At 37.3% G+C, this 57,671-nt stretch carries 52 protein-coding genes and 1 pseudogene (1 of these 53 running past the window's edge); 30 read left to right on the plus strand and 23 right to left on the minus strand.

What is annotated here, in order from left to right:
- Nucleotides 1-457: 457 nt before the first annotated feature.
- Both H6F45_RS05950 and H6F45_RS05955 read left to right on the plus strand, forming a co-directional pair.
- Nucleotides 458-1,888 (plus strand): bifunctional orotidine-5'-phosphate decarboxylase/orotate phosphoribosyltransferase, encoded by a 1,431-nt coding sequence (locus tag H6F45_RS05950; protein WP_190346732.1) that lies wholly within the window; start codon nucleotides 458-460, stop codon nucleotides 1,886-1,888.
- A gap of 419 nt (nucleotides 1,889-2,307) precedes the next feature.
- The gene (locus H6F45_RS05955; protein WP_190346733.1) at nucleotides 2,308-2,565 is read left to right on the plus strand and encodes a hypothetical protein; all 258 of its coding nucleotides are present in this window, start codon (nucleotides 2,308-2,310) and stop codon (nucleotides 2,563-2,565) included.
- Here the strand turns inward: H6F45_RS05955 and ggt are convergent.
- Together ggt and H6F45_RS05965 are read right to left on the minus strand one after the other, a co-directional pair.
- A complete protein-coding gene (ggt, locus tag H6F45_RS05960) occupies nucleotides 2,562-4,289 on the minus strand; it encodes a gamma-glutamyltransferase (RefSeq protein WP_190346734.1) in 1,728 nt (575 codons plus the stop codon). The genes H6F45_RS05955 and ggt overlap by 4 nt on opposite strands.
- Nucleotides 4,290-4,325: 36 nt before the next feature.
- Nucleotides 4,326-5,342 carry a hypothetical protein gene (locus H6F45_RS05965; protein ID WP_190346735.1) on the minus strand — a complete coding sequence of 339 codons (1,017 nt, stop codon included), beginning with the start codon at nucleotides 5,340-5,342 and terminating at the stop codon, nucleotides 4,326-4,328.
- A 69-nt stretch (nucleotides 5,343-5,411) separates the two neighbouring features.
- Here H6F45_RS05965 and H6F45_RS05970 point away from each other — a divergent pair, with 69 nt between their 5' ends.
- The 4 genes from H6F45_RS05970 to modB all read left to right on the plus strand — a co-directional run bounded on the left by H6F45_RS05970 (nucleotide 5,412) and on the right by modB (nucleotide 9,252).
- Nucleotides 5,412-6,581, plus strand: a complete 1,170-nt coding sequence (locus tag H6F45_RS05970) for an AAA family ATPase (protein WP_190346736.1) — start codon at nucleotides 5,412-5,414, stop codon at nucleotides 6,579-6,581.
- Nucleotides 6,578-7,183, plus strand: coding sequence for a DUF4276 family protein (locus H6F45_RS05975; RefSeq protein WP_190346737.1), 606 nt, complete (start codon nucleotides 6,578-6,580; stop codon nucleotides 7,181-7,183). Before H6F45_RS05970 ends, H6F45_RS05975 begins: the two co-directional genes overlap by 4 nt.
- The gene (locus H6F45_RS05980) at nucleotides 7,180-7,323 is read left to right on the plus strand and encodes a DUF1778 domain-containing protein (RefSeq protein ID WP_190346738.1); all 144 of its coding nucleotides are present in this window, start codon (nucleotides 7,180-7,182) and stop codon (nucleotides 7,321-7,323) included. The genes H6F45_RS05975 and H6F45_RS05980 overlap by 4 nt, the downstream gene beginning before the upstream one ends.
- A gap of 120 nt (nucleotides 7,324-7,443) precedes the next feature.
- Nucleotides 7,444-9,252, plus strand: a complete 1,809-nt coding sequence (gene modB / locus H6F45_RS05985; protein WP_190346739.1) for a molybdate ABC transporter permease subunit — start codon at nucleotides 7,444-7,446, stop codon at nucleotides 9,250-9,252.
- Nucleotides 9,253-9,377: 125 nt separating this feature from the next.
- Here the strand turns inward: modB and H6F45_RS05990 are convergent, their stop codons facing one another.
- Both H6F45_RS05990 and H6F45_RS05995 read right to left on the minus strand, forming a co-directional pair.
- The gene (locus H6F45_RS05990) at nucleotides 9,378-10,649 is read right to left on the minus strand and encodes a murein transglycosylase A (protein WP_137666610.1); all 1,272 of its coding nucleotides are present in this window, start codon (nucleotides 10,647-10,649) and stop codon (nucleotides 9,378-9,380) included.
- A gap of 230 nt (nucleotides 10,650-10,879) precedes the next feature.
- Complete coding sequence (locus tag H6F45_RS05995; RefSeq protein ID WP_137666609.1) at nucleotides 10,880-12,205, minus strand: proton extrusion protein PcxA; 1,326 nt, start codon at nucleotides 12,203-12,205, stop codon at nucleotides 10,880-10,882.
- 76 nt (nucleotides 12,206-12,281) lie between these two features.
- On the opposite strand from H6F45_RS05995, the gene H6F45_RS06000 reads away from it, so the two are divergent.
- The 5 genes and pseudogenes from H6F45_RS06000 to H6F45_RS06025 all read left to right on the plus strand — a co-directional run bounded on the left by H6F45_RS06000 (nucleotide 12,282) and on the right by H6F45_RS06025 (nucleotide 16,439).
- On the plus strand, nucleotides 12,282-14,459 hold the full coding sequence (locus H6F45_RS06000; RefSeq protein ID WP_137666608.1) for a recombinase family protein: 2,178 nt from the start codon (nucleotides 12,282-12,284) through the stop codon (nucleotides 14,457-14,459).
- A gap of 154 nt (nucleotides 14,460-14,613) precedes the next feature.
- On the plus strand, nucleotides 14,614-15,279 hold the full coding sequence (gene msrA / locus H6F45_RS06005) for a peptide-methionine (S)-S-oxide reductase MsrA (protein ID WP_096571812.1): 666 nt from the start codon (nucleotides 14,614-14,616) through the stop codon (nucleotides 15,277-15,279).
- A 93-nt stretch (nucleotides 15,280-15,372) separates the two neighbouring features.
- A complete protein-coding gene (locus tag H6F45_RS06010; RefSeq protein WP_190346740.1) occupies nucleotides 15,373-15,624 on the plus strand; it encodes a hypothetical protein in 252 nt (83 codons plus the stop codon).
- Nucleotides 15,621-16,088, plus strand: a pseudogene (locus H6F45_RS26395) (transposase family protein). The gene H6F45_RS06010 and the pseudogene H6F45_RS26395 overlap by 4 nt, the downstream one beginning before the upstream one ends.
- A gap of 180 nt (nucleotides 16,089-16,268) precedes the next feature.
- Nucleotides 16,269-16,439, plus strand: a complete 171-nt coding sequence (locus H6F45_RS06025; protein WP_190346741.1) for a hypothetical protein — start codon at nucleotides 16,269-16,271, stop codon at nucleotides 16,437-16,439.
- 501 nt (nucleotides 16,440-16,940) lie between these two features.
- On the opposite strand, the gene H6F45_RS06030 is transcribed toward H6F45_RS06025, so the two are convergent.
- Together H6F45_RS06030 and H6F45_RS06035 are read right to left on the minus strand one after the other, a co-directional pair.
- A complete protein-coding gene (locus H6F45_RS06030) occupies nucleotides 16,941-19,592 on the minus strand; it encodes a PAS domain S-box protein (protein WP_347237710.1) in 2,652 nt (883 codons plus the stop codon).
- A 319-nt stretch (nucleotides 19,593-19,911) separates the two neighbouring features.
- A complete protein-coding gene (locus tag H6F45_RS06035) occupies nucleotides 19,912-20,181 on the minus strand; it encodes an adenylate/guanylate cyclase domain-containing protein (protein WP_347237715.1) in 270 nt (89 codons plus the stop codon).
- Between the two features lie 304 nt (nucleotides 20,182-20,485).
- Between H6F45_RS06035 and H6F45_RS06040 the strand changes: the two genes are divergently transcribed.
- Complete coding sequence (locus H6F45_RS06040) at nucleotides 20,486-22,102, plus strand: DEAD/DEAH box helicase family protein (protein ID WP_137666108.1); 1,617 nt, start codon at nucleotides 20,486-20,488, stop codon at nucleotides 22,100-22,102.
- Entirely contained in the window at nucleotides 22,032-23,252 is a 1,221-nt protein-coding gene (locus tag H6F45_RS06045; protein WP_096571815.1) for a DUF790 family protein, read from the plus strand. The genes H6F45_RS06040 and H6F45_RS06045 overlap by 71 nt, the downstream gene beginning before the upstream one ends.
- Nucleotides 23,253-23,369: 117 nt before the next feature.
- On the opposite strand, the gene H6F45_RS06050 is transcribed toward H6F45_RS06045, so the two are convergent.
- Together H6F45_RS06050 and H6F45_RS06055 are read right to left on the minus strand one after the other, a co-directional pair.
- Entirely contained in the window at nucleotides 23,370-24,380 is a 1,011-nt protein-coding gene (locus H6F45_RS06050; RefSeq protein WP_137666107.1) for an Rpn family recombination-promoting nuclease/putative transposase, read from the minus strand.
- Nucleotides 24,381-24,420: 40 nt separating this feature from the next.
- A complete protein-coding gene (locus H6F45_RS06055) occupies nucleotides 24,421-25,137 on the minus strand; it encodes a Uma2 family endonuclease (RefSeq protein ID WP_190346743.1) in 717 nt (238 codons plus the stop codon).
- Nucleotides 25,138-25,363: 226 nt separating this feature from the next.
- Here H6F45_RS06055 and H6F45_RS06060 point away from each other — a divergent pair, with 226 nt between their 5' ends.
- From H6F45_RS06060 to H6F45_RS06070, 3 genes are all read left to right on the plus strand, one after another.
- Complete coding sequence (locus H6F45_RS06060; protein ID WP_187040129.1) at nucleotides 25,364-25,702, plus strand: hypothetical protein; 339 nt, start codon at nucleotides 25,364-25,366, stop codon at nucleotides 25,700-25,702.
- 129 nt (nucleotides 25,703-25,831) lie between these two features.
- Nucleotides 25,832-27,175: a histidine phosphatase family protein gene (locus H6F45_RS06065; RefSeq protein WP_190346744.1), complete on the plus strand. Its 1,344-nt coding sequence runs from the start codon at nucleotides 25,832-25,834 to the stop codon at nucleotides 27,173-27,175.
- A 108-nt stretch (nucleotides 27,176-27,283) separates the two neighbouring features.
- Complete coding sequence (locus H6F45_RS06070; protein WP_190346745.1) at nucleotides 27,284-28,540, plus strand: dihydroorotase; 1,257 nt, start codon at nucleotides 27,284-27,286, stop codon at nucleotides 28,538-28,540.
- Nucleotides 28,541-28,566: 26 nt separating this feature from the next.
- Here the strand turns inward: H6F45_RS06070 and H6F45_RS06075 are convergent, their stop codons facing one another.
- The 4 genes from H6F45_RS06075 to H6F45_RS26940 form a co-directional block, all read right to left on the minus strand.
- The gene (locus H6F45_RS06075; protein WP_272110409.1) at nucleotides 28,567-28,788 is read right to left on the minus strand and encodes a Txe/YoeB family addiction module toxin; all 222 of its coding nucleotides are present in this window, start codon (nucleotides 28,786-28,788) and stop codon (nucleotides 28,567-28,569) included.
- Between the two features lie 217 nt (nucleotides 28,789-29,005).
- A complete protein-coding gene (locus H6F45_RS06080; protein WP_137666103.1) occupies nucleotides 29,006-29,635 on the minus strand; it encodes a 4Fe-4S single cluster domain-containing protein in 630 nt (209 codons plus the stop codon).
- A gap of 218 nt (nucleotides 29,636-29,853) precedes the next feature.
- Complete coding sequence (locus H6F45_RS06085) at nucleotides 29,854-30,474, minus strand: radical SAM protein (RefSeq protein ID WP_190346746.1); 621 nt, start codon at nucleotides 30,472-30,474, stop codon at nucleotides 29,854-29,856.
- Between the two features lie 534 nt (nucleotides 30,475-31,008).
- The gene (locus tag H6F45_RS26940) at nucleotides 31,009-31,134 is read right to left on the minus strand and encodes a hypothetical protein (RefSeq protein ID WP_265586217.1); all 126 of its coding nucleotides are present in this window, start codon (nucleotides 31,132-31,134) and stop codon (nucleotides 31,009-31,011) included.
- A gap of 92 nt (nucleotides 31,135-31,226) precedes the next feature.
- Between H6F45_RS26940 and H6F45_RS06095 the strand changes: the two genes are divergently transcribed.
- Nucleotides 31,227-32,564, plus strand: a complete 1,338-nt coding sequence (locus H6F45_RS06095; RefSeq protein WP_190346747.1) for a S8/S53 family peptidase — start codon at nucleotides 31,227-31,229, stop codon at nucleotides 32,562-32,564.
- Nucleotides 32,554-34,956, plus strand: coding sequence for an NACHT domain-containing protein (locus H6F45_RS06100; RefSeq protein WP_190346748.1), 2,403 nt, complete (start codon nucleotides 32,554-32,556; stop codon nucleotides 34,954-34,956). The genes H6F45_RS06095 and H6F45_RS06100 overlap by 11 nt, the downstream gene beginning before the upstream one ends.
- A 208-nt stretch (nucleotides 34,957-35,164) precedes the next feature.
- On the opposite strand, the gene H6F45_RS06105 is transcribed toward H6F45_RS06100, so the two are convergent.
- Complete coding sequence (locus H6F45_RS06105) at nucleotides 35,165-36,505, minus strand: alkaline phosphatase (protein WP_190346749.1); 1,341 nt, start codon at nucleotides 36,503-36,505, stop codon at nucleotides 35,165-35,167.
- A gap of 455 nt (nucleotides 36,506-36,960) precedes the next feature.
- On the opposite strand from H6F45_RS06105, the gene H6F45_RS06110 reads away from it, so the two are divergent.
- Both H6F45_RS06110 and H6F45_RS06115 read left to right on the plus strand, forming a co-directional pair.
- Entirely contained in the window at nucleotides 36,961-38,400 is a 1,440-nt protein-coding gene (locus H6F45_RS06110; protein WP_190346750.1) for a carotenoid oxygenase family protein, read from the plus strand.
- A 91-nt stretch (nucleotides 38,401-38,491) separates the two neighbouring features.
- Nucleotides 38,492-39,334, plus strand: a complete 843-nt coding sequence (locus tag H6F45_RS06115) for a lysophospholipid acyltransferase family protein (protein ID WP_096571827.1) — start codon at nucleotides 38,492-38,494, stop codon at nucleotides 39,332-39,334.
- Nucleotides 39,335-39,399: 65 nt separating this feature from the next.
- Here the strand turns inward: H6F45_RS06115 and H6F45_RS06120 are convergent, their stop codons facing one another.
- Together H6F45_RS06120 and H6F45_RS06125 are read right to left on the minus strand one after the other, a co-directional pair.
- Nucleotides 39,400-40,008, minus strand: a complete 609-nt coding sequence (locus H6F45_RS06120; RefSeq protein ID WP_096571828.1) for a hypothetical protein — start codon at nucleotides 40,006-40,008, stop codon at nucleotides 39,400-39,402.
- A gap of 223 nt (nucleotides 40,009-40,231) precedes the next feature.
- On the minus strand, nucleotides 40,232-40,822 hold the full coding sequence (locus tag H6F45_RS06125) for a thylakoid membrane photosystem I accumulation factor (protein ID WP_096571829.1): 591 nt from the start codon (nucleotides 40,820-40,822) through the stop codon (nucleotides 40,232-40,234).
- Nucleotides 40,823-41,128: 306 nt separating this feature from the next.
- On the opposite strand from H6F45_RS06125, the gene H6F45_RS06130 reads away from it, so the two are divergent.
- Nucleotides 41,129-42,466 (plus strand): MurT ligase domain-containing protein, encoded by a 1,338-nt coding sequence (locus H6F45_RS06130; RefSeq protein ID WP_190346751.1) that lies wholly within the window; start codon nucleotides 41,129-41,131, stop codon nucleotides 42,464-42,466.
- Between the two features lie 97 nt (nucleotides 42,467-42,563).
- On the opposite strand, the gene H6F45_RS06135 is transcribed toward H6F45_RS06130, so the two are convergent.
- Nucleotides 42,564-43,343: a hypothetical protein gene (locus tag H6F45_RS06135; RefSeq protein WP_190346752.1), complete on the minus strand. Its 780-nt coding sequence runs from the start codon at nucleotides 43,341-43,343 to the stop codon at nucleotides 42,564-42,566.
- A 406-nt stretch (nucleotides 43,344-43,749) separates the two neighbouring features.
- Between H6F45_RS06135 and H6F45_RS06140 the strand changes: the two genes are divergently transcribed.
- The 3 genes from H6F45_RS06140 to H6F45_RS06150 all read left to right on the plus strand — a co-directional run bounded on the left by H6F45_RS06140 (nucleotide 43,750) and on the right by H6F45_RS06150 (nucleotide 45,404).
- Nucleotides 43,750-44,019: a hypothetical protein gene (locus H6F45_RS06140; protein ID WP_190346753.1), complete on the plus strand. Its 270-nt coding sequence runs from the start codon at nucleotides 43,750-43,752 to the stop codon at nucleotides 44,017-44,019.
- Nucleotides 44,016-44,444, plus strand: coding sequence for a putative toxin-antitoxin system toxin component, PIN family (locus H6F45_RS06145; RefSeq protein WP_190346754.1), 429 nt, complete (start codon nucleotides 44,016-44,018; stop codon nucleotides 44,442-44,444). Before H6F45_RS06140 ends, H6F45_RS06145 begins: the two co-directional genes overlap by 4 nt.
- A gap of 156 nt (nucleotides 44,445-44,600) precedes the next feature.
- On the plus strand, nucleotides 44,601-45,404 hold the full coding sequence (locus tag H6F45_RS06150; RefSeq protein ID WP_137666093.1) for a type 1 glutamine amidotransferase: 804 nt from the start codon (nucleotides 44,601-44,603) through the stop codon (nucleotides 45,402-45,404).
- 29 nt (nucleotides 45,405-45,433) lie between these two features.
- Here the strand turns inward: H6F45_RS06150 and H6F45_RS06155 are convergent, their stop codons facing one another.
- The 3 genes from H6F45_RS06155 to H6F45_RS06165 form a co-directional block, all read right to left on the minus strand.
- Entirely contained in the window at nucleotides 45,434-46,204 is a 771-nt protein-coding gene (locus H6F45_RS06155) for a hypothetical protein (protein ID WP_190346755.1), read from the minus strand.
- An 89-nt stretch (nucleotides 46,205-46,293) separates the two neighbouring features.
- Entirely contained in the window at nucleotides 46,294-47,127 is an 834-nt protein-coding gene (gene thiD / locus H6F45_RS06160; protein WP_096571836.1) for a bifunctional hydroxymethylpyrimidine kinase/phosphomethylpyrimidine kinase, read from the minus strand.
- Nucleotides 47,128-47,262: 135 nt separating this feature from the next.
- A complete protein-coding gene (locus H6F45_RS06165) occupies nucleotides 47,263-47,694 on the minus strand; it encodes a hypothetical protein (RefSeq protein ID WP_096571837.1) in 432 nt (143 codons plus the stop codon).
- A 123-nt stretch (nucleotides 47,695-47,817) separates the two neighbouring features.
- Here H6F45_RS06165 and H6F45_RS06170 point away from each other — a divergent pair, with 123 nt between their 5' ends.
- Entirely contained in the window at nucleotides 47,818-49,668 is a 1,851-nt protein-coding gene (locus H6F45_RS06170; RefSeq protein ID WP_190346757.1) for a S8 family peptidase, read from the plus strand.
- A 48-nt stretch (nucleotides 49,669-49,716) separates the two neighbouring features.
- On the opposite strand, the gene H6F45_RS06175 is transcribed toward H6F45_RS06170, so the two are convergent.
- On the minus strand, nucleotides 49,717-49,857 hold the full coding sequence (locus tag H6F45_RS06175) for a hypothetical protein (RefSeq protein ID WP_190346758.1): 141 nt from the start codon (nucleotides 49,855-49,857) through the stop codon (nucleotides 49,717-49,719).
- Here H6F45_RS06175 and H6F45_RS06180 point away from each other — a divergent pair.
- Complete coding sequence (locus tag H6F45_RS06180) at nucleotides 49,838-50,068, plus strand: hypothetical protein (protein WP_096571839.1); 231 nt, start codon at nucleotides 49,838-49,840, stop codon at nucleotides 50,066-50,068. The genes H6F45_RS06175 and H6F45_RS06180 overlap by 20 nt on opposite strands.
- Here the strand turns inward: H6F45_RS06180 and H6F45_RS06185 are convergent.
- On the minus strand, nucleotides 50,055-50,378 hold the full coding sequence (locus tag H6F45_RS06185) for a thioredoxin family protein (RefSeq protein WP_096571840.1): 324 nt from the start codon (nucleotides 50,376-50,378) through the stop codon (nucleotides 50,055-50,057). The two genes, H6F45_RS06180 and H6F45_RS06185, sit on opposite strands and share 14 nt — an antisense overlap.
- A 1,590-nt stretch (nucleotides 50,379-51,968) precedes the next feature.
- On the opposite strand from H6F45_RS06185, the gene hetF reads away from it, so the two are divergent.
- From hetF to H6F45_RS06205, 4 genes are all read left to right on the plus strand, one after another.
- The gene (hetF, locus tag H6F45_RS06190; RefSeq protein WP_190346759.1) at nucleotides 51,969-54,461 is read left to right on the plus strand and encodes a cell division protein HetF; all 2,493 of its coding nucleotides are present in this window, start codon (nucleotides 51,969-51,971) and stop codon (nucleotides 54,459-54,461) included.
- 128 nt (nucleotides 54,462-54,589) lie between these two features.
- Complete coding sequence (locus tag H6F45_RS06195; RefSeq protein WP_096571842.1) at nucleotides 54,590-54,928, plus strand: P-II family nitrogen regulator; 339 nt, start codon at nucleotides 54,590-54,592, stop codon at nucleotides 54,926-54,928.
- A gap of 137 nt (nucleotides 54,929-55,065) precedes the next feature.
- Nucleotides 55,066-55,365, plus strand: a complete 300-nt coding sequence (locus tag H6F45_RS06200) for a type II toxin-antitoxin system RelE/ParE family toxin (protein WP_096571843.1) — start codon at nucleotides 55,066-55,068, stop codon at nucleotides 55,363-55,365.
- 11 nt (nucleotides 55,366-55,376) lie between these two features.
- On the plus strand, nucleotides 55,377-55,688 hold the full coding sequence (locus H6F45_RS06205) for a HigA family addiction module antitoxin (RefSeq protein WP_096571844.1): 312 nt from the start codon (nucleotides 55,377-55,379) through the stop codon (nucleotides 55,686-55,688).
- Between the two features lie 186 nt (nucleotides 55,689-55,874).
- On the opposite strand, the gene rdgB is transcribed toward H6F45_RS06205, so the two are convergent.
- Nucleotides 55,875-56,453, minus strand: coding sequence for an RdgB/HAM1 family non-canonical purine NTP pyrophosphatase (gene rdgB, locus H6F45_RS06210; protein WP_096571845.1), 579 nt, complete (start codon nucleotides 56,451-56,453; stop codon nucleotides 55,875-55,877).
- A 129-nt stretch (nucleotides 56,454-56,582) separates the two neighbouring features.
- Nucleotides 56,583-57,671 carry the 3' portion of a phosphoglucomutase/phosphomannomutase family protein gene (locus H6F45_RS06215; protein WP_190346760.1) on the minus strand. 363 nt of this gene lie beyond the right edge of the window, so the window shows 1,089 of its 1,452 coding nt (coding positions 364-1,452); the start codon falls outside the window, past its right edge; the stop codon is at nucleotides 56,583-56,585.

Consider the following 57,671-nt stretch of genomic DNA (forward strand, 5'->3'; position numbering starts at 1 on the left):
GCTCAGGACAGGCTCAGGACAGGCTCAGGACAGGCTCAGGACAGGCTCAGGACAGGCTCAGGACAGGCTCAGGACAGGCTCAGGACAGGCTCAGGACAGGCTCAGGACAGGCTCAGGACAGGCTCAGTACAAGTCGCTCAGTACAAGTCGCTCAGTACAAGTCGCTCAGTACAAGTGCGCTCAACACAAGTCTAGCACCTGTAAATCTTTTACCTACTTCCAGGAGGCACTAGAACTACGAAGTAGAACCCCATAGATTTAGTTGTCAAGGTACAGATTGCCGTTAGGCAGTTAGGTTTTTATACAGGTTGATTACCGTTCCTGTGAGAATGATTATAGCACAGAGGCGTAAACGCCTCCTTATGCTTTCATACCTTGCCTCAAGGACGGTTAAGAGTCAAACTCAACTTATGCTACAATTATTTAATTCAAAATCAAATTACTGAAAAAATTAAACATGAATTTTTTTGATAAGTTAAATACGACCATTGTCCAAAATCAAAGTTTACTATTTGTGGGACTTGATCCAAATCCTGAGATGATTCCAGCCCGTTATCAATCATCTGATTTGATTACAGGTTTAGAAAGTTGGTTGCAATTTATGATTGCGGAAACGGCTGATTTTGTCTGTGCTTATAAACCAACTTTGGGTTTTTATCAGGTTTTGGGTGTGCCGGGTTTAGAGTTGTTAATGAGAATTTTAAAATCTATTCCTAGTCACATTCCTATTATTTTAGATGCTAAACATAGTGATTTAAATACTAGCAGTGTTTTCGCCCATTCAATATTTACAGAATGGCAGGTAGACGCGGTTACTCTTAGTCCCTATACTGGTCAGGATCATGTTGCACCTTTTTTAGTTTATCCTGATAAATCTGTATTTATTTTATGTTGTACTTCTAATCCTGGTGCTGCCACTGTACAACAATATCCTCATAATTCACCGCTTTATTTACAGGTTGTTCAAGAATCAAAAACTTGGGGAACTCCTGAACAATTATGTTTAGAAGTGGGAACTACAAATGCAGAAGTTTTAAAATCTATTCGTTCTCTTGCTCCCGAAAGAATTATTATGGCACGGAGTATTTGGGCTGGGGAAGGTAATATTAAACAAATTTTGGCAGCAGGTTTCAATGCTAACGGTGATGGTTTGTTAATACCTGTTTCTCAAGATATGTTAGGAAGTGCAAATCTATCTGAAGAAATTCAATTTTTACGCAGAGAGATTAATGAATTTAGAGGTGAATTTATCCATGATGCTTCTAGTTGTGAAGTTTGGTTTTCTGATGTTGATGTGCAAGATAAACATCCTCATCAAGATTTGATTTTACAACTTTTTGATATTGGTTGTATTATGTTTGGGGAATTTGTCCAAGCTTCAGGGGCGACTTTTCCTTATTACATTGATTTACGGAAAATAATTTCTAATCCCCAAGTTTTTAATCAGGTGCTTAGTGCTTATGAGGAGATTTTAAAAAATCTAACTTTTGATAGGTTGGCTGGTATTCCTTATGGTTCTTTACCTACTGCAACTGGTTTATCTTTAAGGTTGGATTGTCCGATGATTTTTCCCCGTAAAGAAGTTAAAGCACATGGTACGCGCAGAGTCATTGAAGGTAACTTCCATCCTGGCGAAACGGTTGCAGTGGTTGATGATATTCTGATCAGTGGCAAAAGTGTGATGGAAGGAGCAGAAAAGATTCAATCTGTGGGATTAAAGGTTAATGATATTGTGGTTTTTATTGATCATGAAAAGGGTGTTAAAGATAGATTAAAAGCAAATGGTTATTGTGGTCATTCGGTTTTAACTATTTCGGAAATTGTGACTACTCTACACGAAGTAGGCAGAATAAATGATGAACAATTGTTAGCTTTTAGGGAAAGTTAGTTGGTAAGGAGTCAGGAGTCAGGAGTGATCATATTCCATAAAAGTTGGGGATCTTATTCTCTACTCCCTAGCTATATCCTTATATCTGTGAAAAGAAGAACTTATAGATTATTTTTGGAGATTTTTGGAAAAATCGTAGTGATTGATACATACAATCAAAAAAACGATGGTTAACATTAAAAAAATCTTGTACTGGAAGAAAACATTTTGAGAACAACCTTTTTGTTCTGTGTTTGTCTTCTCATCTCGCGGAAAACCGCATATAGGAGTCTATCTTCTTCAGAAATTTACCTGAGTTTAATAATATCAAATTCCTCTAGTCTAACCTTTTAGACTCATAATTTCTCTCACAAAAATGAGGCAGGTATTAACACAATCCTGTCTTAATGCAACATAAGCTAAACGCAAAGGAGTTTACCATGCAACGACAAATGTGCTGGTTATCTAAGTCTGGTGATGATGGTGAAAAAATCTTACATTTGCAGACTTCTCCTGGTCAACCTTGGCGGCCTTATACGGCGTTTCCTCAATTTTCTGTTCCTGATTATCAAATACCCGGTGGTTCTAAGGGTTGGGCAACTTATCAAAAATTGCTGAAAGTGGGCTGGACATTAGTTCCTAGCGCACGGGCAAATGAGTTTAGCGATAATTTTGCAGAATCAATCGTGCAATATTAATAACTACTAGCTAAACCTTCACCACGGGGATCTGCGGCTCCCTCTAATGTATCATTTTCTGTAACTGCGATCGCATTTGCATTACCCCAAGGTGCAGTTTCTTTGATTTTGTGTCCCCGACGACGTAAGTCTTGCAAGGTTAACGCATCTAAACCCCAAGACTGGACAAGTAACACATCGGGTAGCCACTGGTGATGTATGCGTGGTACGGAAACGGCTGCACCCACATCCATTTTGTATTCCAAAACGTTGAGTATTATTTGCAATACTTGGGTGATGATGGTGCTACCACCGGGAGAACCGACGGCTAAACGCAAGCGGTTGTTTTCGGTGACGATAGTGGGTGTCATACTGGATAGGGGTGTTTTCCGGGGGGCGATGCTGTTAGCTTCGTTACCAACTAACCCAAAGGCGTTTGGTACTCCTGGTGCGGCTGCAAAGTCATCCATTTCATTATTTAACACTATTCCTGTTCCTGGTGTGACTATTCCCGCACCAAAACCTAAGTTAATGGTGAAGGTTAAACTAACGGCGTTTCTGTCTGCGTCAACTACGTTTAAATGACTGGTTTCTGTTTTTTCAGGAATTGTTGTTGTTTTCAATCCTGGTTTTATTTCTGTTGATGGTATCGCCTTTTTCATGTTAATTTGTTGGCGACGTTTTTGGGCGTAATTTTTGCTAATTAGTTCAGAAACGGGGACTTGAACAAAATCAGGATCACCTAAATATTTGGCGCGATCGCTATAAGCAATTTTCATACTTTCTACCATTAAATGGATCGCGTCTGGGTGATTCCATCCTAATGATTTTAAGTCTGTGTCACCAATAATATTTAACATTTGTAATAAATGTACACCACCTGATGATGGAGGTGGCATAGAACAAACTCTTGCTGTTCGGAAGTTGCCACAAACAGGATCGCGCCAAATTGGTTGATATTGCTTTAAATCTTCCAGAGTAATTAAACCGCCATTTTTTGCCATATCATCAGCGATAAGTTTGGCAATTTTTCCAGTGTAAAAACTTTGAGGATTTTCAGAAATTTCTGTTAAAGTTTTTGCTAAATCACTTTGAATTAATCTTTCCCCTGGTTGATAATATTCACCGTTGCGAGTGAAGATTTTACTGGCTGCTGGGTTGTTGAGAATTTTAGGTTTACGGTCTTGAAAACGGGAGAGAGAAAGCCAAGAAACTCTATTACTGATAATAAAACCATTTTTAGCCAGTGCAATTGATGGTTTAACAACTTCTTGCCAAGGTAACTTGCCATAACGACGATGTACTTCATACATACCCGCTACAGTTCCGGGAGTTGCTACTGCTAAATAACCGTTGGTACTTGCACCGGGAATTACTTTACCATCAGCATCTAAATACATATTTTTTGTTGCTTTGATGGGTGCGCGTTCCCGAAAATCTAAAGCTTTAATTTCTCCGGTTTTTTGAGAATGAAATAGTAGGAAACCACCGCCACCAATACCTGCGGAAAATGGTTCAACTACGGAAATTGCAAAGGTTGTCGCTACTGCTGCATCTACCGCATTTCCGCCTTTTTTTAATATTGAAAGTCCAACTTCACTTGCTAAGGGGTTGGCGGATGTCACCATTCCGTTTTTGCTTTTTACAGGTACGTTGATGGTAGCTGATACTGCTTGGGTGGTGAGGATAGCAGTGAGGGAGATGAAGGAGATGATGAGGTTTTTGGTTTTGGTGATGGTGGGCATTTTTAATAAATTCAATTGCGGGCATTTTTAATAAATTCAATTGCTGATATCTATATCTTGTTGAAGTAGTTCTTTTGCATAGTCTGAAAGTGATTGTTGTTGACCTTCCATAGCCCAATAATCAGGACCGGGAAAAGCTCCTTTTCCTACGGGAATATTATGATGTTCACAAATTTTTCTACAAAGTGTACTCAATGAGTAACTTTGTCCATCAAAATCCCATTGAAAATTTTTCTGTGTTGCTTGGAAAGTAGCAAACTTAGCTTTTTCATCAATATCGTTAATATTTAATCCAGGTTTAGGAGACTGTTTCAAGTAGATTCTCGTTCCATCCTTAAGCTTACCATAATCTACAAGTATTTTTATACTCTTTTCCCTTCGTTGTTGGTTAGATGCTTCACGTACTGCTTGATTAGTTTTTTCTCTATTTTTAACTTGATAATCTTGAGCAGAAGGCAAAGGAATTATTTGCTCGATATTTAAGAATATTTCATTATTGATTTCATACAATTTTAGTTCTATGCAGCTAATCTCAATTCCTTGATCGTTTAACCATAATACAGTTGTGGTAATTTCGGAAGAAAAACTAGGAGCTATCAATATAATACGGGGTGTATTACTAATTAAAGCTTCTTCATCATCTCCTAAACCTAAATGATTTCTAATGTTTGAACGTGCGTCATTTGCATCTTTTTTAAGCTTAATTATAAATTCTTCATGAGCATTGACAACAGCTTCAAAATCCATAGTAGAAACCATTGCTGCATATCGAATAGCTTGAAGTTCACTGTGTCCAGCTTCTTCTACTCGTTTCAACTCAATTACTACTAAATTAGCATTTTTATCTAAACCCAGTAAATCAATTCTGCGTTTGCTATCTTCCCAGTTGCCAAATTCTTCTGCAATAATCAATAAGTCTGGATCTATTGATTCAATATTATCTCTAAATAATGGTTGTAAGTGTTGTCTTTCCAAAATTTGACTATTGACAAAATTGCCAGGTTTGAGTTTTTCTAAAGTTTTTTGGTTCGTATCAACTTTGTAAAAAGGCATATTAGCTTATTGTGCATAATTTTTGTTAACATATTATCATATCAGTAACTTTGTAAGCAAGAATAAATTATGACCTTATTTACACAGATAATTATTAAAGGATATCGTCGCTTACATAATATCCACATTAATATGCGACCCTTGACAGTGATGATAGGTGCTAATGGTGTAGGTAAAACTTCTTTGTTAGAAGTTTTTTACCTTTTAGCCGCTTCTGCTAATGGTAAATTAGAAGCTAAAATCTCAGAATTTGGAGGAATTAATGAAATAATAACTCGTGACAGGGCAAAGAGTATCAAGATTGGTTTGTTAAAGCAAGTATTAGATTATGCAAAACTAGACTATAGCCTTGAAATTACTCCTAGAAACTTCGGATATGAAATTTCTTCGGAAATACTTACTCAAATATATGATAATTCTCCAGCACCATTAAGAACTGTTCAACATATTGATTCACAGGGTTTAGAAGTTAAATATTTCAGTCCAGATAATCAAAATTTATTACATCCCAATTTATTGCGTCCAACCTGGGATCATAATCCCTTAGAAACATCTCTTGCTCAAGTTCCTAAAATGTATCAAGCACCCGAAACTCTGCGTAAAGAATTAGCATCATGTACATTTTACGGTGCATTGAATGTTGCCCCTAAAAGTCCCGTGCGTTTACCTCAACAAATGCGTCCTGCAACCTTACCAGGTGCTAACGGTGAAGATTTAGTTTCCTGTCTTTATTATTTACGAGAAACTGAACCAGAACGATTTGAAATTATTGAAGATACCCTTGCTGCTGCTTTTCCAGATTTTGAAAGATTGAGTTTTCCTCCAGTAGCAGCAGGAACTATTACAATGACTTGGAAAGATAAAAATTTTTCTAAGCCTCTTTATATGCACCAACTTTCTGAAGGAACTTTGCGGTTTATTTGGTTAATCACATTGTTGTTAAGTCCTGGTTTAACTGCTGTCACTCTGATCGATGAACCAGAAGTTAGTTTACACCCAGAATTATTAAGATTACTTGCTGATGTGATGCGAGAAGCTTCACAAAAAACTCAGCTAATTGTTGCCACTCATTCCGATAGATTAATTAGATTTTTGAAACCTCAAGAAGTGTTAGTTTGTGATGCAGAAGATGGTTTAACTACTATGACTTGGGGTGATACTTTTAATTTAGAACATTGGTTAGAAGATTATAGTTTAGATGAACTTTGGGCGATGAATTTAATAGGTGGTCGTCCATGAAAATAGCGATTTTAGTTGAGGGTGCAACAGAAACAGCTTTTAAGCCAGTTTTATTATATTTTCTCAAATCACGTTTACAGCAAATGCCCAAACTCAAGTTTATTCCCCATGATGGACGCATTCCTAAAGGAGATAAACTAAGACGAATTGTTGAAAATTTATTGATAGGTAAAGATGCTTTTGATGCGGTAATTGCTTTAACTGATGTTTATACAGGAACTAATGATTTTAAAGATGGGGAAGATGCTAAAGCGAAAATGCGAGAATGGGTAGGGAATAATCCTAATTTTTATCCCCATGTAGCGCAGCATGACTTTGAAGCTTGGTTATTACCTTATTGGTCAACAATTCAGAAATTAGCAAAATCTAATAAGTCAGCACCAACAGGTTTACCGGAAAAGGTAAATCATGGAAATCCACCATCTTATAGAATTAAAGAAATATTTGAAACTGGTAAATGTCAACGTAGTTATAGTAAGATTCGTGATGGGGCGAGAATTTTGAAAGACCAAGATTTGATGGCTTCTGTGAATCAATGTCCTGAATTAAAGGCATTTATTAATACTATTCTTGAATTATGTAAGGGAGATTTAATTCCATGAATCACGAAATTATGGTATTAAGTAAAGAAGACCAAAAGGTTTTTATTGCAGCATTAATTAACCCACCCCCACCCAGTTTAAAACTAAGGAATGCTGCTAAAAGATATAAGAAATATGTACTAAAATCACTGAAACAGTAATTTATCAATTGTTTATCTGTTAGCTACCATACCCGCAAGTAACATTAATTTCCTTGCGGAATTTTGAATTTTACCCTATTCCCTGATATACTACCAACTAAGTTGGAAATATACAGAATTATGCCACAGGACTTATCACCCCTCTGGATATCGCTGAAAACCTCATTTTTAGCGACTTTTATCACCTTCTTTTTCGGTGTTGGTGCTGCTTACTGGATGTTGGGATATCGGGGTAAAGGGAAATCTATAATTGAAGGGATATTCGTTGCACCGCTAATTTTACCGCCTACGGTTGTGGGTTTTTTGCTGCTGCTATTTTTTGGTAAAAATGGTCTTGCTGGTAAATTATTAGAACCTTTTAATGTGACTATTGTATTTACTTGGTATGGTGCGGCGATCGCTGCAATGGTGGTTTCTTTCCCATTAATGTATAAAACTGCGTTGGGTGCTTTTGAACAAATTGATGCTAATTTATTAAGAGTAGCGAGAACTTTAGGCGCTAAGGAATTTACTATATTTTGGCGGGTAAGTTTACCTTTAGCATTTCCTGGTATTTTAGCAGGTGCAACTTTAGCTTTTGCCCGTGCTTTGGGTGAGTTTGGTGCAACTTTGATGTTAGCTGGTAACATTCCTGGACAAACGCAGAATATACCAATGGCGATATATTTTGCTGTGGAAGCTGGGGATATGAATGAAGCTTGGTTTTGGGCAATTATTATTGTTTCAATTTCCTTAACAGGAATTATTTTAACTAACTTCTGGGAAGACCGCAAGCAGAAAATTAGACGCACTAATAAAGCAGAAATTGCAACAATAAAACCAGAAAATCAATCCTTTTCTTTACCTCCTAATTCTTTGACATCTGGTTTATTGATAGATATTGAAAAAAACCTCTCAAGTTTTCATCTGAAAATTGCCTTTAATACGGATAACCAACCTTTAGGTTTATTAGGAAGTTCTGGCGCAGGTAAAAGTATGATTCTCCGGTGTTTAGCTGGAATAGAAACACCAAATAAAGGCAGAATCGTATTAAATAATAGAGTTTTATTTGATTCAGAAAAAGGAATTAATGTTCCTGTTCGTCAGCGCAAAATCGGTTTTTTATTTCAAAATTATGCCTTATTTCCTCATCTCACAGTAGCACAAAATATCGCCTTTGGTTTACCTACAGAATTATCAAATGGGAATCTTAAAGTAGAGGTAGAAAAGCAATTAATAGCCATGCACTTAGAGGGTTTAGGTAATCGTTATCCTCACCAACTTTCAGGAGGACAACAACAACGGGTAGCTTTAGCGAGAGCGTTAGCAAGTCAACCAGAAGCTTTACTTTTAGATGAGCCATTTTCTGCCCTGGATACACATTTACGAAGTCAGTTAGAACAACAAATGACAGAAACTTTAGCTGATTATTCTGGTGTGACTTTATTTGTTACTCATAACATGGAAGAAGCCTATAGGTTGTGTCCTAATTTGTTAGTTTTAGAAGACGGAAAAGAAGCACATCATGGTTCTAAATATGAAATTTTCCAACATCCTGCTACTATGAATGTGGCAAAAATTACAGGATGTAAAAATTTTTCTCGCGCTGTTGTTTTGTCATCCCAAAAAGTAGAAGCAATTGATTGGGGTTGTACTTTAGAAGTTGTAGAATCTATTCCTGAAAATTTATCTCATGTTGGGATTCGCGCCCATCAAATTGTGTTTAAAAATGATGCAAATCTGGAAAATACTTTTCCTTGTTGGTTGGTGAGAACTAGCGAAACTCCTCACCGCATGACTTTATTTTTAAAGTTGCATTCTCCAGCGGAAAATGTTCATGATTATCATCTACAAGCAGAAGTTTATAAGGAAAAATGGGTGACAATTAAAGACAAACCTTTTCCTTGGTATGTACATTTAGATCCTGTAAGGTTAATGTTGATGGAGTAGGTTAATTTTCAGATACCCAACTTCTTGGAGAAGTCGGGTATCTTTGGGGGATCTTTGGTAGAAGTAAATATTTCTCACATCTTCCCATTTCTATTTACTGTCACCTGTCACCTGTCACCTATTCCCTATTTCAACAACAAATAAAATAATTGTCCATTGCTGACTGTCACACCAGCGCGATCGCCAGCAATATCTCCTGTTCCCAAGTAATAATCTACTCTACCTGGTCCTTTAATTGCACCACCTGTATCTTGATCTAATACAAAACGGCTAACTGTCCGATTTTCCAATTCTCCGTTATTTTTAACAAAAGGAAAAGGTGCGCGAATTAAAGCTAAAGCACCAGGAGGCATTAAAGATTTATCGGTAGCTATAGAACGTTCTGGAGTCAGAGGTACACCAACAGAACCATGTGCCGATCTCCCATAGGTTTCTCTGAAAAAGACAAAGCTATTATTTCTGGGTAAATAAACATTTAAATCTTGGGGATTTTTTTGGAAATACTCAAAAATTGTGGGCATGGTTACGCCATTTTCAGGTAATTTTCCAGCCTCTACTAATGTCCGCCCCAAACTTTTATAATTATGGGCTGTATTCCCAGCATATCCTATACTTGTTTCTGTTCCATCTGTTAATTTTAACCGTGCAGAACCTTGAATTTGAATAATATAAGGTTCAAATCTATCTCTAAACCAAAATAATTCTAAACCTTTTAATTTACTTTGAGAACCTTGTAAACCATCTGCACCTTCTAATTCTAATCGAGTGGGATGAGGTCTAGTCCAAGATTTTAAATCAGGTGGTAAGCGGTAAACAGGATATTTAAATTCTTTGGTTGGTTTTCGACTAGCTAAATATAATGGTTCATAATAGGCAGTAAATAATACAGTACCTTGACTATCTCTGCCTATAGATTGATAATAAACAAACTCTTTTTCAATAGCTGTTTGTAATTCTTGAGGCGAATTAGTTGATAATACTAATTGTCTGAATCTTTGCAAACTACGATAAACACGATCTCTGGTAATTCCAGAAATTTTATATCTTTGATAAGTAGCCGCAGCCCGCCGAGTTCTTAAATATTTTAAACTCTGATCAATAGATTTTATTAATGCTTTTTTATCCGCTATTTCTTCTTGTTCACCATCATAAATCCTTGCATCTAAACAAGAATCATCATTTTCACAACAACCAACCGGTAATCTTTGTACAAGTACAGGTAAATTTTTAGTATTTTCAGTTTTTAAAGCTGTTGGTTTCAACTCTGTGGGTAAATTCCACTTAGTTACTTGACATTCGGGAGGAATTGTGTCTCGATTTTTAATCGCTGGCATTTCCAAGAAAAAAATCGTGAAAAAAAACGGTAAGCTAAAAGTTGTATTAAATATCTTTTTCATGGAATTAATTTATTCTCTTTTATTCTGATTGGAAAATTTTGACAATTATTCTGACTCCTGTACGGGCGAAGTAGGGGCGAAGTAGGGGCGAAGCATTCGGAAAATAGCCTGGTCATAAAATTGATAATTTGTTGCCCGAATGCTTCGCCCTTACAGGAAAATAGCCTTTTCATAAAATTGATAATTGGTCGCCCGAATGCTTCGCCCCTAGAACTCCTGACTCCTGAAATTTACTCATTCATATTATGGTAAGTAGCAACAGCGGAAGGAGAAATGCGATTCAAATAACGGAAAATCCAATATTTGAAAATTGTATCTAAAATCACGGGAAATGTCGCAATGAATAAGAAAATAAAATCCCTATTTGCTGGTAAACCCCAGTGTCGTGATAAACCTTCCAGAATTACTTCCCAACCGTGGGGAGAGTGGAAGCCGACAAAGACATCAGTAAATAATATAATAATAAATGCTTTGGCGCTATCACTCAAGCCATATACTACATGATCAAAGAAATCTTTGAGAACTGAAATAGAAGATTGGCTGATCAGCAACAACCAGACAAAAGCAACTACAGAAAAAACATCTGCAAACACATTTTTAATCGCATTAGCACTTTCGCGCCGAAATTCCTCTGCTACCTCCTGTGCTTTTTCTTGCATTTTAATTTCTAGCACTTCCGATGATAGCGGTGGTGCATTACTAATCAAATTTTCAAACTTGATTCTTTCTTCAAATCTTTGCAGTTCTATTAGTGCTTCTTCTTCCATTTCTTCATTGATAAAAATCTGTTCTGTTTCTGAACCTCTAAAACGATCAACTACAGGACCTACTACCACAGCCTTAGCTATTTGATGGGTGAGAAGTGGCACAATAATTAATAGTAAAATAAATCTCACAGAGATAATTGTGATTTTTTGCGTCTGCCGAAAATTCTGCACTACTTCTTGTTCCGAACTGGGATCTAATTCCGCTTGCAAACGAGTAATAGTTGTTAGAATTGAACGCGGTAAAACTCCTGTAGAATCAGCTTTTCTTTTGGGTTTATTATTGTTGTTTTTAATTACAGGTTTTGGTGTGATTGGTTGATTACTTACTTTATTTTCTGCTACAATTATAGATGGATTTACTAAATTTTCTGAATTGTTTTCTAGAACATCATTTACAGCGTCATTTGTATATTTACCAATGACTTGATCAATGAATTCTAACTTTTTTAAAACTAAAGCCGCATTGGAATATTCTATACCTGCTTTGGCTGCTGCTTTTTGCTTAGATTCATTGGAAAACCAACGACTGGCTTTAAACTCTGTCAGCCGCATCCGTACATTTTTTAATAATTTTTGTAAATCTGCTTGAAAATAATCCATGACACTACTACTGTACATAGCAGCATCACTGCTAATTTTATTACCATTAAAATGATGATCTTCTATTTCTTTAATTTTTAAAGCTGATTTATAAGCTTCCTCTAAAGAGCGTTCTGGTGTCAGTAAATACCATCTGTAAGCAGCCAGGAAAAAAGAGTATATTTTTTCACTAAACACAGGGTTTTTCATCCTCAATGCTCATTTAACACTGTTTGGTGATTCCTAAATTTAAGTTAACGCAGAAGTTATAATCAGGAGTAGATTAGTGGTTTCAAATTCTTTTTGGATTGTTGGTACTAGCCGCAGCGGAAAAACTACTCGTTTAGCCCAACAGTTTTGTGATTGGGTGCAACAAAATGACAATCAAGATATAGAATCATTTTATCCGAAAAATCAAAATCGGAAAAAAGCTAAAAGTGCAATTAAAACCGCAAATCTTTTGCAAACAGAACCCGGTGCTTTAGTTTTAGCATCTAATGATGATAATCGCCGATTATTAACTGATAAAATTGTCACTTTAACTTCAGGAAAATACCCTATTCGAGCAAAAACAACCTTGGGTTTTATTCAAGATGAAGTGATTTTATTTTGGCCGTTATTGGTAGAATCTTTACAAATAAAAGCACAATTTCCGGTAAGATTGCGCCCAGAAACAGAGCAAGAATTAGCAACAAAGCGTTGGAATTATCAATTAGATGCTGAAACTTTGCGACGTGCAGGAGTGAATGAATATCGCTTAGTGAGGCGGATATTAGACTTATGGCAACTAGCAGCTTATAGTGGTACAGCTTGTGAAGATATTGCTAAAGTTTTACAAACAGGTTTACAAGAAAATACTAATAATCTAGAACCAGAATTTTTCACATCTTTGCTGTTAGATTGGCGGAATTGGTGTTTAAAAAGAGGATTATTAACTTATGGTTTAATTACCGAACTTTATCACCAACATTTATTAACTAATAGCGATTATCAACAACATTTAAAAAAACGTTATCAGATGATAATAGCTGATGATGTAGATGATTATCCAGCCATAGCTTATCACTTATTTGAGTTTTTATTAGATGCGGGTGCGGTGGGAGCATTTAGTTATAATTTTAATGGGGGAGTGCGTTGGGGTTTAGGTGCTGATCCTGAATATTTAAACAGGTTAGCAAAGCGTTGTCGGGTAGAAAAGTTAGTGAGTTTTCCTGAAGCTAATTTAGCTGAAACCTTGGTTCAACCGATGATAGAATTAGTCACTGAACCGATGACAATTTTAAGTTTACCAAAGTCGGTAAAATGTATTCAAACTGCTTCTCGCGCTCAACTTTTGCGACAAATAACAGATGTGATAATTAATGGAATTAAAACGGGAAAAGTAGAACCGGAAGAAATAGCAATTATCGCTCCTGGGTTAGATGCGATCGCTCGTTATAGTCTCATGGAAATATTAACCAAGCAAAATATTCAGGTAGAAGCTCTCAATGAACAACGTCCTTTAATTAGTTCACCCGCTGTCAGAGCATTACTCACCTTAATTACTTTAGTTTATCCCAATTTAGGAAGATTAGTAGATCGGGATGAAGTGGCAGAAATGTTAGTTGTTTTCAGTCACAGTCACACCAATGATGGGAAAGATGGAGAAAAAAAAGAATTTCCACAACCAAAAATTGATCCAGTGCGTGCTGGTTTAATAGCAGATCATTGTTTTGTACCCCATCCAGAAAATCCCCATTTATTAAATATTAAAACCTTTGAACGTTGGGATAGAATCGGCTATACTGCAACCACAGCTTATAATGAAATATTGGGATGGATTGAAAAACAGAAAACAGAAGTTAAAGAAAATGTAATTTACACACCAGTTAATCTTTTATATCAAGCAATGCAAGACTTTTTGTGTAAAGATAATTATACACCATTTCCAACATTAGCAGCATTACGAGAATTATTAGAAACTGCTCAACATTATTGGGAAATAGACACCAGGTTAAAACAAACAATTACCAACTCAATAATACAAAATAATACCATTGCCGAGTTTATTCAACTATTGCGACGTGGTACAATTACTGCTAATCCCTACCCCATTCGTCCTATAGGAAAAGCAAAAAAAGCCATTACCTTAGCTACCATTTTCCAATATCGTGCTAGTCATAGAGATCACAAATGGCATTTTTGGCTAGATGCGGGTTCACCTCTTTGGGCTAAAGGTGGTGCAGCTACTTTATTTGGTGCTACTTTATTTTTACAAGATAGGTTAGGAAAACCTTGGACAGCAGCAGATGAACAAGCAGCAGAAACGCAAAGATTACGTCGCATTATTGCAGATTTACTAGCGCGTGTTTCCCAAAGAGTTTATTTATGTCACAGTGATTTAGCTGTCAATGGACAAGAACAAATGGGTCCATTATTACCTTTAGTTCATGCTTGTGATGTAATAGAAAATGAACGCAGATGAAATTAGATGAATGAATGGATTTGATGATTTTGTGTAACTTCGCAACAAGTTGGTTTTAGAGGTTTAATCATAATTATTATCTATATTTCCAGCAATCACCAAAATCCTTACAATATAAAGGTAAAGCCATCATACATAAAATACATCAAAAACAATGGGATTATTCGGATTTGGTAAAAAAGTGGCAATGCCCACACCTACACAAGCACTGCCAGGACGCACAGAAAAAATGCCCGTACCTGCAACACACTTTGTCAACAAAAACCCCTTAAAACCTCCGTTTCCTGAAGGTATGGAAACTGCGATGTTTGGTTTAGGGTGTTTTTGGGGTGCAGAACGCAAGTTTTGGCAACAAAACGGAGTTTACAGCACTGCGGTTGGTTATGCTGCTGGTTACACACCCAACCCCACCTATAGGGAAGTTTGCACTGGTATGACCGGTCACAATGAAGTGGTGTTTGTGGTGTTTGATCCCAAAGTTATTAGTTATTCCCAACTGTTAAAAGTCTTTTGGGAAAGTCATGATCCCACCCAAGGGATGCGTCAAGGTAATGATGTCGGTACTCAATACCGTTCTGGTATTTATGTTTATTCCCCAGAACAAAAACAACTAGCGGAAGCTTCCAAGGATGCTTATGAACAAGCGTTAGTAAAAGCAGGTTATGGCAAAATTACCACAGAAATTTTAGATGCACCTGAGTTTTATTATGCTGAAGATTACCATCAGCAGTATTTAGCTAAAAATCCCGGTGGTTATTGTGGTTTAGGTGGTACTAATGTTGCTTGTCCTGTGGGTGTGTTTGAAACTTCAGTGAGTTAGAAGCTTAGGTGACAGGTGACAGGTGACAGGTGACAGTAAGAAGGCAAGAGGCAAGAAGCAAAAGGCAAGAAGCAAAAGGCAAGAGAAAGAAGAATGAAAGAATCAAGAACTAATTTTTCTTCTCCTGCTTCTCCTGCTTGCCCTGTTCCCTGCTTCCTGCTCCCTGCCCCCTCTCGTTCCCATACAGAGTATGGGAATGAATTTTTAAAGGCTCCTTGGGGAGGTGTAGATACAGTATTTTCCTCCGTAAACTTCACTTTGGGATTTGGACTAGAACACCTGACATTAACTGGTACTGCTAATATTAATGGTACAGGGAATGGCAATAACAATGTGAAGCTATAGAAAGACCTGAAGACAATGATGAGCAAAAAAGATACTATTCGGGAAAGAAGAAATATCACTCATTTAAAAATCAAGTTGTCACCATGCCAAAAGGAGGAGATATAGTAGATGTGACGGTAGGAATGCCAGGACGGACTAGCGATATTTCTTTGTTTAGAGGTTAACAAGAAAAATTTGATTCTGGACAGAGATTTCAAGGAGATAAAGCTTATATAGGTGGAGATAATATGACTACACCTAAGAAAAAGCCCAAAAATAAAGAATTAACGGATGAACAAAAAGAAGCAAATAAAAAGCTGTCTAGTAAACGAATTTTTGTAGAGCATATCATCAGAATTATTAAAATATTTCGCATAGCATCATCAAGATTTCGTCTTCATAAAGATACTTATGAAAAAGTAATATTGACGATTTGTGGATTGGTGAGGTTACGAATTGATTCTCTAGTTTTACCAAATTTATGATATGTGTTAAAAGTATGCAGATGATGAAATAACCATCGGCATTTTTTCCGGGCTATACTAACAGTAACTATCTCTAGCCCTGATGATTACGTCAAGTCTGGCTGAAATGAGAACATCCTCAAAGCCCGACACAGACTGCCTTTTTAATTTTCGGACAGGTCTAATGATGATCTGTTAGAGGTGACAGATAATTTGCTCAATGATTTAGATGCAGGTACTCGTAACATCACTTCGGCTTCGCTCAGTACAAGTGCTGACAGGGCAATAACCGAACTCCCAGATAATGTTCGTGGTATTGATACAACAAAACTGGCAGCAATGGCGATCACCTTTGAAGTTTTAAGGGGTTGAAAAACGTAATCCCTAGAATCCCCGATTTTTATTGTATAAATTGGGTGAGTGAAGCTGATTTTAGTAGACCAAACTAAAGTATTAATTGTTAGTGATGGAGGAGCATGAGACACAAAAAAGTATTACTCAGGTAAAAAGAAAACTCATACTAGAACACCGATTCATTAATCGTAAGGGCGTATAGCATTCGGACAGAATATGAACTGGTTTCAGCAATAGGTTATCACCCGAATGCTTCACCCCTACAAGGTAAAATCAAATTACTTAGTATTACTGAATCGACGCTCTAGAAAAAACCAGCTAATTGTCCTACCAAATGGTAAAGATATTGTAAGTAAGTCGGCATGAAAAAAACAAGTTATGTAACAAAATGTAAAATGCCTAAAAACCTCATCCCTCCTGCCTTCTGCCTTCTGCCTCCTGCCTTGCCACAACGATAAATTTCAACGCCTACCTACTTAACCAATTACCCATTATCAATTATCAATTACCAATTATCAATTATCCTGTTCTTCCCGCTAAATTAGCAACCACCGCTGCTAATTCTCCAGGATTCACTGGTTTAGGAATATGTAATTGAAAACCTGCTAATAAAGCTTGGGTCCGGTCTTCTGATCTAGCATAAGCTGTTAATGCCACTGCGGGAATTTTCCCTCCTTCATTACTAGGAAGACTTCTGACTTTACGAATTAATGTATAGCCATCTTCTTCTGGCATTCCAATGTCACTAATTAATATATCTGGATGGAATTGTGATAAAGCTGTCATTGCTTCTTGAGTAGAGGCAACAGCAGTCACTTGAGCGCCATATTGTCCTAAAATTGTAGTTAGTAAATTCCTTGTATCTGCTTCATCATCCACTACCAAAACTCGCACATTTTCCAAGATTGATAATTGGTAATTCACAGATTCGCTATTTGTGAGAAATGGTTGTGATTTGGGTGTATCATCTTCATTAATCACGGCTTTCATTGGTAAATTGACAATGAAAGTTGCACCTTGTTCTAGTCCTGGACTGGTAGCGAAAACTTTACCTCCGTGCAGTTCTACTAAATGCCGGACTATAGCTAATCCTAATCCTAATCCACCATGCGATCGCGTAGTTGAACTATCAGCTTGACAAAAACGCTCAAATACATGAGGTAGAAATTCGGTAGCAATTCCCGCACCATTATCACTGACTTGAATCTGCACACGGGACTTAATGCGCTGTATTTTTACCTCCACTTTTCCCCCCTTGGGTGTAAATTTTACAGCATTGGAAAGCAAATTCCAAACTATTTGTTGCAAGCGGTTAGCATCACCTATCACTACTCCCACTGCTGGATCAAATTCCGACTCAATGCAAATATGTTTAGCATCCGCAGCAGGACGCACTGTGTCTATTGCTGCTTCTATTACTGGTACGATTTCCACTGAGGACATATTTAAACGCAGTTTACCACGAATAATCCGAGAAACATCTAATACATCTTCAATTAACTGAGATAAAGACCGACTATTGCGATCAATTGTTTCCAATGCTCTAGCAGTGGTAGCTTCATCAAATTTACGCCTTCTGAGCAACTGTGTCCATCCTAACATGGCATTGAGGGGGGTGCGGAGTTCGTGGGATAGTGTGGCTAAAAATTCATCTTTGATGCGGTTAGCTGCTTCTGCTTCAGTTCTTGCTGCTTTTTCTCGCGCTAGTATTTGTTCTCGTTCTTGTTCTGCTTGCTTGCGTTCTGTAATATCAATCATAAACCCATGTATCTGTTTTGGTCCATCTTTACTCCGCACCACATTCACAATGTCATATAACCAAACCACTCTGCCATCTGCGGCTAACATTCTATATTCAAATTCGTAATTTTCCTCGGTTTGTGAATTCATCAGGCAATACTTAACTGCCCACTCTTTGTCTTCAGGATGGATATGTTCTTCCCAAAAATTATCACTGTAACAATCAGTTAATGAATAACCGAGTATTTCTTCTGTTTGCAGACCAATGTATGTAAAATTTCCAGTTTTAGGATCTGCTTCCCAAGGAATGACGCGCACTTTTTCTGTTAATTTGCGGAATTTTTCTTCGCTTTGTTTGAGAGCATTTTCAGCTTGCTTTTGTTCTGTAATATCTCTAATGAGGGCAACAAATCCTTCTACTTTTCCTTGCTGATTGAATTGGGGAATATAAGTAACGCTGGTATCATGAATTGTACCATTTTGATGCAAGAGTTTCGTTTCATAAGTGACTTGATTTCCAGATAATACTGTTTTTACATAAGGAACAATTTTTTTATAAACTGACTCTCCTAAGATTTCTTTTATGTGTTTTCCATAAATTTCAGCAATAGGTATACCAAACCATTCTTCATATCTTTTATTATTAAAACGATAACGCTGTTGAGCATCTACATAGGAAATCTGTACTGGTAAAGAATCGGTAATCAAGCGCAGTTGTTCTTCCTGTTTTCTCAGGGAATCTTCTGCTTTTTTGCGCTCGCTCACATCAACAACAAAACCAATTACTTGATCTGAATTATCTTCTAATAAAGCTAAACCAAGTAAAACATTAACCAGACTACCATCTTTGCGGATATATTGTTTTTCAAAAGGTTGACAAACTCCTTGGTCTCTCAGTTCCACTATTGAGCGATCGCTTTTTTCCAGATATTCTGGAGGTGTCATTTTTCGGCAGTTTATTCTTCCTGCTAGTAGTTCTTCTCGTGTATAACCTACCATGTTTAAAAAGGCATCATTCGCTTCTAAAATACCGCCTTGCATATCGGTTATAATCACTCCAATGATGTTGGCATCTTTTAACCTGCGAAATCTCGCTTCACTTGCTGCTAGGTGTTTAAAACTTATTTCTAATTTCTGCTTAGAAGTACGTAATTCTGAGTTTAGCCAACTGATAAACATTGTCACCAGCGTAAACAATCCTAACTTAATGATACTGTCTGGACTGTCAACAGAAAATGAAAATTGGGGATTGATAAAAAAGTATTTAACAAGTAGAGCCGACAAAACAGTAGCTAATAACCCAGACTTAATGCCACCATACCAGGTACTCACTGCTATAGCCGCAAAAAATATCAGAAAGATAGAGCGATCTAAAAATGGCTCTAACAGGAATGTTAATACCAAGGCGATACCAACACATAAAATGGACACAAAATAGTTTGATAGAAGAGAAATTTTTCCTTTCAATTTAGCATCTCCTCTGGTGCTGCAAGCTACTTGCAGTCATGAAATTTGTAAGCGACAGGAATATAGATCCAGACCTATTATGCAACAGGACAATACAAAGCTTACATTTCTGGAATAGGAATCTACCTAAAGTAGTAAAAATCAATGCAAACAAACCTTTTCTAGTATAGTATACTTTCTCTGATTTAAATTATATTGTTAGCGGTGCTGATAGCAACAGAAATTATTGATTTAGGACTTACGTAAGATGTGACTGAAAACCTTATTCTTGCGTAGGGGTAATTCATGAATTACCCCTACTTTCGTTCCCTTTTGCGTAAGTCCCGTTATTAAATTTTGCTCCTAGACGGATACGAAATGATTGATTTTGTTCTTCGTTAAACTTAGCTACAGCTTGTTGCATATCTAAAGCCATATTTGCTATGGACATAGGATGATCACTGCGATGATTAGGTAATCCAGCAACTGTCATGTAAGCATCACCAATAGTTTTGATTTTTTTGACTCCATGCAGTTCGTCTAATTCATCAAATAAGCAGAATATTTCGTTAATAAATAAATGCTATTTTCTACATACAAATATAAAGGATGCTTAATTAAATTTAAATTTATTCAGCAAGCCCTACTTAAAGAAAAAATTGTTCCTATCCAACTCTTGAAACTGTCACCGTGGCGTAGCACCTGTCACCTGTCACTGGTCATTCACAGATAACTTTTTCAGCAAACCCTATTTGCAAGTCCGATATTTCGGAAGTTAACAGCGCCTCTAGTTGGTTTATACCAAAATTTCTTTTGGGAATCATGCACTTTTTGGGTTATGAGTAATTAAAGATGAATGAGTTGGGAGAAAACCTAACATGGGTCGCAACCCCACTTTAACTTTTGATCGTGGTACGTTAATTTTACATCCTCCTCCACGCTGCAAAGCTTGGATAGATTTTGCTACCTGGGATGATAGAATTGAAAAATTCCGCATTCCCGCGATTAGATACCGTTGTTTAGTCGAAGCTCTGCAAGCAGAAGATACTTTTTTTATTGATGAGGCTAAGGAATTTTCTCCTTTGGAGTTAGTCGCTAGTTTAGAAATGACTCCCTATCCCCACCAAAATGAGGCTTTAGCGGCTTGGAAGTTGGCAGGTAGACAGGGTGTGGTGGTGCTACCCACGGCAGCGGGTAAGACTTATTTGGCACAAATGGCCATGGAAGCAACACCCCGCACTACTTTAATTGTTGTTCCAACTTTGGATTTAATGCACCAGTGGTATGCACACCTAAAAGCGGCTTTTCCTGATATGGAGTTAGGTTTGTTGGGTGGTGGTTCACGGGATAGAACACCGATTTTAGTGGCAACTTATGATAGTGCGGCTATTCATGCGGAAAGTTTGGGTAATAAATATGCGCTGATTATTTTTGATGAATGTCATCATTTACCTACAGATTTTAATCGAGTGATTGCGGAATATGCGATCGCACCTTATCGTTTAGGACTTTCTGCTACACCAGAACGCACCGATGGCAAACACGCTGATTTAAATATTCTCATCGGTAGAGAAGTTTATCGGCAGCGTGCTGAAGATTTGGCAGGTAAGGCTTTAGCAGAACATCAAGTTATACAGATAAAAGTCAAATTATCTCAACTTGAAAGAGAAAGATATAATCAGTTAATTCAAACTCGGAATGATTTTTTAAAGCAATCTCGCATTTCTTTGGGCAGTTTGCAAGGTTGGCAAACTTTTGTCCAAATGAGTGCGCGATCGCAAAATGGACGCAGAGCAATGTTAGCACATCGTCAAGCTAAAGAAATCGCTCTGGGGACTGATGGGAAGTTAAGAATTCTTGCTGATTTATTAGCTGAACATTACCCCTCTAGAGTGTTGATTTTTACGGCTGATAATGCTACGGTTTACCGTATTTCGGGTGAGTTGTTAATTCCTGCTATTACTCATCAAACTCCTGTGAAAGAACGGCATGAAATTTTAACTAAGTTTAAGGAGGGTATTTATAATACTTTGGTGGCTTCTCATGTTTTAAATGAGGGTGTTGATGTTCCTTCTGCTTCTATAGCAATTATTCTTTCTGGGACTGGTTCTGCAAGGGAATATATCCAGCGTTTGGGTCGGGTTTTACGTAAGGGAAATATGGAAAATAAACAGGCGATTTTATATGAAGTTGTGGCGGAAGATACGAGTGAGGAGGGTACTTCGGCTAGAAGACGAGGTTTAAGAGGGAATGAACCGCAAAGTACGCAAAGTACGCAAAGTCAGGAGGAGAAGAAAGAGGATAAGAAGAAGGATAGAAGGGGTAATTTAAGGGTTGTTTATGGGGGTGGTAAGGAAAGAGAAAATCAAAGGGATTTGCGGGCGGCTGAACAGTTGGAAATTAATTATTCTCTTAATAAGAAAAATGTTGACAACGGAGTTATTGATTCATCGTCAAAATGGGGAGGAAATTATCCCGAAGAGACTGAAACTTGATGATAAACATTTGGGTTTAGCTAGTGATTTAATTCAGTTTTTTCAGGATGCTGTGAGGAAGTCTCAAGGGGTTCTTGAACGTCAATTGGCTGATTTTGAAGGTGATACTACTGATTATCGAATGAAGCGCGGTTTGGCTTATATTCTGAAAAGTAGTTTCTGCACTTTTGAGGTTGTGAGTCCTCTTGAACCTGCTATGTTAAGAGAACGGGTGTTTTCTCTGGCTGCAAAATCTGTTTCTAGTCGGGAAAATACAGAGGTAATTTTAACTAAAATTTCTGATGATTTAAGTCGGGAATTACAACGGGAAGTTTTACCTGTTCATGTTCATGAAGGTCTTTATGCTGATTTATCGGAAAATAAAATTTTAACCTCTTTTGATGCTCCTAAACCTGAAGATTTATTACATCGTTATAATTTGTCTCAGGTACAAGGTGTGTTTTATAAAGCTACTCATTTGGTGTTAAATGCTCATCGCAATGTACCAGGAGAATATAAGTTATTGTTCCGTTATTTGAAGTTGTTTCAGTTAATGGCTTATATTGAAGGTGATGCGGATCATGGTTTTACTATTAGTATTGATGGTCCGACAAGTTTGTTTAGTCCTAGTACCCGTTATGGTTTGGCGATCGCTAAATTAATTCCTGCTTTACTTCATGTGACAAAATGGAGTTTATCCGCAACTTTACAAACACGAGATTTTTATACTAATGAATGGAAAACTGGCAGGTTTACACTCAATTCTGAATGTGGTTTAGTCTCTCACTATCCTCAAGGTAAGCCTTATGATAGTATGTTAGAACAATCTTTTGCTGATAAATGGGATAATTTAAAAAGTGGTTGGATTTTAGAACGGGAAGTTGATTTAATTCCTATTCCTGGAAGTGTGATGATTCCCGATTTTCGGCTGGTACATCCTGATGGTAGAACTTTTTTATTAGAAATTGTCGGTTATTGGCGACCAGAATATTTACAAAAAAAATTTTCTCAAGTACGCCGTGCTAATTGTGATAATTTAATATTAGCTATTTCGGAAAGATTGAATTTAGAAAAAGCAGGTGTAAAATTAGATAATGTCCCTGCTAGAATTGTTTGGTTTAAAGAAAAATTATTACCCAAAGCAGTTTTAGCGGTAATGGGTGATGGGTAATTGGTAATTGGTAATTGGTAATTGGTAATTAGTAATAACACCCAGATCCCCGACTTCTGCGTTCAAGTCACAATTTATTGACAGGATAATAAAAGGAAATTGGGGATCTGATGACTCTTAATTATTACTGCTCAAATTCTCATTAATTAACTGTTGAAATTCCTCTAAAGAATTGATGCTAATGCTGGGTAAAAGTAAGGTTTCTAATACAGACATATCATCAATTTGATTGATAGATTTGACGAGGTCATCTGGTAAAATATCAAAACGATTTTGCAGAATTTTGATAATATCTTGTTTGCGTGTTTCTTTTGCTCCTATTTGCTGACCAATTTGTTGCCCAATTTGTTGACCAATTTGTTGACCAATTTGTTGACCTCTTTCTAGTGCCATTTCTTCTATTGTGCTTAAAAAAGGCATATTGCGCTCCTTTTCGTATTGATTAAGTTTATTTTTAAATTCCAGTTCTAGTTGTGTTGGTAAAGTCATCATTTTATCAAGAAACTTACCTAAATTAATGATATCAAATTTAGTTAAGCCCCTTTCATACAAACTTCTGACTAAATTCCATTTCCATTGTTCTCTTTGGGTTAAATTGCTAGTAGTAGCTTTGGTTTTTAAATGCGCCATGACTACTGTAGCAAAAACATTATCACTAGCTTCTAATTGCTCCCACTGATAATCTAAGAGTTTCACGTTACTGAAAGTCATTTTAACTTGGCTTTCTCCCATGCCGTATTCATAAGAATTGGGTCGCCAAGTTTTACTCTCATCTCCTAGTATAGCTAAACTGATGACGGGTTTATGATATAAATCAAAGGCGCGATAGTTATAGATAAACATTCGCTGGGAAAATTCTTTATCATATTGGCTTTGTACCTCAATATGAATCAAAATCCAAACTTCTTGGTTATCTAGTAACCAAACCTTATACAATTTATCAGCATAGCGTTTTTCTGTTTGGGAAGATGCTGTAATTTGCTCTAATTCTTTATCGAGGGAAATCGGGGTTTTTTGCCAATTAATTTGTTGATGAAGATGGGGGTAAAAGAAAGATACAAAAGATTCAAAGTATTCTGATATTGCTTCTTTCCATGTTTCGTCATAATTAGCGGTAGTTTCATTCATTCAAGCACCTGGGAAAAATCTATTACTTACTAAGTATTTACTAAATATTAGGATCTATACCATGAGAACGTAATATTTCTTCTAAACGTTGCGATCGCAATCTTTCAGATTCAGCTTTTTTCCTTTCAAATTCTGCCCGTTCCCTTTCCTGTTGCAGTAGTTCTTCTGCTGTTAAATATCTCTTTCGTTGTTCATCATACCAATATAACCATTCTCTGGTAATTCCTTGATATTTTCCTTCTTCTCTACCTATTCCTAAATTCAATTCTGATAACCATACTGCTTCACCTGGCAATAATTGATATTTGCCATTTTCTAATTTATAAACCTCTAACTTTTGTTTCCTTTTTCTTAATGGGTTATAAATCACATAATATAAAATTCCTAATTCTGCATATTCTTGTTTCTTTTGGGTATATTCTCCCCTTCTAGTTTGAGATACTACTTCTAACACCATGATTGGTAGTTTTTGTTCTTCCCATAACACATAGGATAAACGTAAATCTGAGTCAATAATTCTCGGTACACCAATACTCAGAAATCCATCTGGTACTATTGCTGGTTTATCTGGATCATAATATATTCCCATATCTACGCCAAAAAACCAATCCATTCTTTCTGACCAAATTAAGGCGAGTATGGTTTTTAGTAACCCTGGTATTAAGTCTTGTAATTCGTTATCGACTGGTGTATCGTCTGAATCTGGTAAGTCTTCAGCAGAGGGTAAACATTGCCGAGTATCATATTTTAATAACATATCTTCTCAAACCAATCAATGTTTCTTTTTTACAATATAACATATATAATACATCAAGAATCATTGAATGCAGATAAACACAGATAAAGATGAATAATTAATTCAATGTCCAAAATATAAAATTTTCCTTAATTTTAAATTATATGTAATTAGCATTACAAATCTATCTGGGGCATGATTTATAATTATCCCCAGTTAGAATATTTTTATGAAAAAACTCAAAATCATGAAAACTAAAATTTCTGTCATTTTAACAATTGTAGCGGCTGTTTTTGGTGTGAATAGTGCCGTTTATGCACAATCAACTGAGCAAGTTAATCAAGGAAATTTTACTTTAAAAAGTGATTCTTTAGTTGATGTTAATGATCGTCGTGCAGAAAATGATTTTAGCAGATTTTTTAATCAACAAAATAATCAAGGTACGGAAAATAATACTTCTGAAGAATTGCCCTTGAGTGAATCAATCACAATTCCTGCTACTCTTATTTTTCTGCAACCAGCAAATCAAAATTTGAATGAAAATGATGGTCTGCAACTACAGTTAGATTTAAGTGATAACCAATAGGAATAATTGGTAATGGGTAATGGGTAAAAACTGTCACCTGTCACCTGTCACCTAATTTCTGACTCCCAAAAGATAATTTGGCAACATTTTGCAGTAAAATTAATACTTTGGAGAGAAGAGGTTTTTTTAATGACTCGTGTCATCATTGTGCGTCATGGTCAAAGTACATATAACATTGAAAGACGTATCCAAGGACGTACTGATGCGTCAACTTTAACGGAAAAAGGTCAAGACGATGCTAGGAAAACGGGTAAAGCTCTGAGTAATATAGCATTTAAGGCTATTTACACCAGTCCCCTGAACCGCGCTAAAACAACAGCAGAAATTATTTGCAGTGAGTTAGTGGAAAAGTTTGGGGAAATACAAGTTTCCGAAAATTTAGTAGAAGTAGACTTACCCTTATGGGCGGGAATGTTATCTATTGATGTCAAAGAGAAATTCCCTGATGATTATAGTATATGGAAAAAACGTCCCCATGAATTGCGGATGATGATTAATGATGCAGATGGGACAAGAGAACATTTTCCAGTTTTAGCTTTATACGCACAAGCACAGCAGTTTTGGCAAGAAATTTTACCCCGTCATCAAGGGGAAACTATTCTTATAGTTGGACATAATGGTATTAACCGAGCTTTAATTAGTACGGCTTTGGGTATTCCTCCTAGTGGTTATCATGGACTACAACAGTCTAACTGTAACATTAGTGTGTTAAATTTTGCTGGTGGTTTGGGTGAACCTGTGCAGTTAGAATCAATGAATCAAACGCAACACCTGGGAGATACTTTACCGAGTTTACGCCCCAATCATCAAGGATTTAGGTTATTATTAGTACGTCACGGCGAAACCGAATGGAATCGTCAAGGTAAGTTTCAAGGGCAAATTGATGTACCTTTGAATGATAATGGCAGAAGCCAAGCGGGAAAAGCTGGGGAGTTTCTCAAAGATGTGACATTTGATTTTGCTTTTAGTAGCACTATGGCACGTCCCAAAGAAACCGCAGAAATTATTCTTAAACACCATTCTCAGATTAATTTGCAGTTATTGGACGGTTTAAGAGAAATTAGTCACGGAACCTGGGAAGGTAAATTTGAATCAGAAATAGAACAGGAATTTCCCGGAGAGTTGGAAAGGTGGCGCACTGTTCCGGCTGAGGTGCAAATGCCAGAAGGGGAAAATTTACAACAGGTACATGAACGCAGTGTAGCCGCTTGGCAGTCAATATTAGCAACTGCTGAGAAAAATCAGTTACAAACGGGCTTAGTGGTTGCCCACGATGCGACTAATAAAACTTTGCTTTGTCATATTCTAGGATTATCACTGGAAAATTTCTGGAATTTCCGTCAAGGTAATGGGGCTGTGAGTGTCATTGATTACCCTAATGGTGCTGGTGGTTTACCCGTGTTGCAAGCGATGAATATTACTGGTCATTTAAGTGGTGGTGTGTTAGATAAGACAGCCGCAGGAGCATTATAATTGCGCTGATTAGCATATCTGGGGCGGGCAAGATGCCCACCCCACATTATATTCTTCCCTAATCACCAACTACCAATTAGAACAGATATTTTAAGTATTAAAACAGACATGATAAATGAACTTCTACAACAAGTAAGGGTAATTGATCCGGTTTCGGAAACTGACCAAATAGCCGATGTATTAATTGCTGAGGGTCAAATTAAAGCGATCGCTCCCCAAATTTCCGATATTAGCGCCGATACTGTTATTAAAGATTGTCGGGGTTTAGTTGTAGGTACTGGTTTAGTTGATTTATATAGTCATTCCAGCGAACCAGGGTTTGAAGAAAGAGAAACTTTGGTTTCTTTGTTGCAAGCTGCATCTGCTGGTGGTTTTACGAGGGTAACAGTATTACCAGACACAAATCCAGCTATTGATAATCCCGCTTTAGTGGCACAGTTACAGCAAAAAAGAGTAGAGAAAGGTTCACCCCATCTTCAGGTTTGGGGGGGAATGACTTTAGATTTAGCTGGTAAACAGTTAACTGAGTTTGCGGATTTAGTTACTACTGGGGTTGTGGGTTTTACGGATGGGAAACCTTGGGAAAATTTGGGTATAGTCAGACGGGTTTTAGAATATCTGCAACCTTTTGGTAAAGTTGTGGCGTTTTCTCCCTGCGATCGCTCTTTGTCTTTAAATGGTACAATCCGAGAAGGTGCGGAGGCGTTGCGTATCGGTTTACCCCCTGTTCCTCCTAGTGCGGAAACAAGTGCGATCGCTGCTTTATTGGAATTAGTCGCGGAAATTAGGACACCTGTACATATTATGCGGGTTTCTACTTCCCGGAGTGTGGAATTAATTGCTACTGCAAAATTTCAGGGTTTACCAGTGACAGCTAGTACCACTTGGATGCACCTGTTATTGAACACCGCAGATATTAAGAGTTATCATACTAGCTTGCATTTAGAACCACCTTTAGGTAATGCTACTGATGTTAAAGCTTTGCGTGCTGGTGTGCGTGGAGGTGTAATAGATGCGATCGCTATTGATCATGCAGCGTTCACCTATGAAGAGAAAGTACAAGCTTTTGCAGAGTCCCCAGCGGGGGCAATTGGTTTAGAATTAGCATTACCATTATTGTGGCAAAATCTGGTAGAAACTGGGGAATTTACAGCTGTAGAATTATGGCGAGTTTTGAGTAATAAAGCCGCAGCTTGTTTACAACAAGAAATGAAAGCGATTAAACCCGGTGAAAAAGCAGAATTGACATTATTTGATCCTGAAAAAATCTGGACAGTAAATAGACAAAATCTTTGTTCACTTGCTGATAATACACCTTGGTTTGGCAAAGAAATTAAAGGTCGGGTTGTACAAACTTGGTGTTAATTTCATTTATCAGTTATTAGTTTTCATCAGTCATAATGATATTTACAGGACAGAATAATCAATACATCTTCTTCAACTTTGTAAACTAACCTATGTTCATCTGTAATTCGTCGTGACCAATAACCTTGTAATTCATATTTTAGAGGTTCTGGTTTACCTATACCAGAAAATGGTTCTCTTTGGATATCTTTAATTAGTTCTAGGATTTTCTTAAAAACTTCTGATAAAGTCAGATGTAGTAATTTTATTGTAACTTGCTTTGAGGCAGTTTGGCAATGAATTAGGTAGTGGGAGTTTCATTATTATATTCATAGATGTCCTAAAAACGTTAAGCATTCAGCCGTCAGCTATCAGCAGTCAGCAATAAAGAAGAAAACTATCAATAATAGGCTGGAAATTGATCTCATTAACTCAGTATCTCTCTGACTGAAAAATAGCTGATTACTGATAGCTGAATGCTTACGATTAGGTTAATTCTAACCAACCTTGATAACCGGTCACAATGCGATCGCCATCTTTGAGAATATGAACTTCTATTTGATCACTCGCCCAACTAATTTGATCTTTAAATTCTGGGTTAAAAACATGAACTTTTTGATTTCTGGAAGAAACCGGAGACAAAGGAGAATTAATAGCTAAAGACTGGACAAAAGGACCATCTATTAAAATATCTAATTCTGCTAATAATTCCTGAGAACCAGGAGGTGCAGATTCAGATTGTAATTCTTTTAAAGTAAAACCAGTAAAAGCCATCACATTTAAACCAGCGGCTTTAACTTTATGTGCTAAACTAGCTAATGCGGAAGCTTGCCAAAATGGTTCTCCACCAGAAAAAGTTACACCTGTATTATGGGGGTTTTTAATAATATCTTCCGCTAGTTTATCAATCGCAACTAATTGATTTATTTCAAATTCCCAAGATGCGGGATTAAAACAACCTTCACACTCACGCGGACAACCTTGCACCCAAACCACAGCGCGACAACCAGGACCATTCACTTCTGATTTATCAACATAACCCATGATGTTAAGATAACCATCGGGAATTTGTTTCAGTGCTGATAAGATTTCTGTTGTTGTTTTTGTTGTTGCCATATTTATGTAACTCGTGAAAAATACAACTGTAAGCAAGTAGGTAATAGGTAATAGGTAATAGGTAATAGGTAATAGGTAATAGGTAATAGGTAATAGGTAATAGGTAATAGGTAATAGGTAATAGGTAATAGGTAATAGGTAATAGGTAATAGGTAATAGGTAATAGGAAAAAATAAAATTGATTACCCAGTCACCAGTCCCCAGTCACCAGTCCCCAGTCACCAGTCCCCAGTCACCAGTCCCCAGTCACCAGTCCCCAGTCCCCAGTCCCCAGTCACCGTTTGTATTGCCATTCTTCCCTGATATTCTTGTCTAAATTGTGTAATTCCTTCAATAATATTTGGTAAATCAATTGTCTCTAGAGGACGATTAATTTGCTGTAGTTTATTTGACGAAACAGCATCCAGTTTAACGGCAACAATATCCGCTATTGATAAAGCTTGACGGACTAATTTATCACCTAACAATGTGCTATTAGTTAATACTTTAGTTAATACTACTGCTGGTTCTTTAAAGATTTCTTTTGTAGCTGTGAGAATTTCAGCTAAATTTAATGCTAAAGTAGGTTCACCACTACCACTAAAAGTTACTACATCTAATGGTATTTGTCGGAGTGCGATCGCTTGCAATTCTGAGATAATTTGGCTAGTAGGTATAAACATCTGTCGCTGAGTTGTTTGGTGTTGAATATTCCCTAACTGACAATAAACGCAGTTAAAGGAACAGGTAGATATTATCCCTATAGGATCAATACCAAGCGATCGCCCAAATCTCCACGATTTTACCGGTCCATAAACTGCGGTACAGTGAGGTTTTTCTACAGATAGTGACTCACTCATAACTACCTCACAACTTAGCCTAATTTGATATAGCAGGTGACAGTTTACAAATCAAATTACAAGTCAAAATTCATGCGTTCAAAAGTCGAAAGTTTTACCTATTGATAAATCAAGAGGATTGAACGATGTCTAAAGACTTACGCTTCACAAAAAGACTGTTTCAACCAATCTTATTGAGAATTTATCATTAGTTTGTGAGGAAGTTGTGAGGTAAATTTTCTTATCTTTTGGTAGTGAATACAGTTGTAAACATCATCACCATACCACCTAAAAGAATAGCAATCGCTAATCCTCCTGTGAGCAAATCTAACGTATTATTATCTATGTTCATTGTTTAATCAGTCCCAAATTTACTAAAAATTTACTGTTATTTTCTGAGTAAATCACTATTTTTACAAATGCAATTATATCATATCTTGTGAAATACTTATCATATTTGTTGGGGGTGGTAATTGGTAATGGGTAATTGGTAATTGTAAGAAGGCAATTATAGCTGTAGTTAAGAATTTTCTTAATTGTAGAAAAAAATCATAGTTACGAATAAAAAAAATGATTACCTGGAAATTTATGTAAAGAAAAACCAGCATTTGTATGTTCTTGCCATGATTCTAATTCATAATCAGTAAATGCTGGATCTTGTAAACCGCCAAAAACACTCATAGGAAAATCAAAAGCTGGTTTTGTTGGTCATAATAGGGTTTGGGTGCTGTTAAATAATATTTTTTAAACATATTAACTGATAATCCCATAAAATGACTATACTATGGGCTAATACCAGTGTTTATCATTCAGGTTGGTGTGAGGAGTATTTGATGGGTGTTTACATTATTCGTCCTAAGACAACATCAGTAGCGCGTTCTTTAAAATTAGCATCGAGAAAATTTACGGCTGAAAGTCGTCCTTCACAAGTTGCAGAAGTGGTGAATTTTTGGCAACAAGACCCTGTATATCAAGAAATAAATTCTTATTTAGATCCCTTCTGTGGCAGTGGCGGTGTAATTAGAGAAATAATATCCTCCTCAAAAGATGCAGATACACTCATGGAGTATCAAAATCGGATCAGTATTACAGGTACAAAAATAGTTGATATCCCTGATCAAGAAATTGACAAAGTAAGTCAAGATTTACCTAATGCTTTAATTTTACGCGATTTCCAAATAGGGTTAATTCAGCCAGAAAGAAATTTAACAGGTAAAAAAGATACAATAAATGTAGATGATCTTTGGCATTTAGAAGCTATATCTCTGATTACCGCACGTCAGCAAGGATTTACAGGTACAGGTAAAGGAATAACTGTTGCTGTTCTTGATTCTGGTATAGATGCCAACCATCCAGAAATCAGAGATAAAATAATTGAATCTTATCGTTTAAATCCCAGAACACAGGAAATTCAAACCGTACCATTTGAAGATACAGTTGGACATGGTACTCATGTTGCAGGTTTAATTTGTGGAAATCAAGTTGGTGTTGCACCAGAAGCGCAAATCATCAACAGTATTATGTTTCCTAATGGTGTATGTAATCTCTCAGATTGGATATCTTGGTTTAATTGGTTAGCATTACAACCAGAAATCAATATAGTGAATATTTCTGCGGGTGAACTTTCTTTACCAGCAGGTTATTTTGAGCTATTTAATTCTTTAATTGATGATTTAATAGCTGTAGGTTTACTTCCCATTTGTGCTGTAGGTAATGAAGGATTTAACCGTTCTCGTACACCTGGTAACTGTAAAGGTTCACTTTCGGTAGGTGCTATCAATAATAAAAATAAAGTTGCATACTTTAGCGGTAACACTACCATTACCATCACAAATGACTCCCAATCTTATAATGTTCCTTATGTAGTTGCACCGGGAGAAAGCGTTTATTCATCTGTCTTGGGTGGAGGTTATGAAGCGTGGAATGGTACATCTATGGCCACACCGATTGTTTCTGGTGTAGCGGCTTTAGTATTAGAGAAGTATAATAAAAATATCTCAGTGCTAAATTTATTAGATGAAATTTTGACGAATTGTAAAGATTTAGGACTGGATAAAGAACGCCAAGGTAAAGGTTTAGTTCAAGTACCAAAAGCACTATATGAACCTTAAAGAACACCACATTGCTAAAATTGACCCTTTGCTAGAAGAAGCTTTAATGAATGCAAGGGGTGATGAAAAAATGCGGGTAGTTATGACCTTGGGTGATGACAATCAACTCAGGAATAATCAAGGTGTTTTAAATTTAAAACCTGCTGATTTTCCATCATCTACAGCCTACAGAAATGCGTTAATTGAACAGCGTAAAATTCAAATTTCTCAAGTTATAGGTGACACAGTTCAAGAACTACAAAAAATATCTTTAACGACCCAAGGCGGCACAATGAGCCGTGTTTTAGTTGTTGAAGGTTCAGCAACGGATATATTACGCTCATTAGAATTATCTGGAGTTAATCATGTTAGTTTAGATCAATTAATAGGATTACCAGAAATTGCCCCAGATGAAGCAGTTAATCATTTTGCGGAATTGTATATTAAAATCTTGGGAAGTGAGTTAGATGAGAAAACCAAAAAGTTAATTTATCAAGCATCTAAACAATACATTCTTAACTATCAAAAGCGATATAATCGGTTGCGAGTTTTGGGAATGCCGCAACCTGTAAATTTAGATGATATTTATACAGAAGTCCAATGTTTACAACCTGACCAAATTCAGGATTTTGATTCAGAAAAAAACTTTCGTAAAAATGATAATCGCAGATTGGCTAATGAAAAATCTGCAAGACAAGATGGAATGATAATTGCTAATCAATATGCACATTTAATGATTTTGGGACAACCGGGTGCAGGTAAATCTACTTTTTTAAGGAAAATAGGACTAGAAGCACTTAAAGGTAAATCTGGACAAATTCAGGGTGAATTTATCCCTGTTTTACTAGAATTGAAACAATTTACTACTGATCAAGTTGATATTTATGATATTCTTCAGCCAGAATTTTTATCTTGTAATTTACCATTAGCAAAAGAATTTACTAATCAAGTATTAAGGCAAGGTCAATTATTACTACTGTTAGATGGTTTAGACGAAGTACCAAATAGAAATTTTGAATTGGTGATTGATAAAATACAGGATTTTGTTGAGCATTACAAACAAAATAAATTTGTGATCTCTTGCCGTACTGCTGCTTATCGCCATAAGTTCAGTAACTTTAAAGAATTTATTATTGCGGATTTTAATGATGAGCAAATTTCCCAATTTATTAATAACTGGTTTTATTCAGAAGTAGATAAAAAATTAGGAACTGCCCAAAAATGCTGGCATAAAATTAAAAGTGAAAAAGCTACTAAAGAATTAGCCCGAACTCCCTTGTTATTAACTTTTCTATGTTTAGAATATGATGAATCTCAAGATTTACCGAAAAAACGAGCTACTTTATATAGTAATGCTTTAGATATTTTATTGAGAAGATGGGCAGCAGAAAAAAGATTACCCAATGAACCTGTTTATCGTCAACTGGGTATAAATTTAGAAAAAAGTATGTTGGCGGAGATAGCATATCATTATTTTGCAGCCGATAAACTTTTCTTTTCTCAGCAAGAGGTCTTAAAGCAAATACAACAGTCTCTAGATAAAAATTGTAATATTACCCAAAATTTAGATGCTGGTAAACTATTGGATGCTATCACTATTGAACAAGGAATTTTAGTAGAACGTGCTAGAGATGTTTATTCATTTTCTCATCTAACCCTACAGGAATATTTAACAGCCCAATATATTGATGATCATCGTCTAGTTGAGAAATTAGTCACTGAACACCTGACAGATAAACGCTGGAAAGAGGTGTTTTTATTAGTGGCTGGGGTTATGCGTGGTGGTGCTGATGATTTGTTGTTATTAATGGAAAAGCAAGCACAAAAATACATCAACACCCCAAAATTAGAAGGTTTATTAAATTGGGCGGAACAAGTCACTGTAGGTTCTCAAGGTAATTATAAACCAGTAGGTAAACGTGCAGTTGCGATCGCCAACGCCAACACCAACGCCTACGCCTACGCCAACGCCAACGCCAACGCCATCGCCAACGCCATCGCCAACGCCTACGCCATCGCCAACGCCATCGCCAACGCCTACGCCATCGCCATCGCGATTACTGAGTCCATTAAATACATTGAGGTGGTAGAAAAATTAAAAATATATAATCAAAACCTCAATTTAACTGCGTTACTTACTGAATTAAAGACAATAAAAAAAAATAATACTCCTGATAGTAACAAAACCAAAAAATTACATCGAAATTTGGCTAAAAACTTGATAGAAACCCTACTCAAAAGCTTTAATCTCACCCCAGAAATGGTAAATTTATCTAAGGAAGAAATCAAGGCTTTAGAGAATTATCTTTATGCTAATTATCTAATTATTCAATGTAAAGATGCTGCGTTATCCGTCTCTCGTGAAACCTGGGAAAAAATAGAGGGGCGGATGTTGTTACCTCCTGGTAATTGAGTCACAATAAAGAAAATGAGAAGATAACCCACTAAATAAATCTATAACTTCATGACAACAAGTTTGATCTCGTTACCAGTCTCAGACTGGGAATGCTACAATAGAGGCTCTGCCTCTTATTTATCTGATTTAATAAAAGGCAGAGCCTTCTTGAATTCATTCCCATACAGAGTATGGGAACGAGAGGGGGAGAGGTCAGAGAAAGGTCTTAATTTTGCCCTAATTCCTTACCAAATAAAGTTCTATACATCAACCGATAAATATCTGTATTATCCACCGTTCCATTTAACAGCCCAGCATTAAAACCATGCGCTTTCGCTATTATTCCTCCAGCATTATCACCAAAACCAGACCATGATATAGCAAAGGGAAAACGTCTACCCTGTTTATCAGGTGCAGAAATAAAAGGTAACGTACTTGTTCCTTCTTTCCCATCCCAAGGTGCGCCATTTTTACCTTTTTCTGGTAATGGTTTATTAAAAGGAAAATCTTTTTCTGTTGCTCCCACCAATTCTAACCCACCAGCATCACTATCAGCCGCAGTTACTAATAAAGTATTCGGGTTTTTCTCAATAAATTTCATTGCCACACCAACAGCATCATCAGCACGTTTTAAGGCAGTGAGACAACCAATGGCATTATTATAATTACCGAAATTATCGCTGCCTTCTTCCTCTAAAACAATCAAGAAATTTTTACCCTTTTGCGATAAAATCTTTAACGTTACATCCAACTGTTCCCCTACCGTCGGTGCAGTAGCAACATATAACGGTAAATTACGTTGTTTCAAGTTTTCTTCTGTTTCATCATTGTAGGTATCATCAGCCGCAAAAATTCCCAACACCTTTTTAGTATTTGTTGGTAACTTCAATAATTCATCACGAGTGTAAACAACGGTGTAACCTTTCTTTTTCGCTATTTCTACTAAATTTAACCCATCAGTTCTTTGACTTTGGGATGCGGTAGAATGTCTTCCCGCTACTCCTTTGGGAAGATACCACATTTCCCCACCACCTAAAATTACATCTGCACCAGATTCTACTATTTGTTTAGTAATATCTGCAAAATTGCGACGACTGGAAGATTTTGCTAAAAATGCACCTGTTCCCGGTTCATGAATCATCCCAGAATTAATAATAGCCGTTCCTTTGCCCGCTTTTATGGCTTCTTCCATAATTGTTTGTGGTTTTCCAGAAAGCGCCACCACTGGTTTACCGTTTTCATCCAACCCAAAAGAGTCAGCATTTACCTTTACCCCAGTAGCATGAGTTACCGCCCCACCATTGGAAGTTCCAGATAATTGATTTTTCATGTGTCCCAGGTAAACAGCCAAATTTGACATTTGATCCCAATTTAATCTGCCATCTGGTCCAGTGTAGAGTATTCTAGTTGCGCCCCAGTGCGCTGCACTCGTACCATCTGGATGGATAAAGATCACATTACCTTGGCTAGAGGTATTATTGGCTAAGATATGTGGTGTATAACTGAGGACAGATATCACAGCCAAAAGTAAGAAACCAATAACTTTTTGATTCAATCGTCGTAACATTGCTTTACATTTAAAGTATAGGTACAATCAAACGTAAGAAGTCAAAAATCTTAAGGGCGAAGCATTCGGGCAACAAATTATCAATTTTCTGACCAGGCTATTTTCCTTTAAGGGCGAAGCATTCGGGCAAGAAATTATCAATTTTCTGACCAGGCTATTTTCCTGTAAGGGCGAAGCATTCGGGCAACAAATTATCAATTTTCTGACCAGGCTATTTTCCTTTAAGGGCGAAGCATTCGGGCAACAAATTATCAATTTTCTGACCAGGCTATTTTCCTTTAAGGGCGAAGCATTCGGGCAACAAATTATCAATTTTCTGACCAGGCTATTTTCCGAATGCTTCGCCCCTACGTCGCCCGTACAGGTCTTTTGACAATACATACTTTAATCGGTAATTGTTAAGAAATGGTAATTAAGCTGTTGGACATTTAACTTACATACTATCTAAAATTAAAATGCAGACAATTGAAAAAAAGTCAAGTAAAAAAACCTGGGCAAAAGCCATATCCCAACCGGCAAAAGAATTTCCCCCCACTCAATTACCAATAATTGCGGGTAAAATTCCTGAAGGGTTACGTGGTACACTTTACCGCAATGGTGCAGCAAGATTACAACGGGGGGGTGTATCCGTAGGACATTGGTTTGATGGAGATGGGGCTATTTTAGCAGTTCATTTTACCGATGCAGGTGCTACGGGAATTTATCGCTATGTGCAGACTGCTGGTTATCAAGAAGAAACCACTGCGGGTAAATACCTATATGGTAATTATGGCATGACTGCACCGGGTCAGATTTGGAATCAATGGCAAAAACCAGTGAAAAACGCTGCAAATACTTCGGTTTTGGCATTACCGGAGCAACTTTTAGCACTTTGGGAAGGTGATAACCCCTATGCTTTAGATTTAGAAACTTTAGAAACCAAAGGTTTAAATAATTTAGGTGGTTTAACTAAAGGACAACCTTATTCTGCTCATCCTAAAGTTGACTATCAAACGGGAGAAATATTTAATTTTGGCATGACTCCTGGACTTAATGCCATATTGCATATTTATAAAAGTGATTTTACTGGTAGAATTATTCAACAAGCAAAGTTTACGTTAGCAGGTTTTCCGATCATCCATGATTTTGTTTTAGCAGGACAATATTTAATATTTTTTGCTCCGGCGGTACGGTTAAATATTTGGCCTGTTTTATTTGGGGTGAGTAGCTACAGTGATTCTTTAACGTGGCAACCAGAAAAGGGAAATCAGATTATAGTTATTGATAGAGAAAATTTATCTTTAGTCAGTCGGGGAGAAACAGAACCTTGGTTTCAGTGGCATTTTAGTAATGGATATGTTGATGATAGTGGTACTGTAATTGTTGATTTTGCTAAATATGATGATTTTCAAACTAACGAATATTTGCGAGAAGTAGCGACAGGAGAAACTCACACCTTTGCTAAAACTTCCTTGACACGGGTAAAACTAAATCCGCAAACTGGCAAAGTACAAGAAATTGCAACTTTATTAAATAGAACTTGTGAATTTCCTAATGTTCCAGTTAAAAATGTCGGTAATTTCTCTCGTTATAGCTATATGTCTATTTTTCGGGAAGGAACAGATACAGAAGGTGAGATATTAAATAGTATTGCTCGTTTTGATCATGAAAATGGAAATTTAACAGAAGCAAACTTAGGTGAAAATTTTTATCCTTCTGAACCTCTTTATATTGAAGATACTCAAAACTCTCAGCAAAGTTGGGTGTTGACAGTGGTTTATGATGGTAATAGTGATAGTAGCGAAGTTTGGATATTTGATGGCGATCGCCTCAATGAAGAACCTGTTTGTCAACTTGGTTTACCCAGCGTTATCCCCCATAGTTTCCACGGTACTTGGAAACCTGGTGACTGGTGACTGGTGACTGGTGACTGGGGAAGAAATATTTACCTCCTGCCTTCTGCCTCCTGCCCTCTGCCTCCTGCCTCCTTGAACTCCTGAAAATTCAATGTTTCAACTACAACACACCCAAAACACAAAACCAGGATGGTCTTTGGATGAACGAGATCCAAAGTTCATCGAAAATATCATGCCTATATTGGGCATTTTATACAACTACTATTTTCGCGTCCAAACCAGTGGCTGGGAAAATATTCCAGAGGGAAAAGTTCTGTTTGTCGGTTCTCACAATGGCGGTTTGGCATCCCCGGATACATCCATGATGCTGTACGACTGGTTACGTCGCTTTGGTACACAAAGACCTATTTACGGTTTGATGCACCCCAAAGTTTGGGAAGTTTTTCCCCCAGCAGCGGAAATGGCGATGAAAGGTGGTGCTATTATGGCACATCCAAAAATGGCTTATGCTGCTTTTAAGGCTGGTGCGAGTGTGTTAGTTTATCCTGGTGGTGCGGAAGATGTGTTTCGACCCCATCAAATGCGGGATAAAATCTATTTTGCAGAACGTCGCGGTTTTATTAAGTTAGCACTGCGGGAAAATGTGCCTATTGTTCCCGCTATTTCCTGGGGGGCGCATGATACCCTGATAGTTTTGGCTGATTTGTATAAAATTATGCAGCAATTCCATCAATGGGGAATGCCTTGGTTGTTTGATGTTGATCCGTTGGTATTTCCTGTTTATTTAGGTTTACCTTGGGGTTTAGCAGTAGGACCATTGCCGAATATTCCTTTGCCAGCGCGTATTCATACCAGAGTTTGTCCACCTATTGTCTTTGAACGCTATGGAAAAGAAGCAGCAAGCGATCGCAAATATGTGAATGAATGCTATGAATTAGTCAGAAGCAAAATGCAGGAAGAACTAGATAATTTAATCAAAGAAGCAAATAAATAAGGAGTCAGGAGTCAGAAGATAAATATTTCTTCCCCAGTCACCAGTCACCAGTCACCAGTTACCAGTCACCCTATAGGATAATTTCCAGGGTTAACAGCATGAATAAACTCACTACCAGAATGTGGTCTACCTCTTTTATAGGCTGCTTCTTCTGGTTTTCCCCAACCCATCTGTAAAATTAATTCCAAAAAATTCGCATTTTCCCACTTTAAAAAACTTGCCCATTCTGTCCTTTGGGCTATTCTTTCTACATCTAAAGTATTAATTTTTTCGTGTTGTCTACCATTACTCAAACTTAAATATAAATCCATATCTGTTGTAACTTGATCCCAAAATTCCAACATAGAATTTTTCGCAGCTTTCAATATTTTCAAATCAGTATTTAACGCTATTAACTGCGCGTCAACCTCTGGATAATGGAAAGTTTTACCCTTCACAGTCAAATCTTTCCAAACAATTCCAGAAACTTGATTTTCGCGTTGATATTCATGAATAGAAGCTTTAAAATCTTGATAGGCAGTGAATTTTTGTAGCCCTTCCGTTGGGATAAACTGGTCTATAACTGGATTACCTGAAACCGTCACATCCAACTTTAGGCGTTCTCCTTTCAAGCAAGCTTGCCGTTCTGCTGCTAAAATTTGAATGAGTTCCAGCGTAGTATAAACTTTGTTCATTAGTTATTGGTTATTAGTTATTGGTCATTAATTATTAGTCATTAGTAATTTAACTATTATGTCTTGGTAAAAATAAAAATGCAGTATCAGAACCAACTAAAAATTCAAATCTGAATATAAAACCAGTATATCGAAATTTTTACAGAGTAGTCTTGAGACGACTTTTGATATTAGCCTGAGAATTAATTCTCAGACCGTGGTACAATTACAAAATGTCTAGAGTTTACTGGCTCAACTCACTGCTATACTCATTAAATGAACGCTGTTTGAACTCAATAGACTGATCACGAGGTAACAAATTAAATACCTCCCTAAATTTATCATCTATTTCTTCAAAAGGTACTTGACCTTTTTTATTCAAAACAACTTTTCCCGACTGATCAAAAAGAACAACCTGCGGTACAACACCAGAATAATAATATCCTGGTTCTGTGGGTTCATAACTGTCTTTCACAGGAATAGTATCAACACTTACAGGAATAATTTCCGCAGCACGTCCATAAAATGCTTGAGTCTGGGAAATATACACCGCATACTGTTTACAATCGCTGCTATCATCCACATAAAAAGCCAGCATTGCGGGTTTATGTTCTGCTAAAGTCTGTCCTAAGGTTAGTTTGGAAGGAACAAGAGAACCATTACCCGCAAAAACCACGAAAATATTACCTTCATATCTGTCATCCTTCATACCTGCAAAAGCTGGTTGTATACCTACAATAAATAGGCAAAGCAGCAATAATAGGCATTTTGACAGCAACCGTCGCCAGTTAGCAGTTATGTTAGTTTGTAAAAAAAGCCAATTTATGCTACTCATCAACAAAAACCTTACTTAACACTTTTGCCTAGATTTATCCTAGATATATAATTACATCTGAGTGCTATTTTTTCACCATAACTTTTAGTAGTATTAACTTTAGCAACAATTGAAAATTCCAAACTACACAAAAAAATCACTCTTAAACCCTCTTAACTTTGCGTACTTTGCGTACTTTGCGGTTCGTTATAAAGCTGAATACTGCTAACTAACTACTGATAGCTATAAATGACTGGTATTTTTTACCAATATTAGCTAAACTGACAAAATTAATTTTGTAAATAAAGACATTACTTAACAACTGCTGTGGGAAAGAAAATACAACTTATAGATAGAGTCAAACTGGGTTTAGCAGTATCCATTGCTAAAAGTGTGACATTTTTAGTACGTTCTTTACGTCTTGGTGCTGCTAGTGTATTACCAGGTTCTATTGCGCGACGCATCGAACCCAGACTTTTACAATTATTGAGTCAACAAGTTAAAAACGGTGTAATTTTAATTGCAGGTACAAACGGAAAAACCACAACCGCCCTGTTATTATGCACAATTTTAGAACGCACAGGTTACAAAATTGCCCATAATTCTACTGGTGCAAATTTAGAGAATGGTTTAGCGACTGCTTTAATAGAAAATTCCAGTTTATTAGGTGCTTTAAATGTTGACTATGCAATTTTAGAAGTTGATGAAAATATCGTTCCCAAGGTTTTAAAACCTTTACAACCAAAAATTATTATCTGTTTAAATTTATTCCGGGATCAACTTGATAGATATGGAGAAGTGGACATTATCAGTAAAAAATGGACACAGGTAATTTCAACCTTACCAGAAGAAACTGTAGTTATTCCCAATGCTGATGATCCAACTTTATCTTATTTGGGTCAACAGTTAAATCAAAAAGTGCTATTTTTTGGATTAAATGAACCAGAGAATTATTTAGAATCAATTCCTCATGCAGTAGATTCTATTTATTGTCCCAGATGTGGACATTCTTTAGATTATCAAGGGGTTTATTTATCCCATTTAGGAGATTTCTCCTGTCCTAGTTGTGGGTTTAGTAAGAGTCAACCCAGTTTAGAAAGTAGTGAATGGTCACAAATTCTCGTAGGTTTATACAATAAATATAATACTTTAGCTGCTGCTACTGCTGCAAAAGAATTAGGAGTTGAGGAAACCAAAATTAGAGAAGCAATTAATAATTTTCAAGCAGCTTTTGGACGTGCAGAAGATTTGGTAATAGATGGTAAAAAAGTGAGGATTTTGTTATCTAAAAACCCTGTAGGAACAAATGAAACTATTAGGGTAGTTACTCAAAGTACAGATAAAACTACATTAATGGTTTTGAACGATCGCACACCTGACGGAACAGATGTATCTTGGATCTGGGATGTGGATACAGAAAAATTAGTAGAAAGAGGTGGAACATTGATAGTGAGTGGCGATCGCGTGTATGATATGGCGTTAAGATTACGTTATAGCGAGAAATCTATTGACAGTAAAATTAACTTAATTGTTGAATCAGATTTAAAGAAAGCTATCACCATTGCTTTAGAACATACACCGAAAAATGAAACTTTGCACATTCTTCCTACCTATTCAGCAATGTTAGAAGTGCGGGAAGTTTTGACTGGGAGGAAAATACTTTAACAATTGATAATTGACAATTGACAATTGACAATTGAAGGTTTACATCAAATAAAATAGATCCCCAACTTATTGAATAAAGTCGGGGATCTAAATAAATTTACACTAAATAACTGGTATTTGGCACAATTTGAAAGAAAGCATATTCATACCAAGCAGTCCAAATAAAACTTCTAATCCAACGTTGATATTTTTCAGGAGATAATTCATAATTAAACTCTCCCTCAGAAATATCAATAGAAGATAAATGAGAATTACAACCGCAACCGTGATGATAGGTAAAACCGTATTTTGAAGCAATACTTTGTACCTTCATTTGCACTGCAAAAACTTTACCGGAATGTAAAATTGCATCCCAAGAACGTTTATGTTCAATATCTCGTTTGTCAAATCTTAAAGCGCGTTCTTCAAACACATAATCTCGGTAAATTGGTGCTAAATGCACATGATAAAAACTCGCAGGTAAATCATATCCAAACTCATTAAAAAGGTCAATTCCAATTAAAGCAACCTTCACTTCATTGCTGTATTCTAAACCTTTCGATTTTACATCTTTGAGAATTTGTTGAAAATCTGGATATTGATCCTTTAAAAAATCATTTCCGTAAAATTCCAAAGTTTCATAAGCTAACTTTCCAAACAATTGAGAAAACGCAGATTTAAAACTAGCTAATTCTGGACGTTCATCAAATAAATCAACATCTCCTTGTTCTAGTTTATATTGAAATAACTGCGCCATTTTTACATAAACATCTGGATTTTTAAAACCTATATTTGCTTTTCTAGCAGCGATATTTTGCCAAATAGGAGGTAGTTGAGAAACAGAAACCGCATTTTCACCAGCAATTACAGTTAAATTGGGAGTTTCAATTAGTTTCATGGATGATTTACCTTTGAGGAGAATTAACAAGATAAGTAAGTATTCAGCTATAGTAACTGTTGATATCCAGATCCCCGACTACTGCGATCAATTCACAATTTATTGACAAGATTATAAAAGAAGTCGGGGATCTTATCACTCTATTCCTGAATACTTACCAAGATGATTTGTGATTATGGTGACAAAATGCTCAAAAAAACTGTTACGTAAAATACTAAATTCACCCAAATACTAATTATGACAGGGTGTAAAACAATAAAAAAGGTCATATTGTAAATTAAATTAACCACTGAATATGAATTTTTACCCAATCATGCAATATTTATGTTATAATTTTTCAAGTCTAGAACAATAATATTATTAATCAAAATAGAAGCTAAACAAAATAAAAGCAAAGGAGTAAATAATGACTACTAAACTTATTGCAAAAGTCACCTCAGAAGGAAAACTAGAAATTCCCCCAGAAATCTTACAGCAGTTGCAACCTAATTCAGAATATGAAATTTCTGTCACAGAAAGGTCTATTATTCTAGAAAAAAAATCTAACTCAACAGTTGATTTAGATAAATTTCTGGAAGAACTAGACCAATTAGAACCAGATCCAGAACAACCGACTTTAGAAGAAATTAGTGAAATTGTAAAAGAAGTTAGACAAGAATTATGGGGTAAGAAATGAGAGTTGTTCTTGATGTTAATGTTTGGATATCAGCTTTACTGTGGGGAGGTGTACCATCTGGTATTTTACATCTTTCTCGACAGAAACAGTTAACTATTTTTGTCTCTCAATCCTTATTAGAAGAATTAGAGAATACTGTAAAACGTCCTAAATTCCAAAGTCAAATAAAAAAGCAAAATCGTACAATTGAATATTTAATGTCAATAACTCAAGGGTTTTGTGAAAAATGTCCTAATATTTCCCTAGATATAGATATATCCCAACTAAGAGATATGAAAGACTATCATATCTTAGCTGCTGCTGTATCTGCTCAAGCTGAAGTTTTAATTACAGGTGATCAAGACTTATTAGTATTGAATAAATTTGCAGAAATATTAATTATGACACCTGCGGATTTTCTAAATACTTATTTCACATCTTCATGAATAAGAAAAATCAAACTTAATTCCTCTGCGTCCTCTGCGTCTGGATCGGTTCGTTCCTATCATACCCTATCAACACCAAACAAATTATCTAAAAAATATTGAAAACTCCCAAAAATGAGTTAACATAAAACGCAAAATAAACATAACTGTAAAACGATGGAAATAATAATTGGTTGGTTATATCCCAAATTAATGAGTACCTACGGAGACAGAGGAAACGTCATTACCATAGAAAAACGCGCTCAGTGGCGGGGATATGATGTTAAAGTATTACCATTAGATCAAAATGCCACCGCAGATGATATAAAATCAGTAGATATAATTGTTGGTGGAGGAGCGCAAGATCGTCAGCAAGAAATAGTCATGCGTGACTTACAAGGTGCAAAAGCTGACGCAATGCGAGATAAAATTGAAAACGGTACACCAGGAGTTTTCACCTGTGGTTCTCCCCAACTTTTAGGACATTATTACGAACCTGGTTTTGGACAAAGAATAGAAGGTTTAGGAATATTAGACTTAGTTTCCATTCATCCAGGAGAAAATACTAAACGTTGTATAGGTAACTTAGTTATAGAAGTTACCGCTTCCCGACTCGCGCAAGAACTAGAAGCAATGATAGGGACAAAACCTTATTTAGTCGGGTTTGAAAACCACGGAGGAAGAACAAAATTAGGGAAAGTAGAAGCTTTAGGAAAAGTAGTTTATGGTTTAGGTAATAATGGAGAAGATGGTACAGAAGGAGCATTTTATAAAAATGCGATCGCTACCTATTCACATGGTCCTTTATTACCAAAAAATCCTTTTGTTGCAGATTGGTTAATTCAAACAGCGTTAAAGTTGAAATATCAACAAGAAATTACACTGACACCTTTAAATGATACCTTAGCAATGCAAGGTAGAGAAGCAATGTTTAATCGGTTGAAAGTAAATTTACCAACTGTTGCTAAACTTAAAGTTTAATATCATTAATGACTAATGATTAAAGACTACTAACGGTTGTTTTGGGTTTGGTTTTGTAACAAAGGACGCACAATCAAATAACCCGCACTAAACCCACCAATCATAATAAACACAATAGTAAAAAACAACCACCAACCATTCAACCCCCTAGACTCAGACTCTAGGGGTAAATAATAATGTACTTCTTGTTCTTCTATATACATTGGTTCTGATACCGGAAAATTCATATCCATCACAGGTACAGAAATAACTTCACGACGGACTTTTTTTGGTGGTTTGGAAGTTGGTTGACGTGGGGGAGGTGCTGTTTTTACTGTCTTCTTTTTAGGAACTTTACCTTCAGTATTTTTACGAACTTTATCTTGAGCTTTAGGCGTATTTATTACAGTTACATTAGGTCTAGGTGCAGCTTGATTATTTGGTCTATTATTTGGTCTATTATTTTGTGTATTATTTTGTGTATTGTTTACATAAGCATGATTTTGAGGAGTAGAGTGAGAAATTGGCGTACTAGGTTGAGTTTGAGAACTTGGTGCATGAGAACTTGGTGCATGAGAACTTGGTGCAGAAGAGTCAATTAACTTTTGCAGTTCTAAACAAGACTGAACAAGTTTGTTAATTTCTTGACGTAGTTGCTGATTTTCCTGAGATAATTTTTGATTGTGGTTAGTGACTACATCTAACTTAGCTTGTACTGCTTGTAACTCTGCAACTAATTCCCGGTATACCGAAACAGGTACAGACGGGGAATATCTGGGAGTCGGTGGTTTAGTATGAACATTAGGGGTAGTTGCTCTCATCTGCATATTGGTATAAAAATTAGGTTTTTAGATTAACAAAATATACTATCAGAGTAAAGTTATCCCGGAGAGGAAGTTTCAACCAATTTTTAACGTTTTTCCAACAACGGGAAAAAATGTCCCACAGGTCCACTTCCCTTCCCAATATCCAAAGAATAAGTAAGTGCAGTTGTCACATATTCCTTAGCTTCTTGTACCGCATTCCATAAATCTTTACCCAAAGCTAAATTAGCAGTAATCGCAGCAGATAAAGTACAACCAGTACCATGAGTATTTTTCGTTTCTACCTGTTTCGTCCTCAAAACTTCCAACCTTTCCCCATCAAACCAAACATCCACCCCTCTCAACTCTCCAGACATTCCCCCACCCTTGACTAAAACCGCTTTTGTACCTAAATTTTTATGTATAATTTCGGCAGCAGTTTGCATATCCTCCAAAGAAACAATTTCCAACCCGCTTAAAATCTGCGCTTCATAACGATTTGGTGTAATAATAGCCGCTTGGGGAATCAATTCATCACGTAAAGTTTTCACCGCATCATCATCAATCAACTGCGCTCCTGTCCGTGATACCATCACAGGATCTACCACCAAATTATTAATTTGTAAAGTTCTGACTTCCTGCGCTACAGTTGAAATAATTTCTTGATTTAGCAACATTCCTGTTTTTGCAGCTTGCACACCAATATCTTCAACTACCGCCCGAATTTGTGCTATAACAGCCTCTGAAGGCATGGCATCAACCCGGATCACATCTAGAGTATTTTGGGCTGTAATACAAGTAATAGCACTTGTACCGTGAACACAGTGAAAAGCAAAAGTTCTTAAATCTGTTTGAATACCCGCACCACCACCACTATCCGAACCAGCTATAGTTAAAGCTACAGGTATAAATTTTTGATTTGTTTTTTTATTGGTAGTCATTAACATTAACTCTCAATTTTAACAACATTAGACATCTCCGTAAATTACATAAGCATAACCTGAAACCCTTGGTAGGGACAATTCATGAATTGTCCCTACATCTTTTTCGGACAAGTCTATTAACAATATAAAAATTTACTCATTTGCAGAATGTAAATTTCCCAGAAATCCCTGCAAAAATTTAGCCCATTCTGCTGCTAAAGGAATTTCTGTAAAGGGAACTCGTACTGATTTAGCAGATTCAGAAAATACAAATTCTAACTCAATCACACGACCTTTTAAGGGAGGATTTTCCATTTCCACTTGTTTATCATTTACCAACAAGCTGATTTTTTCAACATCTAATAAACTAAAAGTTTGCAGTTGAATAGGTCCTTTAGTAGTAGGTTTTCCCCAAGTGATATCATTACCTTTTTGAGCGAGTACAGCATAAATATCATACTTAGCCCGTTCAAACTGTTCTGCCCAAATTTTATAAGCTTCTAGTTTCTGATATTCCTGGGAACCTTGCCAGGCTAACCAGAAAAATGCGCCTAACAAAGGCAACCATAAAAGACCACGTTCCATAATTCGTAATTGGTAATTAGTAATTCGTAATTTTTTCTAGATTTTTTCTAGTCTCCACTGTCCCAAAAATACCACTATATGAGTTATCGTAGTGTGCAAACTGACAAAAAGCGATGAGTTGATATGAGAAGACTTATATTATTGTGCTTGTTTGTCATCGGCTTGGTTGCTGCCGTATTCGGATACCTGAATTTTCAGGGATTGGCAACCAAAGGTGAATTTGAGACAATATTACTGGATTTTCGGGAAGATTTACCAGCAACAGTCATAAAGCAAGACTTACAAGCGATCGCTCAACAATATAACGTTACACCCCAACTGGATAACCAATTTTCAGAGGCTGATAATGTGTATATTATCAAAGGCGATCGCCAACGGTTAAAAGACCTGAGAAAATCAGCTTATGCCCAAAACACAGAATTTATCGAGCCTAACTATATTTATCAAGCAGTTCCCATTGGTGAAACAGCCTGGTTAGGAGACTTTCTCCGTCCTCAAGATGGCGATGAAGAACCAAGCACCTCCTTAACAGGTCCCAACGACCAATATTACAGCAAACAATGGAATTTGCACAAAATTGGCGTAGAAGGTGCATGGACACGCACCAAAGGCAGCGGTGTAACAGTTGCAGTCATTGACACAGGTATCACCAAAGTCCGGGACTTGTATGAAACCAAAATAGTCAAAGGTTACGACTTTGTAAACGACACCGAAACCGCCCAAGACGACAACGGACATGGAACTCATGTAGCCGGTACAGTCGCCCAAGCCACCAACAATAAATATGGTGTAGCTGGAGTTGCCTACGAAGCAAGTCTCATGCCCTTAAAAGTATTAGGTGCTGATGGTGGTGGAACAGTAGCCGACATTGCCGAAGCAATCAAATTTGCCGCCAACAACGGCGCAGATGTCATTAACATGAGCTTAGGTGGTGGTGGCGAAAGCCAGTTAATGAAAGAAGCCATTGAATACGCCTACAGAAAAGGTGTGGTAATCGTTGCCGCCGCAGGTAACGAAAGCACCGACGGTTCTAGTTATCCCGCCCGTTATCCTCACGTCATTGGTGTTTCCGCCTTTGGACCCGACGGGGAAAAAGCAGACTATTCTAACTTTGGTGCAGGAGTAGACATTTCCGCCCCTGGTGGCAGTGATGCAGGTGCAATACTCCAAGAAACCATCAACGAAAACGGCGAAGGCGTATTTTTAGGACTGCAAGGTACAAGTATGGCCGCCCCCCACGTCGCAGGGGTAGCAGCATTAGTCAAAGCAGCCGGAGTTACAGACCCAGAGGAAATTTTAAAAGTCCTCAAACAGTCAGCTAGAGTCATACCAGAGGACGCATTAAACTATTATGGCGCTGGACAACTTAACGCCGAAGCCGCAGTTAAACTTGCTAGTGAAGGACAAATTAGCTTTAACGACTTTTTCCGGTGGTTAAGGGATAACGGCTACATCAACCCCGGCTTTTGGATAGATGGTGGCGTTGTTGCCCTAGTACCGAAAATTTTAATGGTAGTAGGTTCTTATCTCCTCGCTTGGTTTTTACGGGTTTACTTCCCCTTCTCCTGGAGTTGGTCCTTATCCAGTGGTTTAATATTTGGTAGTTCTGGTTTATTCTTCCTCAGAGGAATTTATATCTTTGACCTTCCCCAGTGGCCATTCCGGGTTTTAGGTAGTTCTATTCCCGAACTAGGCAACAGTATACAAGGAACAGGTGCTTTAAATCCCCTCTTTGCCAGTGTATTAATTCCCATGCTTTTAATAGCATTGCTATTAGGACATCCCAACTGGAAATGGTTTGCCATAGGTTCTAGCCTTGGTGTAGCAGCCTGTTTAATAGTCAGTGCCATTTATGACCCCGCAGTTTGGGGTCTAGGAGATGGTACATTAGCCCGCATTTTCTTACTTGTCAATGCCCTACTGTGCTACGGACTAGCCCGTTTAGCATTGAAAAACGACGAACAACCAGCTTAGGAAGAGGTGACAGGTGACAGGTGACAGGTGACAGTGAAGAAAAACTTTCTATGATTTCTGACTTCTGACTCCTTGATCTCCTGACTCCTTGATCTCCTGACTCCTTGATCTCCTGACTCCTTGATCTCCTGACTCCTTGATCTCCTGACTCCTTGATCTCCTGACTCCTATGATCACAATTACAGGCAAAATAGAACGCCGAAATATTGGTCTCGGCGCTTGGGCTTTTGTTACAGATGATGGTGTTACTTACGAAATTCCTAAAAGTGCTGACAAAAATTTGCTCAAGTCAGGTCAAAAAGTTTCAATTACAGGAAAAATACGCGATGACATCATGACCACCGCTATGATTGGTTCTGTTTTACAGGTAGAATCTTTTGAAATAATTAATTCTGACTAGCTGCTGTGTCCAAAACCGCCTGAAGACGACTTCTAAACTCGCCTTTGGGATGTCCACCTTTGACTTCACCAACTATTTGAAATTCACCTTCGGGAGAATTGCATATAATATAGGTAGGCCATCCCATCTCCGATTTATCAGGATACTGGGTGAGGAGAATTTTCCGATATTTACGATAAGTTGCCGTATCCTGCATTTTCACATCAATAAATTGCAAACCTAGTTCCTCTGACACCTTTTTGTCATAAAAAGACATTTTGTGGCAGATGCCGCAATCTTCAGAAGAGAACTTAATCACTGCTAAACTCATTGGTCTCTGGGATTTTCTTAATGTTATAGCCGTGGACAGAGTGGTTAGGACATCAATTTATCATCAAAGAGGGCAACCACCGGGGGTTTGCCCCTACTGAATCTTCCTATAAGTACAACTTAATGAGATTTTAGAATACAGTATGAATCAGGTTTTTCGTCAAGCTTGGTTATTTTGGGCAAAACTTGTCCCATTTGATGTTTGAAGAAAATCAGTACAACTGTTCCCTGTTCCCTGTTCCCTGTTCACTGCCTCTACCGATCATGTTGGCAATCAAACCGGATTGCTCTTATGTCATAAAATGTTAACAGATATCTAGAAAATCACACAGGCATGAATTATATAAAAATTATTAAGATTCCTATTATATATCGCTATAATCATTCTGAACTTGGGCTGAAGCTGAAAATAAAATCACAGGAATTACAAAATTAGGCTTGGCATTTGGCAGCAAACAGGAGTAAACTGGAAGCCAACACTGAGTAGACAAAAGAAGAGAAAAGCACTTGTGGCGGCCAACTCGCTTTTGTCTACAAAAAACCCCCAATCGGTGTTAACCAACTAGGGGAGATTAGTTATCAGGGTGCATCTACCAATTTAATGTTCCCAGGTACAGAACCATCGTCCGGATAAATTTGTTCCTGGAAGTTTGTTTTTATTTTTGAATAAAAAACCCCCAGTGGTGTTAGCCAACTAGGGGAGATTAGTTATCAGGGTGCATCTACTAATTTGGTTCTTCTTGGTTTTCACACCATCCTCCGGAACAATTGAAGTGCATCATTATTATTTATTGTTTATAAATTCTGGTTTGATGGGTTCTGAAACCAATAAAAAACCCCCAATTGATGTTAGCCAACCAGGGGAAATTAGTTATCAGGGTGCATCTACTAATTTGTATCTTCTTGGTTTTCATGTCAGACTCCGGAAAATTTGGTTGGTTTTTCATGATTGATATTTGGTAATTAAATAAAAAACCCCTAGCGGTGTTAGCCAACCAGGGGTGATTAGTTATCAGGGTGCATCTACTGGTTAAATGTTCATTGGTTTTAATATTATTTCCGGAAAATTGGGTTGTATTTACATGATTGATCCTTGTCAACCAAATAAAAAACCCCCATTGGTGTGAACCAAATAGGGGAGATTAATTATCAGGGTGCATCTACCATCTAAACGTTCTCATTTAATGCACTATGCTCCGGATAAATTTCAACAAATGTAGGTGCTTGTCACTTACCGAAAAAATCCATAAGGCTAGTAGCTGGGTAGGGGAGTTAGTTATCAGGATTTGATTTTCTATACAGTTGAGCAGAAATTCTTGGGTCAAACATTGCTTTTTTTGCCAAAATTGAAAAGAAAACCCCCAGTAGGTGTTAACCTACCAGGGGAGTTGAAGATCAAGGTGCATCTACCAATAAAGTGTTCTAGTTGGAAGTAATCCAATCCGGATAAAGTTGTACCAGCACTTTAAGGCGAAACAACCCGAAAACAGAAACATTGCTCGGCAAGATGCTTCTAAAGTATCAGTTAGAGAGAAAACACTAGAAACTTTTACGGTGAAAACCGGATTTTAGGAGGCAAACAGGAGAAGTTGTGACCCAGGAATTTCACATTTCCGTGACTCCAGTAGGGCAAAATGACTACTTGGTGCGGACGGAACAAGTCGCACCTGGGGTGCCATTGGCAGAAGAACTGGTGAGTTGGCCTGTGGCTGAGTGGTTAGCGGCCGCAGGACATTTAATGAATGACCCTTTACAGTCAGTGCTACAGGGGGATGCTATAGCCAGAAACTCTGTAAACTTGGTGGCACTGGGTCAACAATTATATAATGCACTGTTTCAAGGCACTCTCAGAGATAGTTGGATTACTGCCCAAGGCATTGCCCAGAACCAACAACAGGTACTGCGCTTGCGTTTGGGATTAAAAGATACTCGGTTAGCGCGGTTGCCGTGGGAAGTGATGCACGCAGGCGATCGCCCCTTAGCCACTGGTCCTTATATCGCTTTTTCCCGTTATCAAAGTGGAATTCCTTCCACATCAAGATTACCAACACGCAACCTACCCACACCACAGGACGAAAGCGGAATAAGAGTGTTAATGGTGATTTCTTCTCCTACAGATCAAGTCCGTCTGGATTTGCTCAAACAAGAAGCAATCAAACTACAAGAAGAAATGCATCGCCAAGTCCCCCGCTCTGTGGAAAATGGTATTTATCTGCCAGAAATTGAATTGACTGTCTTGGATCAACCAGGAAGAGAAGAGTTAACCCAAGCTTTAGAACAGGGAAGATATCATGTTCTTCACTACTCTGGTCATAGTAATGTGGGTGCTAATGGGGGGGAAATATATTTAGTTAGTCGCAGAACTGGGTTAACAGAAACTCTCAGTGGTGATGATTTAGCCGGGTTGCTGGTGAATAATAATATCCAAATGGCAGTGTTTAACTCTTGTTTGGGAGCATATAGAGCAAAGTCTGATGGTTCTGGGGATACAGGAGAACGTAACTTAACGGAAAGTTTGGTGAAAAGAGGGATTAGTAGCGTTTTGGCAATGTCAGAACGGATTCCCGATGAAGTGGCGCTGACGCTGACACAGTTGTTTTACCGCAACTTAAGCCAAGGCTATCCTTTGGATCTGTGTGTGAGTCGGGTGCGTCAGGGCTTAATTTCTGCCTATGGTTCTCACCAGATGTACTGGGTATTACCGATGTTGTATTTGCATCGGGAATTTGAGGGTTTTCTGAGACCGCAACTAGGTTTATCTGCTAGTTCGGAGTTCCTCAACGACTATCAGCCTCCTGTGGGAGCATCTACTAATGCCATGTATGCGGCGGCGATAGATGATTTGGAAATACCTTTAACTCTGGAAGAGATGATGTCCTCTGAGTTGGCAAGAGAGCCTTCTGAGTTAGATTGGCTGGAGGATGATACTTGGGGGGATCTCATGGATGAAATAGATTATGATCACCCCGGTTATGATGAGGATTCAACGATTGTTGCGGATTTATTTCGCCAGTTGGGGAATCAACAAGCGCCAACTGACGAAACGCCCATGAAGGCGGAACTAGAGACACCAGTCTCCGAAAATCATCTTCATGAACAGCAACCTGCAAAAGAGGAAGAGGAATTTGATTTTTGGGGAGATAAACCAACTCCAACAACGCCCAATAATGCGCCCAATAATGCGTCCAATAATGTTGAAGGTAATCAGGTAAATTATCAACAGATACCTTTACCATCTTTTCGGCAACCACGTCGCCGTCGGCCATGGCCAATTTTAGGCATTTTGGGCGCAAGTGCTTTGGCTGTGATCATTGGTTTAAGTTGGTGGTGGAATCAGCGCCAGTCTGTAGTTCCTAAAATTCCAGTTATTCCTACTCCGACTGTTCCTGAGCCAAAAACAACACCCTTTGATTTAAAAAAATCATCAACAGGTATTGTTACTGCTAAAGCTACAGCAGAATTGAGCCAAGGTAATTTACAGGCTGGGCTAGACGCTGTGGCAGAATTACTCCATCGTGGGGCTTTAGAATCAGCAGATACGGCTTTAGCACTGATTCCTACTAAACAAAGCGAAGATCCGTCTGTGAATTTTTTCCGTGGACGATTGGCTTGGCAATTTGCCCAAACGAGAAATACAAAATACAGTATTGATGATGCCCGTCGTTATTGGGAAATTGCTGTGCGGGATCGCCCTGATTCGGTTCTGTATAACAATGCTTTGGGATTTGCTTACTATGCAGAGGGAAATTTGAATCGGGCTAATGATGCGTGGTTTAAGTCTGTGAATTTAGCACTTAAAGATCAGAATACAACCTTGATTGCAACTCCAGACGCTAATACTATCATGCCTTCAGAGGCTTTAACAGCTTATGCAGGATTAGCTTTGGGTTTATATAAATCTGCAAATAATCAATCTGCTGATAAACAAGGACAATATATTAAAGAAGCAATTAAACTGCGTCAAATGGTAATTCAGAATGAACCTGTTAAGTTTACAGTGGATAAATTAGCGCAAAATTGGCTGTGGACAGATCAGGCGATCGCAGATTGGCGATCGCTTCTTCAGGAACAAGAAAAGAGGTGATTGGTGATTGGTGACTGGTGATTGGTGACATAACTCATTGGAAACAAGTAGAGCTTGATTTACAGCTTTAGACAACGAATCTGGTTAGATATATAAACAACGCTCTGAGAAGTTAGGAATTGAAAAAAATGAAAAAAGTAGAAGCCATTATTCGTCCATTTAAGCTGGATGAGGTCAAAATTGCCTTGGTTAATGCGGGAATTGTGGGAATGACAATTTCGGAAGTCCGTGGTTTTGGACGGCAAAAAGGTCAAACTGAACGCTATCGGGGTTCAGAATATACCGTTGAGTTCTTACAAAAACTGAAGTTGGAAATTGTTGTAGAAGATAACCAAGTCGATATGGTGGTTGATAAAATCATTTCCGCTGCCCGTACTGGTGAAATCGGTGATGGTAAAATCTTCATTTCCCCTGTTGAGCAGGTTGTACGGATTCGGACTGGGGAAAAGAACACCGAAGCTGTGTAAGTTTTGAAGGTGTATAAATTGGGCGTTGTTGAATTTTCTTGTTCAACAGCGCCTTTTATTGCCTTTTATTGTTTGGTTGTGCTATACTGAGAAAGTTATAGATTACGTAACGCATAACATCTACCTTTATTTACAATATGTCTCCGTCAGAAAATTATCCTAAATATCGAGATAAAAAGACGGAACAATTTGTTTTGGGTGAAAGGGTAAAAGAGTTTCAAGCTTTTGCTAAACAAGCATATAAACGGCTTGATATTTTAGAGGCAGCAACTAGCAAAAAGGATCTAATGTTACTAACCAGTAATCATTTTGAGTCCTTAGAAGGTGATAGAAAAGGTCAATACAGTATTCGCATTAATAACCAATGGCGAATTTGTTTTAACTGGCCAGACGATGAACCAAAACCTTTCAATATAGAAATTACAGATTATCACTGAAGGAGAATTATATGGCACGTCCACCCATTCATCCTGGAGAAATTTTAGCTGACGAACTGCATGAATTAGGAATAAGTGCAAGTGAATTAGCTCGTTTGCTTCATGTCCCAAAAAATAGAATTACCGAAATAATTAATGGTAAAAGATCAATTACTGCTGATACCGCTTTACGCTTAGGACAATTTTTTGGGATGAGTGCTGAATTTTGGATGAATTTGCAGAAAAATTATGAACTCAAACTAGCTGAACAAAAAATTGGTCAAGAAATTAAAGCAACTATTTCTCCTTGGATATCCACTGGGAGTATGCAAGTTATAGCGTAAAACTTGGAACATTCCAATTTTGAAACAATAACCGCAGCAACACCAAAAACTCTCTGAAAATCTCTTGTCTTCGCTTCCTTCGTTTCTACCCTATGCCTTCGGCAAGTTACGCGAACGGGAACACCTTTAGTGAACGTGGTTCGTTAAAATTATCCTCAATAGAAAACGAATAACCCAAAAAAATCCTTACTCGACCAACTTCATCAACTGAGGAACTAAATTTTTCAAAGCATTACCCCGATGACTAATTGACTTTTTTAATTCTGGTGACATTTCGGCAAAAGTCAACTGTTTTTCTGGGACATAAAAAATCGGATCATAACCAAAACCACCTTCTCCACGAATTTCATAGAGAATTTCACCTTTACAAATACCCTCAGATTGTAAAACTATTTCTCCTTGAGGATTCGCAACTGCTATTGCACAGATAAACTGAGCTTGACGATTTTTGGTATCTCCTAATTCCCGTAATAATCGCCCAATTCTTTCTGCGTCACTATTACCATAACGGGCAGAATATACACCGGGTGCGCCATTGAGTGTATCTACAGCTAAACCAGAATCATCAGCGATCGCCCATTTTCCTGTAGCTTTGGCAATTTCTGAAGCTTTTAAACAAGCATTTTCTGCAAAAGTTTCTCCAGTTTCATCAACATCTAAATCTGCTGGTTTTAAGGTTAATTCCCAACCAGAATCAGCTAAATAAGCTTGCATTTCCCGCAATTTACCGGGGTTTCCTGTAGCTACTACGAGTGTTTTAGTCATTGGTTATTAGGGAATAGGGAATGGGGAATAGGGAATGGGGAATAGGGAATAGGGAACAGAGTTTTTGACTTTTGACTTTTGACTTGATTCTTCCCAGTCACCAGTCCCCAGTCCCCAGTCCCCAGTCCCCTAATTTGATTCTGCCCAAGTTTTAGCCCAATTTAGGGTTTGATGGACTTGTTCTAAAGTTGGTGCTTCGCAATAAAGGCGTAATACTGGTTCAGTGCCACTAAACCTAATCATTAACCAACTTTGATCAGCAAGACGGAATTTATAACCATCTATTGTATTACAATCAATGACTTTTTTACCTGCTATTTCTGTTAAAGGTTGGGTTTGTAATTGTTGTAATAATTTTCCTCTTACTTCCATACTCGCTAAGGGTAAATCTATCCGATCATAAGCTGAGGAAAAATTAGTTCTTTTCTGCAATTGTTGATAATAATCACCTAAATCTAAACCCGATTCTACTACTGCTTCTAATACATACAATGCTGATAGTAAAGCATCTCTTTCAGGAATATGGCTACCATAACCAATACCACCTGATTCTTCACCACCTAATAATACTTCTGTGGCTAACATTCTATCGGCAATGTATTTATAACCAACGGCGGTTTCAAATACAGGTAAATTCAATAAGTTCGCAACACGGGGAATTAAATCAGAACCGCTAACGGTTTTAACGATTTCCCCTGTAAAATTGCGTCTGGTTTTGAGGTGATCTATTAAGATGGGAATTAAGATTTGCGAACTGAGGAAATTAGCATTTTTATCTACTGCGGCAATGCGATCGCAATCTCCATCAAATACTAAACCTACTGTTAAACCTGAGTTATTATTGTTATTTTCTTCCCCATGATTTTTGATTTCTGTAAATAAAAGGGAAAGATATTTTGGTAAAGGTTCGGGCGCACCTCCTGCAAATAAAGGATCTCGGTTGCTGTTAATTTCTTTAACTTTTTCACCTAATAATCTACCCAAACCACTAGCAGCCGCACCGTGCATGACATCGGCAAATAATGTTAATTTACCTGATGATATTGGTTGACGAATTTTGTCAATATTTACTTTTTTTTCTAATGCTTGACAATAACTAGGCCAGGGATCAAATGTCTCTTCTTTGCCCGGAGTTGTTGCGGTTGGTACTGCTTCTGTTAATAGTGCTTCTATTTCTTTGGTAACTTCTGGAGGCACAGAACCACCAAAAGCACTCTT

The organism is Sphaerospermopsis sp. FACHB-1194 (assembly GCF_014696235.1).
Taxonomy (GTDB): domain Bacteria; phylum Cyanobacteriota; class Cyanobacteriia; order Cyanobacteriales; family Nostocaceae; genus Sphaerospermopsis; species Sphaerospermopsis kisseleviana.

Bases quoted from the DNA above. Each gene is read 5' to 3' on its own strand.
- H6F45_RS05980 (WP_190346738.1), top strand. From the start codon at position 7,180: ATGAATCACGAAATTATGGTATTAAGTAAAGAAGACCAAAAGGTTTTT.
- H6F45_RS06080 (WP_137666103.1), bottom strand. From the start codon at position 29,635: ATGGCAACAACAAAAACAACAACAGAAATCTTATCAGCACTGAAACAA.
- H6F45_RS06165 (WP_096571837.1), bottom strand. From the start codon at position 47,694: ATGGAACGTGGTCTTTTATGGTTGCCTTTGTTAGGCGCATTTTTCTGG.
- H6F45_RS06200 (WP_096571843.1), top strand. From the start codon at position 55,066: ATGTCTCCGTCAGAAAATTATCCTAAATATCGAGATAAAAAGACGGAA.
- H6F45_RS06040 (WP_137666108.1), top strand. From the start codon at position 20,486: ATGGGTCGCAACCCCACTTTAACTTTTGATCGTGGTACGTTAATTTTA.
- H6F45_RS06100 (WP_190346748.1), top strand. From the start codon at position 32,554: ATGAACCTTAAAGAACACCACATTGCTAAAATTGACCCTTTGCTAGAA.
- H6F45_RS06085 (WP_190346746.1), bottom strand. From the start codon at position 30,474: ATGAGTGAGTCACTATCTGTAGAAAAACCTCACTGTACCGCAGTTTAT.
- rdgB (WP_096571845.1), bottom strand. From the start codon at position 56,453: ATGACTAAAACACTCGTAGTAGCTACAGGAAACCCCGGTAAATTGCGG.
- thiD (WP_096571836.1), bottom strand. From the start codon at position 47,127: ATGACTACCAATAAAAAAACAAATCAAAAATTTATACCTGTAGCTTTA.
- H6F45_RS06185 (WP_096571840.1), bottom strand. From the start codon at position 50,378: ATGAGTTTAGCAGTGATTAAGTTCTCTTCTGAAGATTGCGGCATCTGC.
- modB (WP_190346739.1), top strand. From the start codon at position 7,444: ATGCCACAGGACTTATCACCCCTCTGGATATCGCTGAAAACCTCATTT.
- H6F45_RS06170 (WP_190346757.1), top strand. From the start codon at position 47,818: ATGAGAAGACTTATATTATTGTGCTTGTTTGTCATCGGCTTGGTTGCT.
- H6F45_RS05965 (WP_190346735.1), bottom strand. From the start codon at position 5,342: ATGCCTTTTTACAAAGTTGATACGAACCAAAAAACTTTAGAAAAACTC.
- H6F45_RS06120 (WP_096571828.1), bottom strand. From the start codon at position 40,008: ATGAACAAAGTTTATACTACGCTGGAACTCATTCAAATTTTAGCAGCA.
- H6F45_RS06180 (WP_096571839.1), top strand. From the start codon at position 49,838: ATGATCACAATTACAGGCAAAATAGAACGCCGAAATATTGGTCTCGGC.
- H6F45_RS05950 (WP_190346732.1), top strand. From the start codon at position 458: ATGAATTTTTTTGATAAGTTAAATACGACCATTGTCCAAAATCAAAGT.
- H6F45_RS06195 (WP_096571842.1), top strand. From the start codon at position 54,590: ATGAAAAAAGTAGAAGCCATTATTCGTCCATTTAAGCTGGATGAGGTC.
- H6F45_RS06150 (WP_137666093.1), top strand. From the start codon at position 44,601: ATGGAAATAATAATTGGTTGGTTATATCCCAAATTAATGAGTACCTAC.
- H6F45_RS05955 (WP_190346733.1), top strand. From the start codon at position 2,308: ATGCAACGACAAATGTGCTGGTTATCTAAGTCTGGTGATGATGGTGAA.
- H6F45_RS06105 (WP_190346749.1), bottom strand. From the start codon at position 36,505: ATGTTACGACGATTGAATCAAAAAGTTATTGGTTTCTTACTTTTGGCT.
- H6F45_RS06115 (WP_096571827.1), top strand. From the start codon at position 38,492: ATGTTTCAACTACAACACACCCAAAACACAAAACCAGGATGGTCTTTG.
- H6F45_RS06055 (WP_190346743.1), bottom strand. From the start codon at position 25,137: ATGTTATTAAAATATGATACTCGGCAATGTTTACCCTCTGCTGAAGAC.
- msrA (WP_096571812.1), top strand. From the start codon at position 14,614: ATGGGATTATTCGGATTTGGTAAAAAAGTGGCAATGCCCACACCTACA.
- H6F45_RS06155 (WP_190346755.1), bottom strand. From the start codon at position 46,204: ATGAGAGCAACTACCCCTAATGTTCATACTAAACCACCGACTCCCAGA.
- H6F45_RS06070 (WP_190346745.1), top strand. From the start codon at position 27,284: ATGATAAATGAACTTCTACAACAAGTAAGGGTAATTGATCCGGTTTCG.
- H6F45_RS26940 (WP_265586217.1), bottom strand. From the start codon at position 31,134: ATGAGTGTTTTTGGCGGTTTACAAGATCCAGCATTTACTGATTATGAA.
- ggt (WP_190346734.1), bottom strand. From the start codon at position 4,289: ATGCCCACCATCACCAAAACCAAAAACCTCATCATCTCCTTCATCTCC.
- H6F45_RS06010 (WP_190346740.1), top strand. From the start codon at position 15,373: ATGAAAGAATCAAGAACTAATTTTTCTTCTCCTGCTTCTCCTGCTTGC.
- H6F45_RS06140 (WP_190346753.1), top strand. From the start codon at position 43,750: ATGACTACTAAACTTATTGCAAAAGTCACCTCAGAAGGAAAACTAGAA.
- H6F45_RS06205 (WP_096571844.1), top strand. From the start codon at position 55,377: ATGGCACGTCCACCCATTCATCCTGGAGAAATTTTAGCTGACGAACTG.
- H6F45_RS06110 (WP_190346750.1), top strand. From the start codon at position 36,961: ATGCAGACAATTGAAAAAAAGTCAAGTAAAAAAACCTGGGCAAAAGCC.
- H6F45_RS06135 (WP_190346752.1), bottom strand. From the start codon at position 43,343: ATGAAACTAATTGAAACTCCCAATTTAACTGTAATTGCTGGTGAAAAT.
- H6F45_RS06145 (WP_190346754.1), top strand. From the start codon at position 44,016: ATGAGAGTTGTTCTTGATGTTAATGTTTGGATATCAGCTTTACTGTGG.
- H6F45_RS05995 (WP_137666609.1), bottom strand. From the start codon at position 12,205: ATGAAAAACCCTGTGTTTAGTGAAAAAATATACTCTTTTTTCCTGGCT.
- H6F45_RS06065 (WP_190346744.1), top strand. From the start codon at position 25,832: ATGACTCGTGTCATCATTGTGCGTCATGGTCAAAGTACATATAACATT.
- H6F45_RS06060 (WP_187040129.1), top strand. From the start codon at position 25,364: ATGAAAACTAAAATTTCTGTCATTTTAACAATTGTAGCGGCTGTTTTT.
- H6F45_RS05975 (WP_190346737.1), top strand. From the start codon at position 6,578: ATGAAAATAGCGATTTTAGTTGAGGGTGCAACAGAAACAGCTTTTAAG.
- H6F45_RS06125 (WP_096571829.1), bottom strand. From the start codon at position 40,822: ATGAGTAGCATAAATTGGCTTTTTTTACAAACTAACATAACTGCTAAC.
- H6F45_RS06045 (WP_096571815.1), top strand. From the start codon at position 22,032: ATGTTGACAACGGAGTTATTGATTCATCGTCAAAATGGGGAGGAAATT.
- H6F45_RS05970 (WP_190346736.1), top strand. From the start codon at position 5,412: ATGACCTTATTTACACAGATAATTATTAAAGGATATCGTCGCTTACAT.
- H6F45_RS06095 (WP_190346747.1), top strand. From the start codon at position 31,227: ATGACTATACTATGGGCTAATACCAGTGTTTATCATTCAGGTTGGTGT.
- H6F45_RS05990 (WP_137666610.1), bottom strand. From the start codon at position 10,649: ATGAAAAAGATATTTAATACAACTTTTAGCTTACCGTTTTTTTTCACG.
- H6F45_RS06050 (WP_137666107.1), bottom strand. From the start codon at position 24,380: ATGAATGAAACTACCGCTAATTATGACGAAACATGGAAAGAAGCAATA.